Annotated in this window: 42 protein-coding genes and 2 tRNA genes; 23 read left to right on the top strand and 21 right to left on the bottom strand. The window is 39.7% G+C overall.

All coding sequences use genetic code 11. The features are described 5' to 3' along the window. Positions 1 to 621: 621 nt before the first annotated feature. Positions 622 to 1,746: an endonuclease/exonuclease/phosphatase family protein gene (locus AC1M9I_RS08325; protein WP_481610909.1), complete on the bottom strand. Its 1,125-nt coding sequence runs from the start codon at positions 1,744 to 1,746 to the stop codon at positions 622 to 624. 186 nt (positions 1,747 to 1,932) lie between these two features. Here AC1M9I_RS08325 and asd point away from each other — a divergent pair, with 186 nt between their 5' ends. From asd to truA, 4 genes are all read left to right on the top strand, one after another. Next, on the top strand, positions 1,933 to 3,051 hold the full coding sequence (gene asd / locus AC1M9I_RS08320; RefSeq protein ID WP_035264122.1) for an aspartate-semialdehyde dehydrogenase: 1,119 nt from the start codon (positions 1,933 to 1,935) through the stop codon (positions 3,049 to 3,051). 284 nt (positions 3,052 to 3,335) lie between these two features. Next, complete coding sequence (locus AC1M9I_RS08315; protein ID WP_481610908.1) at positions 3,336 to 5,258, top strand: hypothetical protein; 1,923 nt, start codon at positions 3,336 to 3,338, stop codon at positions 5,256 to 5,258. A 37-nt stretch (positions 5,259 to 5,295) separates the two neighbouring features. After that, on the top strand, positions 5,296 to 6,273 hold the full coding sequence (locus tag AC1M9I_RS08310; RefSeq protein WP_035264356.1) for an asparaginase domain-containing protein: 978 nt from the start codon (positions 5,296 to 5,298) through the stop codon (positions 6,271 to 6,273). Between the two features lie 8 nt (positions 6,274 to 6,281). After that, the gene (truA, locus tag AC1M9I_RS08305; RefSeq protein ID WP_092766713.1) at positions 6,282 to 7,079 is read left to right on the top strand and encodes a tRNA pseudouridine(38-40) synthase TruA; all 798 of its coding nucleotides are present in this window, start codon (positions 6,282 to 6,284) and stop codon (positions 7,077 to 7,079) included. Between the two features lie 48 nt (positions 7,080 to 7,127). Here truA and AC1M9I_RS08300 read toward each other — a convergent pair whose 3' ends face one another. Further along, entirely contained in the window at positions 7,128 to 8,135 is a 1,008-nt protein-coding gene (locus AC1M9I_RS08300; protein ID WP_035264130.1) for an AraC family transcriptional regulator, read from the bottom strand. Between the two features lie 228 nt (positions 8,136 to 8,363). Here AC1M9I_RS08300 and infA point away from each other — a divergent pair, with 228 nt between their 5' ends. Beyond that, positions 8,364 to 8,585 (top strand): translation initiation factor IF-1, encoded by a 222-nt coding sequence (gene infA, locus AC1M9I_RS08295; RefSeq protein ID WP_004692529.1) that lies wholly within the window; start codon positions 8,364 to 8,366, stop codon positions 8,583 to 8,585. Positions 8,586 to 8,917: 332 nt separating this feature from the next. Further along, entirely contained in the window at positions 8,918 to 9,271 is a 354-nt protein-coding gene (locus AC1M9I_RS08290) for a hypothetical protein (protein WP_481610907.1), read from the top strand. Here the strand turns inward: AC1M9I_RS08290 and leuB are convergent. The 4 genes from leuB to leuC form a co-directional block, all read right to left on the bottom strand. Continuing rightward, positions 9,264 to 10,343, bottom strand: a complete 1,080-nt coding sequence (gene leuB, locus AC1M9I_RS08285) for a 3-isopropylmalate dehydrogenase (protein ID WP_481596213.1) — start codon at positions 10,341 to 10,343, stop codon at positions 9,264 to 9,266. The genes AC1M9I_RS08290 and leuB overlap by 8 nt on opposite strands. A 30-nt stretch (positions 10,344 to 10,373) precedes the next feature. Further along, positions 10,374 to 10,952: a hypothetical protein gene (locus AC1M9I_RS08280; protein ID WP_179998722.1), complete on the bottom strand. Its 579-nt coding sequence runs from the start codon at positions 10,950 to 10,952 to the stop codon at positions 10,374 to 10,376. A 97-nt stretch (positions 10,953 to 11,049) separates the two neighbouring features. Next, on the bottom strand, positions 11,050 to 11,700 hold the full coding sequence (gene leuD, locus AC1M9I_RS08275) for a 3-isopropylmalate dehydratase small subunit (protein ID WP_481588649.1): 651 nt from the start codon (positions 11,698 to 11,700) through the stop codon (positions 11,050 to 11,052). A gap of 14 nt (positions 11,701 to 11,714) precedes the next feature. After that, positions 11,715 to 13,163 (bottom strand): 3-isopropylmalate dehydratase large subunit, encoded by a 1,449-nt coding sequence (gene leuC, locus AC1M9I_RS08270; RefSeq protein WP_180028647.1) that lies wholly within the window; start codon positions 13,161 to 13,163, stop codon positions 11,715 to 11,717. A 234-nt stretch (positions 13,164 to 13,397) separates the two neighbouring features. On the opposite strand from leuC, the gene AC1M9I_RS08265 reads away from it, so the two are divergent. Further along, the gene (locus AC1M9I_RS08265) at positions 13,398 to 13,634 is read left to right on the top strand and encodes a DUF2061 domain-containing protein (protein WP_035264169.1); all 237 of its coding nucleotides are present in this window, start codon (positions 13,398 to 13,400) and stop codon (positions 13,632 to 13,634) included. A 130-nt stretch (positions 13,635 to 13,764) separates the two neighbouring features. After that, complete coding sequence (locus AC1M9I_RS08260) at positions 13,765 to 14,622, top strand: LysR family transcriptional regulator (RefSeq protein WP_035264171.1); 858 nt, start codon at positions 13,765 to 13,767, stop codon at positions 14,620 to 14,622. 70 nt (positions 14,623 to 14,692) lie between these two features. On the opposite strand, the gene AC1M9I_RS08255 is transcribed toward AC1M9I_RS08260, so the two are convergent. Both AC1M9I_RS08255 and AC1M9I_RS08250 read right to left on the bottom strand, forming a co-directional pair. Further along, complete coding sequence (locus AC1M9I_RS08255) at positions 14,693 to 14,944, bottom strand: DUF2789 family protein (RefSeq protein ID WP_035264173.1); 252 nt, start codon at positions 14,942 to 14,944, stop codon at positions 14,693 to 14,695. Between the two features lie 184 nt (positions 14,945 to 15,128). Next, a complete protein-coding gene (locus tag AC1M9I_RS08250; RefSeq protein ID WP_481593406.1) occupies positions 15,129 to 15,779 on the bottom strand; it encodes an HAD family hydrolase in 651 nt (216 codons plus the stop codon). Between the two features lie 183 nt (positions 15,780 to 15,962). Between AC1M9I_RS08250 and AC1M9I_RS08245 the strand changes: the two genes are divergently transcribed. Together AC1M9I_RS08245 and ptsP are read left to right on the top strand one after the other, a co-directional pair. Further along, positions 15,963 to 16,433, top strand: coding sequence for an RNA pyrophosphohydrolase (locus tag AC1M9I_RS08245; RefSeq protein ID WP_035264177.1), 471 nt, complete (start codon positions 15,963 to 15,965; stop codon positions 16,431 to 16,433). 98 nt (positions 16,434 to 16,531) lie between these two features. Continuing rightward, positions 16,532 to 18,826: a phosphoenolpyruvate--protein phosphotransferase gene (gene ptsP, locus AC1M9I_RS08240; protein ID WP_035264179.1), complete on the top strand. Its 2,295-nt coding sequence runs from the start codon at positions 16,532 to 16,534 to the stop codon at positions 18,824 to 18,826. Positions 18,827 to 19,096: 270 nt separating this feature from the next. Here the strand turns inward: ptsP and AC1M9I_RS08235 are convergent, their stop codons facing one another. The 6 genes from AC1M9I_RS08235 to AC1M9I_RS08210 all read right to left on the bottom strand — a co-directional run bounded on the left by AC1M9I_RS08235 (position 19,097) and on the right by AC1M9I_RS08210 (position 27,464). Beyond that, entirely contained in the window at positions 19,097 to 19,273 is a 177-nt protein-coding gene (locus tag AC1M9I_RS08235; protein WP_180028638.1) for a DUF7230 family protein, read from the bottom strand. Between the two features lie 217 nt (positions 19,274 to 19,490). Then, positions 19,491 to 21,035 (bottom strand): MBL fold metallo-hydrolase, encoded by a 1,545-nt coding sequence (locus AC1M9I_RS08230; RefSeq protein WP_481610906.1) that lies wholly within the window; start codon positions 21,033 to 21,035, stop codon positions 19,491 to 19,493. 321 nt (positions 21,036 to 21,356) lie between these two features. Then, complete coding sequence (locus AC1M9I_RS08225) at positions 21,357 to 23,270, bottom strand: ABC transporter permease (protein ID WP_481610905.1); 1,914 nt, start codon at positions 23,268 to 23,270, stop codon at positions 21,357 to 21,359. Beyond that, positions 23,267 to 24,439, bottom strand: a complete 1,173-nt coding sequence (locus AC1M9I_RS08220; RefSeq protein ID WP_481610904.1) for an efflux RND transporter periplasmic adaptor subunit — start codon at positions 24,437 to 24,439, stop codon at positions 23,267 to 23,269. Before AC1M9I_RS08220 ends, AC1M9I_RS08225 begins: the two co-directional genes overlap by 4 nt. A gap of 207 nt (positions 24,440 to 24,646) precedes the next feature. Beyond that, positions 24,647 to 26,296 carry an acyl-CoA dehydrogenase family protein gene (locus AC1M9I_RS08215; protein WP_481594845.1) on the bottom strand — a complete coding sequence of 550 codons (1,650 nt, stop codon included), beginning with the start codon at positions 26,294 to 26,296 and terminating at the stop codon, positions 24,647 to 24,649. A 151-nt stretch (positions 26,297 to 26,447) separates the two neighbouring features. Beyond that, the gene (locus AC1M9I_RS08210; protein WP_481594844.1) at positions 26,448 to 27,464 is read right to left on the bottom strand and encodes an AraC family transcriptional regulator; all 1,017 of its coding nucleotides are present in this window, start codon (positions 27,462 to 27,464) and stop codon (positions 26,448 to 26,450) included. A gap of 111 nt (positions 27,465 to 27,575) precedes the next feature. Between AC1M9I_RS08210 and AC1M9I_RS08205 the strand changes: the two genes are divergently transcribed. After that, positions 27,576 to 29,813: a fatty acid desaturase gene (locus AC1M9I_RS08205; protein ID WP_481610903.1), complete on the top strand. Its 2,238-nt coding sequence runs from the start codon at positions 27,576 to 27,578 to the stop codon at positions 29,811 to 29,813. Between the two features lie 426 nt (positions 29,814 to 30,239). Continuing rightward, positions 30,240 to 31,760, top strand: coding sequence for a catalase (locus tag AC1M9I_RS08200; protein ID WP_035264193.1), 1,521 nt, complete (start codon positions 30,240 to 30,242; stop codon positions 31,758 to 31,760). 45 nt (positions 31,761 to 31,805) lie between these two features. On the opposite strand, the gene AC1M9I_RS08195 is transcribed toward AC1M9I_RS08200, so the two are convergent. Continuing rightward, positions 31,806 to 32,927: an MBL fold metallo-hydrolase gene (locus AC1M9I_RS08195; RefSeq protein WP_092766704.1), complete on the bottom strand. Its 1,122-nt coding sequence runs from the start codon at positions 32,925 to 32,927 to the stop codon at positions 31,806 to 31,808. A 681-nt stretch (positions 32,928 to 33,608) separates the two neighbouring features. Here AC1M9I_RS08195 and hcaR point away from each other — a divergent pair. Then, entirely contained in the window at positions 33,609 to 34,514 is a 906-nt protein-coding gene (gene hcaR, locus AC1M9I_RS08190) for a DNA-binding transcriptional regulator HcaR (RefSeq protein ID WP_481610902.1), read from the top strand. 44 nt (positions 34,515 to 34,558) lie between these two features. On the opposite strand, the gene AC1M9I_RS08185 is transcribed toward hcaR, so the two are convergent. Together AC1M9I_RS08185 and AC1M9I_RS08180 are read right to left on the bottom strand one after the other, a co-directional pair. Further along, positions 34,559 to 35,227, bottom strand: coding sequence for an HAD family hydrolase (locus AC1M9I_RS08185; RefSeq protein ID WP_481596200.1), 669 nt, complete (start codon positions 35,225 to 35,227; stop codon positions 34,559 to 34,561). 126 nt (positions 35,228 to 35,353) lie between these two features. Beyond that, positions 35,354 to 36,319, bottom strand: a complete 966-nt coding sequence (locus AC1M9I_RS08180) for an RluA family pseudouridine synthase (protein ID WP_481610913.1) — start codon at positions 36,317 to 36,319, stop codon at positions 35,354 to 35,356. Between the two features lie 757 nt (positions 36,320 to 37,076). Here AC1M9I_RS08180 and AC1M9I_RS08175 point away from each other — a divergent pair. The 4 genes from AC1M9I_RS08175 to AC1M9I_RS08160 all read left to right on the top strand — a co-directional run bounded on the left by AC1M9I_RS08175 (position 37,077) and on the right by AC1M9I_RS08160 (position 42,802). Continuing rightward, positions 37,077 to 40,454 carry an Rne/Rng family ribonuclease gene (locus tag AC1M9I_RS08175; protein ID WP_481610901.1) on the top strand — a complete coding sequence of 1,126 codons (3,378 nt, stop codon included), beginning with the start codon at positions 37,077 to 37,079 and terminating at the stop codon, positions 40,452 to 40,454. 205 nt (positions 40,455 to 40,659) lie between these two features. Beyond that, positions 40,660 to 42,501 (top strand): long-chain-acyl-CoA synthetase, encoded by a 1,842-nt coding sequence (locus AC1M9I_RS08170; protein WP_481610900.1) that lies wholly within the window; start codon positions 40,660 to 40,662, stop codon positions 42,499 to 42,501. Positions 42,502 to 42,631: 130 nt separating this feature from the next. Further along, a tRNA-Lys gene (locus AC1M9I_RS08165) sits at positions 42,632 to 42,707 on the top strand. Positions 42,708 to 42,726: 19 nt separating this feature from the next. Next, positions 42,727 to 42,802: transfer RNA gene (locus tag AC1M9I_RS08160), tRNA-Lys, on the top strand. 91 nt (positions 42,803 to 42,893) lie between these two features. On the opposite strand, the gene AC1M9I_RS08155 is transcribed toward AC1M9I_RS08160, so the two are convergent. Continuing rightward, positions 42,894 to 43,505: a hypothetical protein gene (locus AC1M9I_RS08155; protein ID WP_092766699.1), complete on the bottom strand. Its 612-nt coding sequence runs from the start codon at positions 43,503 to 43,505 to the stop codon at positions 42,894 to 42,896. A gap of 270 nt (positions 43,506 to 43,775) precedes the next feature. On the opposite strand from AC1M9I_RS08155, the gene AC1M9I_RS08150 reads away from it, so the two are divergent. The 3 genes from AC1M9I_RS08150 (at position 43,776) to AC1M9I_RS08140 (ending at position 46,476) form a co-directional block, all read left to right on the top strand. Further along, on the top strand, positions 43,776 to 44,039 hold the full coding sequence (locus AC1M9I_RS08150) for a PspC domain-containing protein (RefSeq protein ID WP_035264203.1): 264 nt from the start codon (positions 43,776 to 43,778) through the stop codon (positions 44,037 to 44,039). A 147-nt stretch (positions 44,040 to 44,186) separates the two neighbouring features. Further along, positions 44,187 to 44,969 carry a sulfite exporter TauE/SafE family protein gene (locus AC1M9I_RS08145; RefSeq protein WP_481610899.1) on the top strand — a complete coding sequence of 261 codons (783 nt, stop codon included), beginning with the start codon at positions 44,187 to 44,189 and terminating at the stop codon, positions 44,967 to 44,969. 97 nt (positions 44,970 to 45,066) lie between these two features. Then, entirely contained in the window at positions 45,067 to 46,476 is a 1,410-nt protein-coding gene (locus AC1M9I_RS08140) for an SLC13 family permease (protein WP_035264209.1), read from the top strand. Positions 46,477 to 46,544: 68 nt separating this feature from the next. Here AC1M9I_RS08140 and AC1M9I_RS08135 read toward each other — a convergent pair whose 3' ends face one another. Together AC1M9I_RS08135 and AC1M9I_RS08130 are read right to left on the bottom strand one after the other, a co-directional pair. Further along, a complete protein-coding gene (locus AC1M9I_RS08135; protein WP_035264211.1) occupies positions 46,545 to 47,654 on the bottom strand; it encodes an HPP family protein in 1,110 nt (369 codons plus the stop codon). Between the two features lie 198 nt (positions 47,655 to 47,852). Further along, positions 47,853 to 48,680 (bottom strand): transglutaminase-like domain-containing protein, encoded by an 828-nt coding sequence (locus AC1M9I_RS08130; protein WP_035264213.1) that lies wholly within the window; start codon positions 48,678 to 48,680, stop codon positions 47,853 to 47,855. Between the two features lie 314 nt (positions 48,681 to 48,994). Here AC1M9I_RS08130 and glyQ point away from each other — a divergent pair, with 314 nt between their 5' ends. Both glyQ and glyS read left to right on the top strand, forming a co-directional pair. Continuing rightward, a complete protein-coding gene (glyQ, locus tag AC1M9I_RS08125; RefSeq protein ID WP_035264216.1) occupies positions 48,995 to 49,972 on the top strand; it encodes a glycine--tRNA ligase subunit alpha in 978 nt (325 codons plus the stop codon). Continuing rightward, the gene (glyS, locus tag AC1M9I_RS08120; RefSeq protein ID WP_481610898.1) at positions 49,972 to 52,041 is read left to right on the top strand and encodes a glycine--tRNA ligase subunit beta; all 2,070 of its coding nucleotides are present in this window, start codon (positions 49,972 to 49,974) and stop codon (positions 52,039 to 52,041) included. The genes glyQ and glyS overlap by 1 nt, the downstream gene beginning before the upstream one ends. A gap of 41 nt (positions 52,042 to 52,082) precedes the next feature. Here glyS and AC1M9I_RS08115 read toward each other — a convergent pair whose 3' ends face one another. Then, on the bottom strand, positions 52,083 to 53,090 hold the full coding sequence (locus AC1M9I_RS08115; RefSeq protein WP_481608879.1) for an ATP-binding protein: 1,008 nt from the start codon (positions 53,088 to 53,090) through the stop codon (positions 52,083 to 52,085). A gap of 130 nt (positions 53,091 to 53,220) precedes the next feature. Here AC1M9I_RS08115 and AC1M9I_RS08110 point away from each other — a divergent pair, with 130 nt between their 5' ends. Continuing rightward, positions 53,221 to 53,613 (top strand): hypothetical protein, encoded by a 393-nt coding sequence (locus AC1M9I_RS08110; protein WP_481608880.1) that lies wholly within the window; start codon positions 53,221 to 53,223, stop codon positions 53,611 to 53,613. Positions 53,614 to 53,809 lie beyond the last annotated feature (196 nt).

Raw genomic sequence — 53,809 nt, 5'->3', positions numbered from 1 at the left:
CTTTAGCTTCTTTAGCTTCTTTAGCTTCTTTAGCTTCTTTAGCTTCTTTAGCTTCTTTAGCTTCTTTAGCTTCTTTAGCTTCTTTAGCTTCAGTGTTCGCGACCTGTTCTTGAGATGCAACCGCATCCATCATTTTTTCATCAGCTTCTTGTGCAAAAACGTTGGTACTCATTAGTACATTTAACACAACGATCGAAGCGAAGGATTTGCTTGTAGTTATGTCTTTCATATTTTTAAGAAACAAAGTCATACTCCATCTGCTCAATATTTTCATTTTGGCAAATCATAGCATTAATAAAAGATTAGAGCTGAATAACGAGATTTAATTCATTCGACCTGTATGCATTTAAACAGTTAAACCCACCATAAACTAAACCCGAGTTCTACATCCTGTAGAACTCGGGTCGATGAGGTTGTGCTTTTCAAAAATCATATTATTGTTTTATTGGCTTTCCTTTCCTACATCATCTCCATGATGATTTTCCATCGGCGTCGTCTTCCATATTGGGATCATTCCATTCCCACTCCCTGTGCCGATAAGCTTAGATTACGCTTAAGCTTGCTTCGTGACTATGGGTCAACAGACACATTCATTGTAAGCAATTTCTTACACGCATCCATTCACACTTGTTTGCCATCTTTATAATCTTGCGCAATTTCATCTGTCACTTGTTTCTCTTCTTTCTCAGCTTTCGCAATACCTTCTTGAATCGCCTCCTGAGCCTCTTGCTCATCAGCATCCGTTTGTTCTAATTCTTGCTGTACTTGCTCAAATTTTCGTCCAGTTTGTAAAACAACGTACACAGGAAAGTGATCCGAACCAATATGCGGTAATCGCTCCATTTTCACCAAAGCAAAATCAGTGCTGTGGAATACATGATCGAGTGACCATCGTAATAGCGGATAGTCCGCATGGAAGGTATTGACATAATGACGTCCAACACGCGGATCTAATAAACCACTAATACGTTGAAATAGTCGTGTGGTACGAGACCATGCCACATCGTTTAGATCTCCCATGACAATGCAACTTTCATCCAAGTCTTTAATTTGATCACCCACAATCAACAATTCAGCATCACGTAATGTAGAGTCTTTGGCTTCAGTTGGACTCGGCGGTTTGGGATGTAAACAATATAATTGAACTGGCTGTCCAGAACGTAATTTCACTGTGGTATGAATAGAAGGAATCTCATTACTCAGTATGAATTTGACTTCGGTATCACTCAATTCCAACTTACTGTAGAGATGCATTCCATAGAGATTATCTAAAGGTACTGGAACACGATAAGGATAATCCGCTTCGATGACTGAAAGTTCATTCTGCCAGGTTTGGTCTGTTTCAAGCATCAATACGATATCGGGTTGATGCTGATGAATCTGTTCAATCAAACGATGATATTCTGTATTTGGTGTTAAAACATTCGACACAATTAAAGAGATTTGCTTTGATGGATCAAGTTGATCTGGTTGGACCTGTTTCACCTGTTTTTTCCAAATTAAGGTATAAGGCAAAACCATCTTCAATTGATATGCTAATGCAGCAATTAATCCAACAAATATGACTTGGCGTCTTAAATCCCATTCCCCATCCCAAATCAACAGGAGGATAAATGCGATAAAGCCTAGGGCTAAAATTTGTAGTCTTGGAAAATCGGCACCTCGAAACCACCACTCATCACGCGGAATCAAAGACCAAAAACTTAACCAAATCACAACAACAGCCAGTATCTCAATCCATAGCATAGCGCTTCTCTTTATATATTCTTAATTTTTCGATGATTCATAAATTTATATTAGTTTTGCATGTAACATAAACAAGATATATTGCACAATATATTTGCTGTTTTGATTGTGTACCACTTGCAGTTATACACTCTTTTGATACACTCGAACCCCCTTTTTTATTTTAACGCACCGAGGCAAAGTGACATGAAAGTAGGTCTGGTCGGTTGGCGCGGGATGGTTGGTTCCGTCCTTATGCAACGTATGGTTGAAGAGAATGATTTCGCTCATTTTGAGCCATTCTACTTCTCTACCAGTAATGCAGGTGGTGAAGCCCCTGCGTTTGGTGGTAAAACTGCCCCAGCACTTATGGATGCGACAGACATTAATAGTCTGAAGCAAATGGATGTCATTATTACCTGCCAAGGTGGTGATTATACCACTGAAGTTTTCCCTAAGTTGAAAGCTGATGGTTGGAATGGTTACTGGATTGACGCTGCATCTACATTGCGTATGGACGATGAAGCAATCATCGTATTAGATCCAGTCAACATGAATGTGATCAAAGACGGTTTGGTAAAAGGTACGAAAACATTTGTAGGCGGTAACTGTACTGTTTCATTGATGTTAATGGGTCTTGGTGGTCTGTTCCAAAACAATCTTGTTGAATGGGCGACTTCAATGACTTACCAAGCTGCTTCTGGTGCGGGTGCGCAAAACATGCGTGAACTCATCACAGGTATGGGCTATTTGTATAACAATACAAAAGATCTATTAGACGATCCACGTTCTCCAATTTTAGATATCGACTCTAAAATTGCTGAATTACAACGTGGTGAAGGATTCCCTTCAGCAAACTTCGGTGTACCTTTAGCAGGTTCTTTAATTCCTTATATCGACAAACAGCTTGAAAGCGGTCAATCGAAAGAGGAATGGAAAGGTCAAGTTGAAACCAATAAGATTCTTGGTAATTCACAAATTGTACCTATTGATGGTCACTGTGTACGTATTGGTGCAATGCGCTGTCACTCACAAGCATTGACTTTAAAACTTCGTAAAGATGTTCCTTTAAATGAAATTGAAGACATCATTGCAAGTGCAAATGACTGGTCTAAAGTTGTGCCGAACACACGTGAAGCATCAATGACTGATCTTACACCTGTTGCAGTAACAGGCACGCTTACTGTTCCAGTAGGTCGTTTACGTAAACTTAATATGGGTAAAGAGTATTTAGGCGCGTTCACTGTTGGTGACCAATTACTTTGGGGTGCTGCTGAACCTTTACGCCGTATGCTACGCATCTTGATTGACTATAAAAATGCTTAATTTTTAATAGTCACTTCAATAAAAAGCCGGTCTGATTAGATCGGCTTTTTTTATGCAATTTGAATTGATTAGAGCTTGGAGTGCTATTTGAAAGGAAATATTATGACATCTATACAAAAAACAGTTAAATTACAATCTCATCACTTCTTATTTCGAACATCTTGATCGATGCATAATGATGAACTGAGAATATAAAAAATCGAGATTAAAAACAGTCCAATATTTCGAGCACTCAGGTATTAGATTTGCAATAAATTCATTGAATTCAATGAAGGGGAAAAATTATGTTGTATGTCATTCCATTTGTCGTCTTGCTGTTAATCGCACTGGTGCTCAAAAAACGTGAGGATAAACAAAAAAATGGTGACACAGGATCAACAAAATCTAAAAAAAATGTGAGTGTAAAACGCGCTAAGAAAAGACCTAAAACTCGCTCCACCCCACAACAAGCCTATTCACAGCACGGTCATGGCGCACCACAAGACTTAAGTGCCGAACCAGTGGCTGATGAACTTAAAGCCAGCATTGAATACTTAATTCAATCAGAAAGCTATATGTCAGCCGAAGCAAAAATCAATCAAGCATTGAATCGTGATCCTAGACAACATGAGCTTTACTCGTATTTGATTGATATTCACATCCTACAGAATGATGAATTTGCTTTAAAACAATTAAGTAATTATTTACGCTCCACTGGATTACATTACATTGCGGATGAAGCTGAAGACAAACTTAAAGCTGCAAAAGAAGCGGAACAGAATAAAGAAATTGCGAAAGAATCACGGGATATATCGAACACCGAGAATCAGCCTCGTCATGCTGCACAGTTTCATAGCACCAGTTTTATAACTGAAATCCCTGCAGTGCAATCAGAACAAGCCTTTGATCATCTCATCAAATCACAGGATGAACAACATAGCACTCAGGAAAGCACACCCACTGAAACAAATGAGACCACAGAGCAATCTTCTCTTCCTTCTCAAACCTCAACATTTGTGTTTGAAACAGAACAAAACCCACATCCCTTACAAGCCAAAGAGAAGAAAAGCACTCCTGAGGAAGAAACTGAGCATGTCTCTGCTGAACCTACTGCTCATTTTGTATTTAGCTCAGAACAGCTGGATTTAGCAGAAGAGTTTACGCTCAATAAAACCAATGAAGAAATCATTGACCAGCTCCCTTCTGATCAGGCTGAAAATCAGCAGGCAACTGAACAACAGACTCCATCGCAAAACGAGCATTTTGAACTCGATTTTTTTATGGAAGATACACCGCAACCAACCTCACAACACCCATTCGAGCAAGATGATGAGAAGACTCCTGCATCAAAAGAGCAAACACCTTTAGAATTTATAACGACAGATTTAACTTTCGAGCCAAATGCTCAAACACAGACTGAATCTGAAACAACCAATCAATCGACTGAAGATCGCGCACCCTTAGAGTTTGATTTAGATTTCTCCAGTTTTCAGTCTGAAAATAAATCACAAACAGCATCAGTGCACTCAACTGATGCTGAGAACCTTGCTTCAGAAAATGAGTCCATCCAAAATCTCGACTTCACACTTGATTTAAGTCAAGAATGGGTTGAAAAAACAGATCTCTCTCATTCAGCACTGAGCTCTTCTCCATTAGAAAAAAATCCACAAGAACTGAATATTGAAATAGATCCATTGGAATTTAGCTTTTCAGATCAGTCGGAACAGCCTCATTCTCAAACAACATCTAAGGATGAACTCACTTTTGATCTTTCAGATGATTTTAACTTTGATGCTGAAATATCTAGCTCAGCAAAAGTTCCAGAACAAAGCGTGAATGATCAAAATTTAGATTTTGTAACTTTCGACTTTGAGGAAAATCTTGATTCAAAATCTACAATAGAAAGCTCAATTGAACCGATAAACGAGTTTAATTTTGACCTCAATTCATCAGATGAAAACGTGGATGTGCAAAAGAGTCATTCGCATGAAACATCTGCGATAAAAATGAATCCGAATCGTCCTGATGATCCTCTTGTACAACGTTTTCCTGAATTACTCAACGTTGATGAAATTCAACTTAACTTAGATTTAGCGGATCAATACATTAAATTTGGCGCGTTTGATGAAGCAGAAAAATTAATTACGGAATATGAATCGCATTACAATGACGAACAAAAAATGCGTGCAGCAAAACTCCGAGAGAGCATGGAATCTGATTCCAATTAATCTTAATATGAAGCAGTCTAATCAGGCTGCTTTTTTTATGAGTTCAAAAATAGCTTTAATCTATATGGGTGGGACATTTGGTTGCGTTGGTGAACCTTTAGCGCCTATGCCTGCTGCCGATTTTTTCCCGCAATTAAAAGAAATTTTGCCCGTTCAAAATCCAATAGAGCTTGTTCAGGCTCATGAGATTAAAGACAGTAGTGCATGTACGGCGCGTGATTGGTTGCTGTTAATCCAAAAAATTCAACAATTGCAAGCTAAACAATTTCAAAATTTTATTGTCATTCATGGTACCGATACCATGAGTTATGCTGCGGCTATTCTTTCTCGATTTCTCCATGATACGTGTCGAGTCATTATCACAGGTAGCCAATTTCCTCTGCTCAATCATGCAGCGACATCTTTGCATCCATCGAGCGATGCTTTAGATAATCTGAATCATGCCATCCAATATATGGAAAATGTGTCTGATGGTGTTTACTTATGCTTTAACCATCAAATTTTTCATGCCAGAACTGCAGTCAAGACTCATCGCACGGCACTAAATGCATTTTGTGGTGAAGCATTTACAAATGTCATCAAGCCCATATCAAGTTCTTTTGTCGACATTACTGAGCAACATATTGAACGCTCGACACAACTCAATATTGCGAATCTGAGTCTTCGCCCCATTGAAATCAAATTATTCAATCAGCATTTAACGCGTTTTATCGACAACTCGCCTCATGTACTCATACTTCAAGCATATGGAACCGGTAATTTAGCAATTAATGCGGATACCACAGATATTTTGAAGCAGCTTCGTGCCTTAGGCTGCCATATTGTATTAAGTAGTCAGGTCATGTTTGGAGAATTAGATCAACGCTATGCAATTAGCAGTTGGATTAAAGCATCTGATATTTTGATCGACGATACACTCAGTGATGCCGATCTTTATGCCAAAATTCTAAAAATGTATTTACAATACCCCTCCACAGATCAATGGTTACAGCATTGGTATGATTCATCAAATTAGAGGTTCAAATGCCACGTTTTGCAATCGGAATTGAGTTTAGTGGCGTTCGTTATCGAGGTTGGCAAACACAGCAACCAGGCGTGCCGAGCGTACAAGAAACCATGGAAAAAGTGTTGAGCAAAATTGCTGATGAACCCATCATTTTGCATGGTGCGGGTCGAACAGATGCAGGTGTTCATGCCACAAATATGGTGGCTCACTTTGACACAAATGCAATACGTCCAATTCGTGGCTGGCTTATGGGAGCTAACAGTACACTCCCGAAAGATATTGCCATCCAGTGGATTCAAGAAATGGGCAGTGATTTTCATGCACGCTTTAAAGCGCAGGCTCGCCGTTATCGTTATGTCGTTTATAACAGACCCATGCGTCCTGCCTTACTCCACAAACAAGTAACGCATGCTTATTACCCACTTGATGTGGATAAAATGATTGCTGCAGCCTCAAAATTTGAGGGTACTCATAACTTTGAAAGCTTTAGAGCTGCTGCGTGTCAATCCAACCAGCCTGTACGCCATGTGAGCCATTGCAAACTCATCAAACACGGTGCTTACCTCGTTCTAGACATCCAAGCAGATGGTTTTTTACACCACATGGTTCGCAATATTATGGGCTGTTTACTGGAAATTGGTCAGGGGATGTACGACATTGACCATATTGATGAAATATTCGCAGCAGAAGACCGTAAAGCAGCAGGGATCACAGCACCACCTGACGGCCTTTACTTTATCCAAGCACACTATCCTGAAGAGTTTAACTTGCCTAAAGTTCCGCTAGGCCCTCATTGGTTAAACATGCCTGAATAGATTTTTTATTTTGAATTGAAAAAAATCCCTTCATAAGAAGGGACTTTTTTAGCGCTGTTTACGCTTACGATATTCAACAGGTGTCTCATTGGTCCATCGTTTAAAGGCACGATAGAACGTACTTGGTTCTGAGAAACCCGTCAGATAGACAATTCTCTCTACGCTTTCATTGGTGTTTGCCAAAAGTTTTTTAGCTAAACGACAACGATAGTCAGATAAAATTTGCTGGAAGCTTGTATTGGCTTCACTGAGCTGTGTTCTCAAACGACGTGGGGTGATATTCAACTGAGCTGCCACAGTTTCTAGCGTTGTTTCTCCACTCTCAAGTGTAGAACCAATGGCACGGCGCACCTCACCCACTAAATCGTATCGAGCCAACTCCTGTAATTTTTCAATCGCCAACTGCTCATGTAGTTGAAGTAATTCTGGCTCGGCTTGCCAAAGTACATAATCTAAAATTGCAGGATCAAAATAAAGTCGCGTTTCTTTTTGGCCTAAACTTACCGGGCACTCATATACACGGAAATACTCATCGTCTGAAGCACCCTCGCTAAAGTTAAAATCGATATATATAGGTTGAAAACGACCTTCAGTAATAAATTTGAAGAATCTTAAAATGCCTGAAATCGCGCACTCAGAAAAATGACGATTGACTAGATTTTCAGAGAAAGGTTGTTCACCATTGGTTAGGTAGCAACGATCATCTTCAATAACCAATTTGGCATGAAATGCATCACTGATTAGACGTTGATACGCTAAAGCCCTTTTCAGGCCTTCGCCAAAATTTTCAGATGAAATAAAAAGATGTTCAATCACTTGACCACGATAAAGTGGTAAATGCTCACCTAAATGTAGACCAATGTCTGGATCTTTACTGACTTCTTCGGCAGCAACCCAGAAAGCGTACTGCGCGCTTAAAGGCGTACGCGCATTTTGATCTACTTGATTTAAGGCCACACCCGCTTTTGTTAAAATTTCTTCTGTGGGCAATCCAGCACGACGAATTGCTTGATAACCTAATCGTAGAACAACCGAAGCATCAGTTAGCTGACTCACGCAGTGCCCTTCCTTGTATGTTATTAATATTTACTTAAAACTTATGAATTAGATTACAGTCGATTGACCAAACTGACAACATAGTTAAGCATTTTTTTGTTTAAAAATTTTATTTGTTTGTTCGACAAGTTTGACCATAGAAACGCCGACTGAACTTGGTTTAACCTTGTTTTTTTCTAAAATTTTGCCTATAATTTGCGCCTTTCCAATTTGATCATCAGGTAGGCTATGGCCAATAAAGAGGAACTTATCGAGTTCGAAGGCGTTGTCACCGAAACGCTTCCTAATACTATGTTCCGTGTACGTTTAGAAAACGGTCACGAAGTAATTGCACACATTTCTGGTAAAATGCGTAAACACTATATTCGTATTTTGACTGGCGACAGTGTTAAAGTTGAAATGACACCTTATGACTTATCTAAGGGTCGCATTACTTACCGTGCACGCTAAGTGTTAGTAAGCGAAAAGCCACATTGAGTGGCTTTTTTTGTTTTTGTACTTTTATTTTATGAATCGCATAGAAAGTTCATTCAGCTAAATCAATCGCCTGTCTTTGTGATAAGAGATAAATTCAGATATATAGAATAATTAAACTCACTATTTATTCTTAACTTTCAATCAAATATAAAAACAATCCTCATATACACACTCAACCACAAAAAAAATCGTCGTACTGCCCCACTATTTCGTGCACTAAATAAATTGTGTTTTTTGCCCATCTGCATATTTACACTTTTCCTGTTTATGGCGTGCCAAACAGTAAATTTTCAGAACAAAAAAATATGAATACTTATGTTTCACAATTTGTAGGGCAAGATATCCAACATATCCGTGAAACTACCGATTTGAATTCTTTTAACATTCATCTGAAGTCTAATCTTGTGATTCGAGATGAGCGGGAAATTTTCACTTTTGAACGTATAGTCAACACCGCGATTCCAATGGGAAATTCGATGAGAGATGAAAATGGTTTTATGATTCCTGTACAGACAACTTCAGTAAATCAGTACTACGATAACCTAATGACTTGCTCAAGTGTTTTTAGCTTAAAAAAACAATATCGCTTTCAAAAGCTCGGCAATAAAAAAACGCAGCTCATAAGCTGCGTTTTGAATGAATCAACTGAAATTAGTTAAGCGCTGCAACAACTGCTTCACCCATTTCAACTGTCCCGACCTTCTTCATGCCTTCAGACATAATGTCAGCTGTACGTAAACCTTGGTCTAAAACATTCCCTACTGCATCTTCAATCGCTTTTGCTGCAGCTTCTTGACGGAACGTATATCGAAGCATCATTGCAACAGATAAAATTGTTGCCAATGGGTTTGCAATATTTTGACCTGCGATATCTGGTGCTGAACCATGACAAGGCTCATACATCCCTTTACCATTTTCATCTAAAGAAGCTGATGGCAACATACCGATTGAACCAGTCAACATCGCAGCTTCATCAGACAAGATATCACCAAACAAGTTACCTGTTACGATCACGTCAAATTGTTTAGGTGCACGAACCAATTGCATTGCTGCATTGTCGACATACATATGTGACAAGTTAATGTCAGCATACTGTTCAGCATGCAACTGAGTTACTGTTTGTTTCCAAAGCTCAGTGACTTCAAGAACATTCGCCTTATCCACTGAACACACTTTACCACCGCGTAGTTTCGCCATTTCAAACGCCACTTTAGCAATACGTTTGATTTCTGACTCTGCATATACGTCGGTATTAAAACCTTGCTTCTCACCATTCTCTAATTCACGAATACCGCGTGGTTGACCAAAGTAAATACCACCAGTTAATTCACGGACAATTAAAATATCTAAGCCTGAAACAATTTCAGGTTTCAAACTTGAAGCATCTGCCAACTGAGGATACAAGATCGCTGGACGCAAGTTAGCGAAAAGGTTAAGTTCACTACGTAATTTTAATAAACCACGCTCAGGACGAATTGAGCGCTCAATTGTATCCCACTTCGGACCACCCACAGCACCTAACAAAATCGCATCTGCTTTTTTTGCTTGTTCAGAGGTAACTTCTGGATAAGGTGAACCATGCGCATCAATTGCAGCGCCACCCAATAAACCTTGTTCCCATGTTAAATCTAGATTAAATTTTTCATTGACACGGGTGAGGACCTGTTCAGCTGCTTTTACAATTTCAGGACCAATGCCGTCACCAGCTAAAATCAAGATTTGTTTAGACATGAGATTTTCCATTTGTAAAGTTAGTATAAACTAACGTGTTTTTAAATTTTTTTGTTCCACAAACTCGCCTAGTCCATTGAGAACATTATAAGGTTTGCAGAAACGACGAATGGTTTGTTGCTCTTGCAACAAGTCAACACATAATGGCTCTGGTGCAGAAGCATCAAGTAAACTTTTTTTCCCACTGCTTCGATCTCTAAACATTACAAATCGGTAATCTTTTTTTGCTTCGAAGCGATGGATAACATTAATAGTTTCTGCTTTTTCCTCTGAAATCGGATAAAAGCGAACCACCACTTCATGCAGTCCAGCAGGAACTGAAAGATATAAGGCTTGCGGATCTTTCAAAGAGCCAGCATTTAATCGCACGATACCTTGCTTGATCGCACGCTGATCTAATCTTCGAGATTGAGCATCAACAATGGGATGCTCATCGAATCTTTCAAACTCACAATTCAGCGTTCCTGAGCAATAAATCAAAGCATGATTTCTGGTTTCAGGCGTTTCTTTAATCTTTTTCAGTTGTAATCGGTCTACGGTCTGACAAGCGGATAAAACGGCGACAGACAATCCGAAAAACGCGTAGCGTAATAAAACTTTTGCCTTCATTTGTGCCCAACCTCACCAAACGGCGCAAAACTAAAAGAATAATTTTGCACCGATATTAGCAAGACTTGAATCAGAGCACTATAGCTTTAAGTATCAGTTACGCTTTGATTTCTTGGAATACCCATGGGCGAACAGCTTTAGTTCTTTCCTCATAAGCACGAATGTCTTCTGCCGCTTGTAACGTTAAACCAATATCATCTAAACCATTCAACAAACAGTGCTTTCTGAATGGATCAACTTCAAATTTAAATGCTTCGCCTGTAGGCGTACGCACTTCTTGTGCTTCAAGATCAATCGTTAACTGATAACCTTCTTGTGCTGCACACTCTTTAAATAATTGATCAACAATCTCTTCAGACAAGATCACTGGTAACATGCCATTTTTAAAGCTGTTGTTGTAGAAAATGTCTGCATAGCTTGGTGCGATTACGGTACGGAAACCATATTCTTCTAAAGCCCATGGCGCGTGTTCTCGGCTTGAGCCACAACCAAAGTTGGCACGTGAAATCAAGATTGAAGCACCTTGATAACGTGGTTTATTCAACTCAAAGTCTGGATTCAAAGGGCGTTTTGAGTTGTCTTGCCCCAAATAGCCTTCATCTAAATAACGTAACTCATCAAACAAATTCGCGCCGAAACCTGTACGCTTAATTGATTTCAAGAACTGTTTTGGAATAATTAAATCTGTATCGACATTGGCACGGTCTAAAGGTGCAACGATACCTTGTTCAACGGTATATTTTTTCATGTTGTTTGCTCCTCTTAGAATGAACGTACATCAACAAAGTGACCTGCAATTGCCGCTGCTGCTGCCATCGCTGGGCTCACTAAATGCGTACGACCACCATTACCTTGACGACCTTCGAAGTTACGGTTTGATGTTGATGCACAGTGCTCACCCGGTTGTAATTTGTCTGCGTTCATTGCTAAACACATTGAGCAACCCGGCTCACGCCATTCAAAACCAGCTTCAATTAAGATTTTATCCAAACCTTCAGCTTCTGCTTGTGCTTTGACTAAGCCAGAACCCGGAACAACCATCGCTTGCTTAATCGTGCTTGCAACTTTTTTGCCTTTTGCAACTTCCGCTGCCGCACGGATATCTTCAATACGAGAGTTGGTGCAAGAACCGATAAATACGCGATCCAATTTAATATCAGACAATGCTTGACCCGCGGTTAAGCCCATATATTGATAAGCACGTGTCCAATCGTTACGTTGTACATCATCTTTTGCTTGTTCTAATGTCGGTACTGCTTGAGAAACAGGAATCACCATCTCAGGAGATGTACCCCAAGACACTTGTGGCTCAATCTCTTCACCTTGTAATACAACGACTGTATCAAAGTGTGCACCCTCATCAGAATGTAAAGTATTCCAATAAGCTACAGCTTGATCCCACTGCTCACCTTTCGGTGCATAAGGACGGTTTTTCACATATTCAATGGTTTTCTCATCTACAGCAACCATACCTACACGGGCACCGCCTTCAATCGCCATGTTACATACCGTCATACGACCTTCAATCGACATATCACGGAACACTTGACCACCAAATTCGATGGCATGGCCTGTACCACCAGCTGTACCGATTTTACCAATAATCGCTAAAACCACATCTTTTGGTGTTACGCCTTGACCTAATTTACCGTCAACACGTACCAACATGTTTTTCATTTTCTTTTGAACTAAGCATTGCGTTGCCAATACATGTTCAACTTCAGATGTCCCAATACCGTGTGCCAAGCAACCAAACGCACCATGCGTCGCTGTATGAGAGTCACCACAAACAACCGTCATACCCGGTAAAGTTAAACCTTGCTCAGGTCCAACAACGTGTGCGATCCCTTGACGGACATCGTTGATATCAAACTGTGCAACATTAAATGTTTTACAGTTATCATCTAAAGTTTGCACTTGGATACGTGAAGTATCATCTTCGATCCCCGCAATCCCTTCAGAACGCTCTTTCGTAGACGTTGGTACGTTATGGTCAGGCGTTGCCACGTTTGCACTTAAACGCCAAGGTTTACGCCCTGCAAGTTGTAAGCCTTCAAAAGCTTGTGGAGAAGTCACTTCATGCAACAAGTGACGATCGATATAAAGTAAAGAAGAGCCATCATCGCGTTGTTTAACTAAATGATCGTCCCACAATTTATCGTACAACGTTTTTTTTGTTTGAGTTTCTGCTTTTTGGGTTTCGCCTGCCATGTCGATTTGCTCCACTGGACTGGGTAATTCTGTCATTAATTACGATTATAACGGCCTATTCACATAAATCTAATTTATCATTTTTATTAGTTTAAAAACTTTTTAGAATCAATGTAAACACAAAAACCATCTATAAAAACGATTAATTTAAAAATAATATTCGCTTTTACAGATTAAATAAGAATGCTTATCATTTAACCATCTCCAAGATCACCACCACCTGAGGATGTTCACATGGCACATATTCAAAAATTTGTTGAAGATAATCAACGCATGTTCAAAAAAACACTAAGCTACTACATTATGCACATTACAGTAGCCATGATTGTAGGCTACCTTGTCACAGGCAGCATTTGGATGGCAATTACTTTGAGTTTACTTGAGCCTACTGTACAAGCCGTGGCTTATTTCATTCACGAACGCGTGTGGGAGAAAAAAACGATACAACAGGAAGAAAATATCGTCGCATAGTTTCACCTGTGATCCTCCTCATCTAAGCCGCACTATGCGGCTTTTTTGCAACAGTTTATGAAGAATTACTTCGCAATAGATATAAATTTATTTTATAATTAAATAATATTTTCATAACCGAGTTTAAATTATGAATCTTGCTGCCTTTGAAGCTTTTATAAAAGTCATGGAAACGGGTTCGATTTCTATGGCAGCTGATCAACTATTTATCACTCAGCCCGCTGTCACCAAACGTATTCATAGTTTAGAAGATTATTTTGGTGTCAAATTATTTGAATCTGCTGGCCGAGGTGTACAAGCCACCCATGCGGCTCATTCCCTGCTTCCTAAAGTTAAAAATTGGTTAAATGAACTAGGTGATATTCATCACACCTTAAGCCACGACCAAAATCAGATTAAAGGAAAGCTTAAAGTTGGTACCAGCCATCACATTGGATTACATCATTTACCGCAACATTTAAAAAGCTATGTTCAGCAATATCCTGATGTGACATTAGATGTGCATTTTGTAGATTCAGAACAAGCTCATGAAAAAGTGTTAGCGGGTGATCTTGAACTGGCATTCTTAACCTTACCCCCAGTCCTAGATGAACGTTTAAAATATGTTCCTTTATGGAGTGATCCATTGGTCTTCGTTGCTGCAGTTTTTCATCCATTGGCAAATATGAAAAATTTAAGCCTTGAAGATCTCATGCAGTACCCAAGTTTATTACCTGCAGCTCAAACATATACAGCGCAGATCACCCTTGCAGAATTTGAAAAAAATGGATTAAAACCTAAAGTGTCTATGAGTAATAACCCGCTTGAATCCATTCGCATGTTGGCTTCTATTGGGTTAGGCTGGTCTGTCCTACCAAGTACTTTAGTGAATCAAGACTTAGTCAGGCTGGACATTAATTTAGAAATGCAGCGTCAATTGGGTATGGTTTGGCATCCGGGACGCACCCAATCTAAGGCAGCCAAGGCCCTGGTTGATTTAATGAAATAATTTCAGCATTCGTTCTTTAAAAAGTCATCTAAATAAGATGACTTTTTACTTTTTAAGACAAGTGAGCTACTTAAGCTTTTTTCTTCAATGAATCTTCATGTAAAGACTCATTGAGCTGATCGATAATTAATGCCCATGAACCATCTGAACATAATTTTTCTTTCAAAAATTGACGTTGACCTTCAGACCAAAAACTTGCTTCAGTCAAAAAGGTTTCAGCTTCTAACTGATGTGTTTCAATAAATTCTGCAATAGCTTGCTCGCTAGAATCTAATCCTAATTGCTCAAATAAGTTGGTCATTCTTGGCTCTGCATTTAGCATCGTGTATTCCTTATGATTTTGATTAATTTTAAGTTAGTTGTTTGCGCATAAGGTATCACTAAGGGATGAAAGCGTCTGTAAATTTATGCTGAATTTCATCTCAAGTTATTTCAATGCTGATCAATGAAAAAAAGCCATTGATACAATGGCTTTAGCAATTTTTAATTTTGAGAATAAAATTGTCTTAAATGGACCAGTCTTGGATATCCCAACCCTGCTCTTTAGCCAATACTTCAAGACGCTCATCTGGATTGACTGCAATCGCATGATCCGCATATTCCAATAAGAATCGATCATTAATGGAGTCTGAATATGCCCATGATTCAGTAACTTCTCGTCCCTGGAGCCATTGATCTAATCGTGCCAATTTACCTTTTTGATAACACGGAATATTAATGACTTTACCCGTATATTTACCATCAACCACTTCTGCATTGGTTGCAATAATTTCTGTAATACCAAATTCACGAAAAATAGGTGCAGTAATAAAATCTGATGTTGCTGTAATCCCTACTAATTGATGCCCAGCATCTTGATGACGTTGAATCGCTTTATAACCTTCAGGACGCATTTGAGGTCGAATCACTTTTTGCATAAAAAGCTGATGTAAGTCGGTCAAATACTCATTGTCATGTTGCGTTAAAAATTCAAATACAAATTCGTTGTAGGCAATTGGATCAAGTTGTCCTGCTTTGTAGTCTTCATAAAATTTGTCATTCATGGCGCGATGTCGAACTGGATCAACCAAGCCTTCATTGACTAAAAACTCGCCCCAAGAATGGTCAGAGTCGGTATTTAACAAGGTGTGATCTAAATCAAACAACGCCAATTTCATGAAATTACTCGTTCAAACTGAAATTTAAGAAAAAAAATGTAAATCTATCTCCGCTAGTCGATAGAAATTCGTTAAGATCATAGCAATTTTAAAACATTATTACTTTGAACTTTTCGAGTTGGGCATAGAGAGTGGATGCCCCCGAACCCAAAGTCAACGAATTTAATAAATTTTAGGTGCCAAATGATCGACTCAGAAGGTTTCCGACCGAATGTCGGGATCATTTTGGCAAATGATATTGGACAAGTTTTATGGGCAAAACGCATTGGTCACAATGCTTGGCAATTTCCTCAAGGAGGCATCCAATTTGGTGAAACTCCAGAACAGGCACTTTTCAGGGAACTCCGTGAAGAAGTCGGGTTATTGCCGGAGCACGTCCAAATAATTGCTCAGACCGAAGGTTGGTTACATTATCGTTTGCCACTTCGCTACATCAGATCAGATTCTGATCCTGTGTGTATCGGACAAAAGCAAAAATGGTTTTTATTGAAATTAGTCGCGTCAACGAATCATATTCAGTTGAACTTAAATGATCCGCCAGAGTTTGATCAATGGCAATGGGTCAGCTATTGGTATCCACTAGGCCAAGTGGTGAACTTCAAAAAAGATGTTTACCGTCGTGCCATGTTGGAATTGTGTATGCATCTGCCATAGCATGATTTATATTAAACATTGAATTTAAATGTTTGATTTTTATTTCGACTATTTGAATAATCACCATAATTACATCCCTTTAAGAGGAGCACCGCTACATGTCGAACATGCAATTAGACTCTTTACGGCGCATTGTCCAAGAAATCAATGCGTCTGTCAGTTTGCATGATTCGTTAGAAATTATGGTCAACCAAATTTCTGAAGCAATGCATGTAGATGTGTGCTCTATTTATTTACTTGATGAACGTAACCAACGTTACGTTCTGATGGCTTCCAAAGGCTTAAACGCTGAATCCATTGGCAATGTATCATTGCAGTTGGGTGAGGGTTTGGTCGGACTCGTTGGGCAACGCGAGGAAATCGTCAATATCGAGAATGCGTTTAAGCATGAGCGTTTCGCGTATTTCCCAGAAACGGGTGAAGAGATTTATAACTCTTTCCTTGGCGTTCCTGTCATGTATCGTCGAAAAGTCATGGGTGTTCTCGTGGTTCAAAATACTGAACCACAAGACTTTAGCGAAGCTGCTGAATCGTTTTTAGTCACACTTTGTGCGCAACTTTCTGGCGTTATCGCCCATGCGCATGCAGTTGGAAATATTGATGTTTTCCGTAAGCCAAATAATTCTCCAACCTATAAAACATTTCAAGGATCATCAGGTGCAGGTGGTATTGCATTAGGTCGTGCACTTATTCTTTATCCACCCGCAGATTTAGGTTCAGTACCTGACCGCGAAGCTGAAGATATCAGTGAAGAGCTTGAATTACTCGATCATGCGGTTGATTCAGTTCGCCAAGAAATTCAATCACTTGATGATAAAATGCAAGATTCTTTGATGTCTGAGGAACGTGCATTATTTAGCGTATTCTTGAGAATGTTGGATGAGAATGCCCTGCCTGCTGAAATCAAAGAGTTAATCCGTGATGGTCACTGGGCTCAAGGTGCAGTTAAACACGTTATTGATCGTCATGTGGCAATCTTTGCACAAATGGAAGACGATTATTTACGAGAACGTGTTGCAGATCTAAAAGACCTTGGGCGTCGTATTTTAGCAGCGCTTCAAGAAGATGATTTAAGTCACCGAGAACTGAGTAATGACAGTATCATCGTGGGTGAAGAAATCAGTACGGCAGCACTGGTTGAACTACCTGTCGATAAGATTGCAGCGATTGTGACGTCTGAAGGGGCTGCCAATTCACATATGGTGATTGTAGCACGTGCTTTGGGTATCCCCACAGTTGTTGGTGTCACCGAACTTCCGGTGACTACCCTTGATGATGTGGAAATGATTGTTGATGCCTATCAAGGACGTGTATTTATCAATCCACCACGCCGTTTACGTCAACGTTATCGTGACATCCAAAAAGAAGAAGAACAAATCGCCAAAGATCTTAAACAGTATGAAACCAAAGATGCCATCACTCCTGATGGTGTTGCAGTACGCTTATTTGTGAATACAGGTTTAATGATTGATGTCGTGCGTGGTGTACAACGCGGTGCCAAAGGTGTCGGACTCTATCGTTCAGAAATTCCATTTATGTTGCGTGATCGTTTCCCGGGTGAAGAAGAGCAACGGGCGATTTACCGTCAACAACTTAGTCACTTTGCCAATAAACCAGTCGTGATGCGTACTTTGGATATTGGTGCAGATAAAGATTTACCTTATTTCGAAATAGAAGAAGAAAACTCAGCATTAGGATGGAGAGGGATTCGTTTTACCTTGGATCATCCTGAGATTTTCTCTTCACAAATTCGTGCGATGTTAAAAGCCAGTGTCGGCTTGAATAATTTGCATATTTTGCTGCCAATGATCACCAGCGTCAGTGAAGTAGAAGAAGCGCTTTATATTATTGAACGTGACTTAGCTGCGGTTCAGGAAGAAGAACAAGTTAAAATTAATCGTCCTAAAATTGGCATCATGGTTGAAGTACCTAGTGTTTTGCTTCAAATTGGTGAGTTTGCAGAATTAGTTGATTTCTTCTCAGTGGGTTCGAATGATTTAATCCAATATTTGTTGGCAGTCGACCGTAATAACCCACGTGTATCGAGTGTTTATTCTCACTTCCATCCCTCAGTGCTTCGAGCATTGCAACGCTTAGTTCAAGAGTGTCATAAATATGACAAACCTGTCAGTATTTGTGGTGAAATGGCTGGCGATCCACTCTCAGCAATTTTACTGATGGCAATGGGCTTTAATACGCTTTCAATGAGTTCGAGCAATATTCTCAGAGTCCGTAAAGCAATTTGTCATGTTCCAATGGTAGATGCGCAAACGCTTTTAGATGAAGTGGTGAAAATGAGTAATCCACTCATTGTGAAAAGTTGGATGGAATATTATTTCCGTCACCATGGTTTAGCGGATATGGTGAAATCGAATCGTATTGTAAATGCCTAATATGAATCTCGGTTTAAGCAGAGAAAGAGCTGAGTAACAACATAATCAATTGGCTTTTTTTATCTTCATGTCGATCGTAGCGATCTCGGTAATTCTATTTCATTTATATGTTAGTAAATCAAAAAGTAGTTCAAGACCCAATAAACCTATTTCAAATTATACGCTAGATCATGGTTTAACGATGAATTCTGAACACCAAATGAGCGAATCATCATATGTAGATATAGATTATGGTGGAAGTAGTGGTGGAGCAGACTAACCTTCACGTGTTTAGGCATATAAAAAAGGGAGATAATCATTCGAATATCTCCCTTTTTTGTGCTTGCTATAGCCACGTTTTGCATTTTTCTTACGATCTACAAAAACTTGGCTTTTGTTGACTTCATGCATATGTTTTGCCACAAAGTTGTGAATCACAACTTCTGGCAACGCTTTTTTCTTTGCCATTTTATATTACCTTCAGTTTAACCACCCTAGATGATGGGAAAGCGATATTACGCTTTTTTGTACATTATACAAGCAAATTCATAATGGTTTTTTCAATGACATTCATCGTATGCATACAATGTTTAAGATTAGCTCTGCCATTTTTCTATGTTAAATTGATCAATAACTCGAGCACCCGAAGATGCTCTTACACAGCATAGAAAGGACTAAATCATCATTATTTCGGTAGAAGACTAAATGTACCTCGATGATGATTAAATTTTCCATCTGGCATTGCGATATTTTGGTAAACGATCTTTTGCTTTTGATCGATGACTAATACAACATTTTCTTTAGTCGCATCATCTGCCCAATACACCATAAACTGCTCAGGTCCAACCTGTGTGGCTAAATATTTAATATTGGCAGATGTATTTTGTCCTGATGTGATATTTAAAAGACCTTGGTCTTTGAATTCAAGATGCTGCGTTTGACCATTGATGTTTAACACCAAAGTCTGTCCAATAGCGAAGAATGGTTTGTTCAAGGCTTGTTGTAAACCGATGTCCTTGATTACACCTTTGACACCCTGTATTTTGCCTTTAAGATGAATTGTTCCATCATTCCCAGCAATGTTGGTGTAAACGATATTTCGATTATAATCTTGAATATGAACGACATTATCTCCTGATTTATCCTCATGCCAATAAACCATAAAAATATTTTTAGCAATCTCAACAGGTGTGTATTTTACCGCTTCAGAAAGATCTGCGGCACCTGTAAAAGTTAGGTTTTTATGGTCTTTGACATCAAGATCAAATTTCAAACTCGTAAAATCGACTTGAATTTTTTGTCCTATTGGCGGATAAGGAGATGCAACTTTCCAATCGGTTTCTTTGGCAAATACTTGTGCAGACATTTTTAGCACTTCTTCACTCGACTCAAGATCTGGATACTTTGCTTTCATATATCCAAAAATCCCCTCCGAGCTTTGATTTTCAGTAACTGCTGTTTTAAAGTTCGTTAAATACCCTTTAATCCAATCCAATGGCTTAGGTGAAAAGTCACTTTTTACATAATGACCTGGGATCACTTTTTCAGGATTTAAACTCAGTATTTTATCAATTTGCTTCTTCCAAAGATCGATCCCTTGCACACGACTGGTATCGGTCATCCACAAATGCTCACCATAAGCGACCGAAATACCACCCAATGCCGTTTTTAAACTTGGAATCCATAGGAAACTATGTGCGGAATCTTCTGGATCAAGTTGGACTTGAATCTTTTGCCCATCTAATTCCATATATCCTGAATTTAAGGCTTCAGGAATAATAATCTTTTCAGGAGCATCGCCTTTTGCTAATTGTGGCTGCCAAACTGATAACTTATCTTCTTTAGAGGCTTGTATCAAATAAGCTGTCTGCGCGGTTGAAACAACCTTAGCATTTGGAAATGCTTTTAAAATTTCATTGGTTCCAAAATAATAGTCAGGATCACTATGGGAAATATAAATATATTTTAAATTTTTACCTGATTTCTTAATCAGATTGACTACGTCTTTAGCGTATTGATTCTGAAATTGAGCATCGACCAAAATAGCATCTTTTTTTCCTGAAATTAAAGTTGATGCAACGGCAAAAACAGCATCCTCTCCAGGAGTATAAGTCTGCAAAGTGAGTGGAGATGGATTTGATGAATCTTTTGGACTTTTATCATCAGAATCATTACAGCCACTTAAAGCAATGGTGGTCACAAATAAACTAGTGGTTAGGAGTTTTGTCATATCAGCCTCATGAGATAAATTTATCTATGGTTCTTATTGATCTTTATTTTTTAAATAAGCTTTAAAGCAAAAGTGCCATATTTCCCCTCGTCATACTGCGGATGTGGCAGTGTAACAAGGCGAATTAACAGCTTATTGAGGCAGAAGAAGGATGAGAAGTACTTACGGTTTAGTAAGTAAAAAAATCGAATTTTCAGTTAAAATATTAGACTGATTTGCAACAATAAATTCCACGATAAAAAATGTTAACTTTAGTATCTCTAACTTGGAATTCCTGTTAATACAGACAATACTCTCTGAACAGCCATCTCTAATTTTTTCTTATTCATGGGCTAAGGCTTCAATTGGTTTTAAGTTTGCAGCACGTTTAGCGGGCATATAACCAAAGATCAAACCAACCAACGTTGAAAATAGCAGTGCGATAATAGCAACTGACCATGAAAATACCATCTTATAATCTGAGCTAATCGCATTAAAAATAAAACTGGCGATCAAGGCGATCGCAACACCAATTACGCCACCAAATAAACATAAAACTGCAGATTCAATCAAAAACTGAGCCTGCACATCACTTTGGCGCGCACCAACTGCTATTCGTAAGCCAATTTCCTTAATTCGCTCGGTCACAGAAACGAGCATGATATTCATCACACCAACGCCACCTACGACCAATGAAATGAAGGCTACTGCAGAAATAAAGAAAGTCATCGTTCCTAAATATTTTTCAAAGGACTTCATAGACTCATCGCTGTTATATATATCAAAATCCTCCACACCATGACGAGCAATCAATAGTTGCCTCACTTTCTTTTCGGCTTTTACTGAGTCAGTATTTTGATGTAGTACCGCAGTCAGCAGATTGACATGATCACTACTTGAAATTTGTGACATCAATACATTATAAGGCATCCAAATTTGTGAAGAACCTGAGCTATATTGAGGTTCAGCGATTCCAACAACTTCATAAGAACGCTTATTAAATAAGACTGTTTTACCTAAAGCTAATTTTTGCTGTCCAAATAACTTTTCAGCAGCTTGCTTATCAATCACTACAATTTGGGAACGCTGTTCAACATCGCTCTGTGTAAAAAAGCGACCATGTTGAACTTTCATGTTTCTAATTTTTAAATAAAAACCATCTGCACCTGTTGCACTCACATCAATATTACGATTTTGATAAATCATGTTCCCACTTAAACTGACATGTGGAGAAACATGGATAATTTCTTTCATCTCATTGAGAGCATTTAAATCATCCATATTTAAACGGCTGGCAGATGCAGCTAAAGCTGTTCCACCAGGATAAATCTCAAGTGTTGCTGTTTTCAGTCCTCCCCAATCATTCAAAAACTTTTCTTTTGCACCATTACCAATGGCAATGACAATGGTGACTGAGCAAATGCCAATAATAATCCCTAGCATGGTCAAAAATGACCTTAAACGATTGGCGAAAATTGAGTGCAAAGACATTTTCATCGCTTCATACACTTGGGAAACAAAGCTGAATTTCATGTCCGCATGAAAAACTTTTGATGGAGAAACTTGCCCTAAAGATTGACGCTGCGTATCCGAAAGAATGCGTCCATCTTTAATTTCAATGACACGATCTGCACGTTCTGCAATACTTTTATCATGAGTAACTAAAATAATCGTATGCCCTTGACGGTGTAGATCTTCCAAAATTTGCAAGACCATTTCACCACTTTCAGAATCCAAAGCGCCTGTGGGTTCATCGGCTAAAATAACCTCACCACCATTCATAAGTGCGCGGGCAATACTGACTCGTTGCTGCTGTCCACCCGACATTTCATTGGGTTTATTGTCACTCTTATCAGCTAAACCGAGCTGAGCTAAAAGTTGCAGTGCTCGATCTGCACGGTTTTCTGCATTCAAATTTGAATAAATCGCGGGCAAGGCGACATTCTCTAAAGCAGATAAAGCATTCAATAAATTATAGCGTTGGAACACAAACCCAAAACTTTTTAAACGTAACGATGAAAGCTCATCATTACTCAATAAGAAAATATCTTGTCCACGAAACAGAAACTGTCCTGAAGAGGCTTGATCCAAACATCCAAGTAAATTCATTAAAGTAGACTTACCTGAACCTGATTGCCCAATAATCGAAATAAACTCACCCTGTTCAATACTGAGACTGACATCTTTTAGGATGTGTTGTTGATTATTTTCTGGACCTACAAATTTATTTATTTTTTTTAGTTCAATCAAACTCATTGAGTATCGCCTGATGTATTCGCACTATCGTCAGGTGCCTCTGCCAAAATTTTTTCACCCAACTTTAAACCAGACTTGATTTCAATATCATTTGAGTCAGAAATTCCAGTCACGACTTTTCTTGGTTGAGGTTTTGTATCAGGTTGATAGAGGTAAACCATGGCATCTGATCCATATCCAATCACCGTTGTTTTCGGAATTTTCAGCACATTCTTTTTTTGATTTACAATAATGTCATTTTGGGTTGTCATACCGATACTGAGTTTACGCTCAGGGTTGTCCACCAACATTCTTGCATAGTAGAACACTGCTGCATTCGCATTTTCATTTTTATCGTCGTAAGTTCCTTTGGTCAGGATCGTTAAAGCAGGATCAATACTTTGAATCACACCATCTAATTTCACATTGGGGTCTGCCAAGGTGCTAAATTTAACTGGCATGTTTTCTTTTAATTTAGTGTAGTCACCTTCTGCGACCTGCATTCGGATTTCCATCTTATTCAAGTTGGCGATCGTCGCGATCAAAGGTGTCGTTTGTGCAAAGTTAATGGTTTGACCAGCTTCAACAGGCATGGAAACCACGGTACCCGTCAATGGAGAGCGAATCTGTGTGTAGCCCAATTCAGTTTGTGCTGTATTCACATTAATCTGTAATTGTTTCAGCCGATATTCATTTGACTCAACATCTGCAATCGCTTGTTTAAGCTGATTATTCGCCTGTTCGAGCTCTTCACGAGAGCCTGCTTCAGCTTTGTATAAGGTTAATTTACGCTGATAGTTTTGTTTTAAAGTTTGTAAAGCGACACGTTTCGCTGCCAAGTCTGCCTTCGCAGCTTCAAGTTCGGCTTTACTGGTATTGAGCTTGTCCAACTGTGTTGTCGAGTCAATTTCAGCGATTAATTCGCCTTTTTTTACATCCTGTCCTAACTTGATATACAGCTTTTGAATTTGACCTGAGACTTGTGCACCCACGGAGACAATATCAGATGCATAAATTTCACCTGTGGCTTTAACAATCTGCGTTAGATCACCTTGAGTGACTTCAACGGTCTGCGGTTCTGGCTGCTTTTTTTGTGACTGAATATAGAAATAAACAGAAAGAGCTAAAGCAACCAATACCACTAAGACCAAAAAATACTTTAATTTTTTTGATTTTTTTTGCATGTGCATAATGACGAATAATCTTTATTGAGGAGATAACTTTTGATCAACATGTTTTATTCACTTTAATATGATCAAAATTTAAAAATTTTTAATGACACGATTCTAGTGAATTCTATTTTTTCACACTGTCGTACTTATTTATTTTTATGTATCGATAACAGCCAACCGCATCTATGTGTTGGCTGTCTATCAGAAAAGGGTTTTGGAAAATAATTAAGCGGCAAATGCTCGATTTAAAATTGAGGTCACATCTACTTGTTTAGGATCAAGCATTCCCACCACTTGACCATGAAATTTTTGATAACGCGTCGCAATAAAAGCATTGGCAATAAAATCTGGCGCATAACGTTTCAGCAATACTGCTTGAGAGAGCACAACCAAACGACTGACTAAGCTTCTCCCCATAAATTGTAAATCATCAGGTTCCTGATGAAATAATCTAAACAGTCCCTGCAACTCTTCATTAAGTATTTTGTCGTGACTTGCAGTAGATGCTAAATCTTTAAATAAATGCTCGATTGATTCAGGATCACGTGAAATAGCACGAAGCACATCGAGACACATGACATTACCTGACCCTTCCCAAATGGTGTTCACAGGTGCTTCTTTAAAGAGACGAGCCATGATGCCATGTTCAACGTAGCCATTGCCACCAAAGACTTCCATCATTTCACCAGTCATTTCTACTGCTCTTTTACAAACCCAAAATTTTGCTGCTGGTGTCATGATACGTTTCCATGCCAAACAAAGTTCACTGTCATGTTCATAACAATGAGCCAAATGGAAACTCAACTGCATTGCCGCTTCAGTCTCTAAAGCAAGATCTGTGAGCACCGACCGCATTAATGGTTGCTCAATGAGTCTCTTACCAAATGCTTGACGTTGACGTGTATAGGCAATGCTTTGTACTAGGGCCTGACGCATAATGCCACTTGAACCTACCGCACACGTTAATCGGGTATAGTTTGCCATTTCAATAATCGTTGGAATGCCGCGTCCAGCCTCCCCCATCATAATGCCCCAAGCCTCTTTAAATTCGACCTCAGAGCTGGAGTTGCTGCGATTTCCAACCTTCTCTTTGAGTCGTTGAATATGAATCGCATTTTTTGTGCCATCTTCCAACCATCGCGGAACAAAGAAACATGCCAAGCCATCATGCTCAGTTTTAGCAACAACCAAATGTGCATCGCACATAGGTGCTGAAAAAAACCATTTATGCCCAGTTAGTAAATAAGCTTGTCCTCTTCCAGACTGCCCAACTGGAACAGCTGTCGTTTCATTAGCACGCACATCAGAACCACCCTGCTTTTCAGTCATGCCCATTCCAATCCAAATCGATTTTTTCTGAGCAATTGGTAAATCACGTTCATCATATTCAGTGGATAAAAGTTTATCTCCTAGCTTTTTCCACAGCTCAGGTTCTTTTTGAATCAATGGAATGCTGCCCAAGGTCATTGAGTTTGGACATAAGTTTCCACACTCCACTTGACCACTGAGGAAGAATTTTGCTGCCCAATCCACCCAACCAGATTCTTGAGTGAAATTTAGAAAAGGATGTGCATGAACCGCATATTTACGATTTAACGCCATCCATTTGTGCCATGAAGGATGAAATTCAACAAAATCTGCCCGCCTACCTCGAGCATCAAAACTATGTAAAATAGGAGGATGTTTATTGGCAAGATCAGCATGGTGATAAAAGCTTTCACAACCTACGACTGCACCAAACTCACTTAAATGGACTGAGTTTCTACTGCCATAACGCTGTAAGATTTCTTGTAAGATTGGATCTGTTATATATAGATTGTAATCTTGAAGCTCATCAAATTGATTATGTATTTGATGTGTCATCCATGCCGACATAAACGAACCCTCTTTGGAATTTTTATCTATAACTTGATTATTTATATTATCGAGTATAGCTTTTGAAAGTAGATTATCTAGTGCAAATGATGACTTGAATTATCATTAAATTTTTATCAACGTCTTAATATGATCTCAGTATTATGTCTTACTATTGTTGCATCATCTTTCGATATTTTGCTGGTGGCATACCCTTACAGCGCTTGAATGCTCTAGAAAATACAGATACTTCAGCATAACCCAACCGTTCAGAAATTTGATCTATTGTAAGATCAGTACCCAGCAACAAATCATCTGCCAAATCCTCACGTAAATTTTTAACCAATTGGTGAAACGTAATCCCTTCATTGGCTAAATTGCGCTGAATGGTACGAACATTGACAGCTAAAGCTTTGGATATATCTTCAATCGTCGGCATTTGGGATGCATTTTTTAATAAAAACTCACGTATTTTTTTACTATAGTCCCCTAAGCTTTTTCGGCGTCGAAATACATGCTCACACTCTTTTTGATAACGCATAAAAGTGAAGTCATCAGCTTGACGCAATGGGGTAAGCAACAATTCAGATTGAATCGTGATTCGACTTTGTGGTTTATCATAAAAAATAGGATAGCCTGTTAAGCCTTCTATCTGGTTTGCATAGCAAGGCTTGGTCATCGCTAAATCTATCTGAAAGGGTAATTGAGCACCAAGAATATCATTTTGAAGTGTGATGATCGTGGCAATATCTCTTTCTAAAATAAATAATTGCATATCAGCACTTAGATCATGATGGAATAAATTTAAATGTGTAAATTCACCATCTTCTTGCAAGGCCACATCAGAAAAAATTGCGCCTAATTTTAGATACCGTATCGCGATCAGCAACGCTTCTCTGACATTGGCACTACTTAAAATTGCAAATCCCCAAGCCCCTAATGTGGTGGTGTGATGTCGAAGCCCAGCTTCGAGCGCAATGGGATGTTCATCAGAGATTAGATTCAGAATATTTCTGATGATCTGTAATTCATTTCGCTCTTGGATTTCAAAATTTTCTTGATAAAGATCTTGTTTCGTCAGTTGTGTATTTTCTAGGCATTGCTCAAAAGTAATACCGTAGCTTTCTGCAACATGACATAGTACCCGAGCTGTATTCGCTTCCCTTAAAAACTTCCATGAATTAAGCATCATTATTCGCGTTTTTATTTGTCATCTAATGTCAAATTTAACTGTTTAATTATCATTCTACAAGTGAATTCAATCTCTTATATTCATAAATAAAAGAAAATGGAATTTTTTATGAACATGTATGCCAATCTTGTTGAGGAACAGCAAAGCCTGGTCAATGAACTCACGGCGTTATATCAAAAAACCAAAGCCGAGATGAACGACCAAGATATTGATCATATTCGAAATGTTGCTGCATATTCAAAGGCTATAAAATTACGCAGTGAGCAACTTATTCGTGAATGTATAAGTTTAGAATCTTGGGGACGGGGCATTATTCTGGGTTGTTTACACACCCTACTCGAATTTTCAGAGCTCGGTCATAACATCATGCACGGAAGTTATGATCACCTCCCCCAAGCAACCGAGTTTCATTCAGAACGCTGGGTATGGGACTTTGTGACTGATCCTCGTGAATGGCGCGTCATGCATCATCAAAATCATCATCCATTTACCAACATCGTTGGCAAAGATCATGATTTAGGGTATTCCTTTTTAAGAAGCTTGGCAGGTCAAAGCTGGTACGGGCATCACAGTGTTCAATTGCTGATTTACAGTGCGCTGATGATCACTCCATCCTACTATTTCACACTCTATACAGCCACATCAGCAGCACGTACAGAAGGTCGAAAGATCCTTTCCAAAGAAACCTTTACTCAATCACTTCGTCTCATAAAAGCTCATGCTCAAAAACAGTTTATTGAAGCACCTGTCGCTGCAAAATGGTCAAAAAAATTACCTGTTTTTATCGGAAATTATCTTACAACAACGATAGGCTATGGTTTTTTACTTCATATCCTCTTCTTAGAACATCACGCTGAAAATTTGGAGCTTTATTCAGATCCTGGACCTGATGAGACGCAAGAAGAATATTTCATACGACAGATTAAAAGTACCACCAATTTTATCCCATATGCACCGCTGGATCAGTTTCTCAAAAAAATCCTTGATGAAGAGGTCCCGTATCCAAATCCACCTCCATTTGAAATCTTTTATGGCGGATTAGATACACATCTTGAACATCATTTATTTCCAGATTTAGCATGTAATCGTCAAAGACAAATCAAAGCTGTAGTACGTAGTATTTGTGAAAAATATCATTTGCCTTATCACAATTCACCCATGGAAAAGCTGATTCCAGCGATACCGCTCAGCCTCATTAAAAGAACTCTACCTTTTGGTAATCAAGAAAAAAATAACCCTTTCAAATTACTCATTCGACCAAAAGAATTATTAAAACGTATCAAACGAGGAATTCAATATCAGCCACCCTCAACCATGACATATTTACACAAGCCACAGTTCTATAATGCGTCGGCAAAAGTTGTACAAGTCGAAATACAGCTTAATGGGCAAGTCAAAACACTTAAAATGAGCAAGCCTCAAGGCTGGGAACATTTAAAATGGCAGGCAGGTGCATTTATTTCATTAAGCTTTGAAATAAATGGGCAAACTTATATTCGTCAATACAGCTTATTGCATGAAAGCCAAACCGCAGATGGCTATTTTGAAATTGCAGTGAAACGTACACCTGCTGGCATTGTTTCTCACTATATTCATGATCATGTTCCTGTAAATACAGAGGTGACGATTGTAAGTCCACCACAATCTACACCTGATTTTGTTTTAGACACCCTTCCGCCGAAGTTAATCTTTATCGCAGCAGGAGTCGGTATTACACCAATTTTAAGTATGTTAAGAAAATATCAGCGTATCGAAAGTAAAGCTGAAGCTCATTTGTTTTACTTTAACCATGATGAAAATTCTATTTTGTTTGAAAATGAGATTCGTCAAATCGCGAAGTATTCAAATTTGAATGTTCACTTCATCTGCTCCAAAGTTCAGAACGAGTCGGCATCTGATTTACGACAAGGACGTTTTAGTCTTGAAATTTTCCAACCTTATATTCGAGATTTTAAATGCCAACACGTATATGCCTGCGCCCCTCAAGCATTAATCGATTCTGCTCGCCAACAACTTATTCAAGCAGGCATTAAAGCAGCAGCATTTCACACAGAAAATTTTAAACCTGCTCCTCTCAGTTTTGAGTCTGATGGGGTTACACGTCGAGTGATTTTCAAAAAGAGTAATACAAGTATCGACATTGAAGGGAATGTCACTTTACTTGAAGCCGCGCGTCAAGCTGGACTGAAACTGCCAAGCGGTTGTCAACAAGGTTTATGCAAAGCCTGTGTATGCACTAAATTGGAAGGTCAAACTCAGTTAGAAGTTGACTCATCCACTATTCAACATCGCATTACCCTATGCAACACTGTAGCTCGCTCACCAATCATTGTGCTTGATGTTTAACAAAGATTCTTAAGTTAATCGCCGTCATGAAGTAATCATGCAATGCTTCATGACAGTAAGATTCAAACACTTAAACAACCAAACCTATGATTCATATCCAAAAATTGCACAACCAAAACCTTACTGTAAATCATCGTTAAATCCTTTTAACCTGAACCAAATATTCTATTGGTGAATATTCAAATAAACCCTTAATTTATAAGAGGGTAATTGGAATTTTATTTACAAATTAAACACTCCAATTGAACGCACCATGATTTATGATGAATTTGTAAACTCAATAAAACACACATTCTTGTCACAATGTTGCTTTAGAATGATCGAACAAAACGGTTCATGTCTCTGGTATTGGAAGCGCTAGATCTTATAAAAGTGAATGCTCAGCCAACCATCAAGAAAGACATATATTATAAATGGAGAATGAATATGAGCGATGACTCAAAAAAATGTCCTGTCACCCACTTAACAACTGATGCTGGTGCTCCTGTAGTAGACAACCAAAACAGTATGACAGCAGGTGCACGTGGTCCTTTACTTGCACAAGATTTATGGCTGAATGAAAAATTAGGTAACTTCGTTCGTGAAGTGATTCCTGAGCGTCGTATGCACGCGAAAGGTTCTGGGGCATTTGGTACCTTCACTGTTACCCATGATATTACGCAATATACTCGCGCTAAATTATTCTCTGAAATCGGTAAAAAAACCGATATTTTTGTGCGCTTCTCTACAGTTGCTGGCGAACGTGGTGCAGCAGATGCTGAACGTGATATCCGCGGTTTCGCAATGAAATTCTACACTGAAGAAGGTAACTGGGATTTAGTAGGTAATAATACTCCAGTTTTCTTCTTACGTGATGCGCGTAAGTTCCCTGACTTAAACAAAGCAGTTAAACGCGATCCTAAAACCAACAAACGTAGTGCAACCAACAACTGGGATTTCTGGACTTTACTTCCAGAAGCATTACATCAAGTGACGATTGTCATGTCAGACCGCGGTATCCCAGATGGTTACCGTCACATGCATGGTTTTGGTAGCCATACCTTCAGTTTTATCAATGCCAACAACGAACGCTTCTGGGTTAAATTCCATATGCGCACGCAACAAGGCATTAAGAATTTAACTGATGCAGAAGCTGAAGCGATTATTGCGAAAGATCGCGAAAGCTCTCAAACTGACTTATTTGATGCGATTGAACGTGGTGATTTCCCGAAATGGAAAATGTACGTCCAAATCATGCCTGAGCTAGATGCAGAGAAAGTTCCATATCACCCATTTGACTTAACCAAAGTATGGCCTAAAGGGGACTATCCTTTGATCGAAGTCGGTGAATTCGAACTTAATCGTAACCCTGAAAACTACTTCCAAGACGTAGAACAAGCTGCCTTTGCCCCAAGTAACTTAGTGCCAGGCATCAGCTTCTCACCTGACCGTATGCTTCAAGCACGTCTGTTCAACTATGCAGATGCTGCACGCTACCGTGTTGGTGTTAACCATTATCAAATTCCAGTGAATGCACCACGTTGCCCTGTTCACTCAAACCGTCGCGATGGTCAAGGTCGTACTGATGGTAACTATGGTGCTTTGCCACACTATGAACCAAATAGTTTCAGCCAATGGCAGGAACAGCCACAATATAAAGAGCCACCATTAAAAATTTCTGGTGCGGCAGATTTCTGGGATTACCGCGAAGATGACAATGACTATTTCAGTCAACCACGCGCATTATTCAATCTCATGAATGATCAGCAAAAACAGGCTTTATTTGACAATACAGCCGCAGCAATGGGCGATGCATTAGATTTCATTAAGTATCGTCATATTCGTAACTGCTATGCTTGTGACCCAGCATATGGCGAGGGTGTTGCAAAAGCATTAGGCATGACCGTAGCTGATGCACAGGCTGCACGTGCAACTGACCCAGCACAAGGAAATCCCGGCTTACTTTAATTAATATCTCCATAAAAAAACCGCTGTTATCAGCGGTTTTTTTATTCAAACAATTAGTTTTTTACCTTCCCGAATACAATAAAACGGACTGATAAATTTAGATGCATTTTTCATCGCTTGGTGCAGATCCAACTCAGGTTGATTCCGATCTTCATCTGTTAACTGAAAAGTACGATAGTGAATCGCTAGTGAACGTTTTGCGTGTAAATCTTTATGTGCTTGGAATGCATCAGCAGGATTCATATGTAGATATTGCATCAATACTCTTGGTTCATATGCACCGATTGGCAGTAAAGCAATCCTTGGTGCACCTAAGCGCTGGTGAATCTCTTTAAAATGTTGTGCATAGCCTGTATCACCAGCAAAGTAACAATGACCATGCTCAGATAAAATTGAAAAACCACCCCATAATGCAAGGTTTTGATCACGAAGCCCTCTACCAGAACCATGTTGGGCAGGCGTGTAGACAATTTTAAAATCTTTGAATAAGGCAGACTGCCACCAATCCATCTCAATCACATGAAATGCTTTCGGCAAATAGGCTGCATTTCCTAGACCTGTATAGATCGGCATAGCAAATTTTTGATGTAGCCAATTCAAACTCGCTAAATCCATATGATCATAGTGATTATGACTGAGTAATACTGCGTGAATCTGTGGTAAATCTTCAAGTGCAATCCCTGCAGGGATAACACGTTTCGGTCCACTCCCGTGCTTTGGGCTTACATAATCCGCCCATACAGGGTCGGTTAAGAAGTTATATGGACCAATTTGAATTAAAACCGTAGCATGACCAACAAACCATACTTGCCAATCTTCTAAATCTGCATGCGGACGAGCCTCAGGCTTAGCACGTTTGGTTTGAATAAAGTCCTGTTGCTCTTTCGCGAAATCACCTTGCCAGGTAAAGCTTTTACGAGCCATCAACCATTTATATAAATTCCATTGGTTGAGCTGTGCAGGACGTGGTTCCTGATTAACGAATCTTTGCCCATTATGGTGATCCAGTGAAACCAATTTAAGTTTTGGTTTAAACCACACATGCCGAATACAATCTTCAGTCTTTAGTTGATAGTGCAGATTAGAATCTTGCGGCTTCCGTCCAACAACAAGTGTAGACTCTGGATTACTCGAAGTCGTCGTTGGAATATCAGTCAAATTAGACATAATAAATGTAAGCACCTTAAACCGAAGCGATTTTGAAATAGTTGATTATTCAGTTATATAAATAGATTATGTTCATCATCTATTCGCATTTTTAAATTATGTTTTTAAAAGATACACTGTTCGTGTTTCATTTAAGACAACATCAATCTCAATTCCCATGAAGTGGTTATAATTTCATCAATAAATTGTGAAATAGAACACCAATCATCCCTCTATTATTCATCATATACAACTCAGACTTTCTTTTTGTTTATGATTTTGTTGTTTTTTTCTGATTTTTGATGTTTTTTTAATCACCCACAAAAATCTTAAATAGAGGAAGTTAAATTTTGTTTAGGATGTGACTTAACGCTGAACAACTGATCTCCCAAAGCTTCAACGTACTTTTCTCTACATTATTATTTTTCATAGACTTAAAGCCGAAACAATTGGTTTCAACTTTAATAGATACAATCTTTTCTAAACCTATACAAATCAGTCACTCATTCACGATGAGAGTTCGATCTTGAAATGTAGAATTTCTATCTAAGTAAGAAATTAAATGCATGTGAATTTTAAAATACAAAAAAATGCTTCATTCACTAACTAAATACCAAAATACATCTACTTATTGATCAATTTCACTTATACTCATCTTTAGCAACATTAAGACATTTTTTAGATTATTCTCTGGAAGGCTATATGGAATTACGGCATTTGCGCTATTTTATTACAGTTGCAGAAGAGCTTAATTTTAGCAAAGCTGCACTTAAGCTCTACACAGCACAGCCTTCACTCAGCCAACAAATCAAAGATTTAGAAGAAGATGTTGGTGTGCGTTTACTAAATCGTACCAAACGAAAAGTTGAATTGACCGAAGAAGGCGCTGTGTTTCTGGAACAGGCGAGACTCACCATTGCTCAAGCAGAAAAAGCAATTAATATGGCGCGCCAAGTGTCTAAAGCAAAACAAAAAATGCTACGCATTGGTTTTGTGCCAGTTGCAGAAATGAAAATCTTTCCTTATGTATTACCTAACTTACGTGTTCAAAATCCCGAATTAAAAATTGAATTACAAAGCTTAAATAATATTGAGCAATTCAAAGGCATAAAGAAAGGTGAATTGGACATTACTTTTACTCGTCAACGTTTAGATTCTGAAGAGATCGACAGTCGCTTTGTACTGCGTGAACCTTTAGTTTTTATTCTGCCTAAAGACCACCCTTTGGCAAAGTACGAACGTATTCCTGTAAAAGCGCTTGATGGCATTGATTTTGTGATCCCTTCAGATGAACAATCTAAAACCCTACATGACACCATTCTAGGCTTTGCTGAACAAAATGGCGTTTCTTTTAAAATTGTTCAAAAAGCTGACAATATCTTGTTTAACATTAACTCTATTGGTATTGGCTTAGGGTGTACGATTCTTCCTGGCTATATTATGCCACTTCTCTTGGAAAATAGTGTGACTCGTCCACTCGATGTAGAGCTACCTTCTCTGGATCTCTTTGTAAGTTATCGCAAGAATGCCACTGGTATTGCTGTGCAAAAATTTATGGAGTTACTTTCAAAAGTCTTTTATTTAGACTTTAATCAAAGTTCAACTTGAATAAAAAAACCCGCTGAATTGAGCGGGTTTTTTATCGATGTGATTTAGCAAGCAACTGACTGATTAATCAAATTTTTTAAAAGTTGATGTAATTCATCAATGGAATCCACGACCGCAAGTGGATGATATTGCTGTAGTACCTCAGGTACATGAACGCCATACGTCACCCCTACACTTGGCATACGAATATTCAATGCCATTTCAAGATCGTATGAAGTATCTCCTACCATTATCGCTTGATCTGCATTAAAACCAGTTTCGGCTAAAATTTCAGCCAACATCAACGGATCTGGTTTTGATTTTGTTTCACTGGCTGCACGTGTCGCTGAAAACAAACTCACACTCTGAGTTTGCCCCAGTACTCGATCTAGCCCCTTACGACTTTTTCCTGTCGCAACAGCCAAATGAATACCTGACTCTTTGAGATCATGCAACATTTCAGCCACACCATCAAACCAACGATCATGTTTCGAGTACTCAACATAATGCGCTGAATAAGACTGTAAAATTGCCTCGTGTAAATCAGGAACCTGAGGAAATAAAACCTGCGCTACTTCAGGTAATCCTAAGCCAATAATGCTTTTAGCATCCTCATCAGTCAAAGGTTGATTAAATTGTTTGGCGGCAAATTTTAAACTTTCAACAATTTGACCCACTGAATCAAATAAGGTGCCATCCCAATCAAAAATAATGAGTTTTACCGCTGATGTCATATTTTGTATCCTAATTTTGATCGGGCAGATGCCACTTAAATATCATCGTGACATATTAAGATCCCATCGTTGCATGACCTCGTCATGACACAACGATTCAATCTTTACACAACCACTGAGACGCACTCAGTCTTGTTGAGACTGCACTACAGGTTTATCCGCTTTTTGTGCGCGAAGTTGTGCAACCAAGCTTTGCATATCCTCAGGCAATGGAGCTTCAATTACTGGATATCCAGGGATCTCTAAGCGCATTGCATGTAAACATAACCGGCGTGGTTTAGGTCCACGATATTCCGTCTCATGCCCGTACTTTTCATCACCCACCAAGGGATGACCGATACTGAGTCCATGTACACGAATTTGATGTGTACGACCAGAAAGCGGTGACGCATACACAAGTGATGCATGCATGAAGCGTTCTGCTACATTCCATTGGGTTTTTGAAGGTTTTCCTTCTTTAGATACACGTACTCGACGTTCACCATTGGCTAACTCATAGCGATGTAATGGTGCATCGATTAATTGTGAGTCTAATGTGACTTGGCCTTTCACCACAGCAGCATAAGTTTTTTGAATCTTGTGTTCACGAAGCATATCTTGAAGTGTTTTTAACACGCTACGCTTTTTAGAAATCATCACCAAGCCTGAAGTATCTCGGTCAATACGATGGATCAGTTCTAAATATTTTTTCCCTGTCGCTGCGCGTAAGCCTTCAATTAAACCATACGCCACACCACTTCCACCGTGCACCGCAATCCCAGAAGGTTTGTTCACCACTAAAAGACCTTCATCTTCATAAACCACACGGCTTAACAAGCCCTGCGCGACTTTGTCTGATACTGGAGCTTGAGATTCATCTTTTTGTTCATAACGAATCGGTGCAACACGGATTTGATCACCAATATTTAATTTGGTTTCCGCTTTCACACGCTTTTTGTTGACCCGCACCTGACCTTCACGAATTAAACGATAGATTCGACTTTTCGGTACTCCTTTAAGACGAGCGAATAGAAAATTGTCGATGCGTTGCCCCAATTGGTGCTCATCCACTTCAAACCAAGTGACGCTTTGCCATTCTTGCGTAGAATTCATACAGTTACGTTGACCTAAAAAAATACTAAATTCGATTAAAAACTGATCATTTAGACTACCCAATTCACTAGAAATGTCTGTGTAGCCCATAGGCAGATGATCTAAGGTTTGCTATAGTCAGCGCACGGATACCGCCGTAAGTGAACATTTGTTTAGAGATTTCAAAATTTTGAAATTCAAACTAAATTTTTGTTTAGCATAAACTCGGAATGGTCCCAAAAGAATATGCCAACGCCGAAGGCTTATTATATCGGCAAAAAGACAAACTGTTGCGTTTAATTGTGCTTTTGCACATAAATCAGTTTGTTTAAAAAAATATGTCGCCAACAATTATGTTGGTTTTTAAACGTTAACTGATACACATCAGAATGGTCGCAACCTGATTTCTCATTCAGGCTATAACGTTAGATGCATTGGATCTGCACAATTTGTAAAGATACGACGATAATTCCGTATCAAGACACTCTATCAAAAAATTGAAGAGATGATCTTCGAGCAATGTGACAGTGAAAGTAACGAACATCCAATGCACCGTTAGTCCGCCAGTGAATGTTCAGGCTTCTTTAATCAGTGACAGGATTAAAGCCGTATTGCCATCATCAATACATGAATCAAGATACCGAAGCCCATCAATAAAGGCCGGTAATACACTTAGATCAAACTGATTATGGTGATCTAGGAATTGATCCATGCGGGTTGATGTTCGCTACGTAAATCGCGATGTTTTGCTTGTGTATCACTATTAGGTGTTACACCCATGAAACGTATGTTGATCAATGCAACACATGCCGAAGAAGTTCGCGTTGCACTCATCACTGGTCACCGTCTTTACGATTTCGATTTAGAAAATCGTACTCGTGAACAAAAGAAAGCCAATATCTACAAAGGTCATGTGACTCGCGTTGAGCCATCTCTTGAAGCTGTTTTTGTAGAATATGGTGCAGGCCGTCAAGGCTTTCTTTCAATGCGTGAAATCGCAAACTCATATTACAAAGCTGACCCTCGTCAAACTTCAAACATTCGTGAGTTAATCACTGAAGGTACTGAGCTTTTAGTTCAAGTTGAAAAAGAGGAACGTGGCAACAAAGGCGCTGCTCTCTCAACTTTCATTTCCCTTGCGGGTCGTTACTTAGTCTTAATGCCAAATAACCCGAAAGGTGGTGGTATTAGTCGTCAAATTTCTGGTTCAGTTCGTGAAGAATTGAAAGAAATGTTGGCCTCTTTAAATGTACCTCGTGGTATGAGCGTGATTGTACGTACTGCAGGGATTGGTCGCTCACAAGAAGAGCTTCAACTTGATCTTCAGCACCTTCTCGATCTTTGGGCACGCATCCAAAGTACAGCAAATTCTGGCCCTTCTCCAATGTTGGTTCATCAGGAAGCTGGTGTAGTTACTCGTGCAATTCGCGACTATTTACGTGATGATGTTGCAGAAATTTTAATTGATTCTGAACAAGCTTATAACGAAGCCTATAACTTTGTTAAAGCCGTGATGCCGAACCAATTAGACAAGTTAAAAACATATACTTTGAATGAGCCTTTATTTGCTCATTTTGGTATCGAAAGTCAAATTCAAACAGCTTACGAGCGTGAAGTTAAGCTTCCTTCTGGTGGTTCAATTGTCATTGACCAAACAGAAGCATTGGTTTCGATCGATATTAACTCTGCAAAATCTACTCGTGGTCACGATGTAGAGGAAACTGCGCTTAGTACTAACTTAGAAGCAGCAGAAGAGATCGCTCGCCAACTTCGCTTACGTGATATCGGTGGTCTGGTCGTGATTGACTTCATTGATATGACCAAAGAACGCAATCAACGTATGGTTGAAGCGAAACTGCGTGAATCAACTCAAAGTGATCGTGCACGTATCCAGTTCGGTCAATTGTCTCGTTTCGGCTTAATGGAAATGAGTCGCCAACGTTTACGCCCTTCTTTAGAAGAAGCGACTGGCTATGTATGTCCACGTTGTCATGGCACAGGTATGGTTCGTGACTTGCGTTCTCTTTCACTTTCGATCATGCGTAAAGTTGAAGAAATTGCACTTCGTGAGCGTCAAGGTGAAGTTCAAGTAGAAGTTCCTGTTGAAATTGCAGCATTCCTTCTCAATGAAAAACGTCATAGCCTCGTATATTTGGAGCAAACTTCAAATGTACGTGTGACTGTACTCCCTCACCCGCATTTAGAAACGCCACATTACGAAATCTCGTATAATCCTGAAGGCTTTGCACCAACCAGCTATGAACGTACTGAAGCGACTCGTTCTAGTGAAAAAGAGTTGGGTTATGAGTCTTCAGAATGGCACTTAGAAGAAGAGCATACAGCTCCACCTACGCATGCCCCTGTAACGCAGGAAAAAGGCAATAAGCGTCATAAAAACAATCAAAATGCTACACAACCTGCGGTAGCACAAAAAACTGCCCCAGCAGTAGCTGCTCCAGCAACTAGCCCATGCGCATGGTTAGAAAATCTTTTTGTTCAAAAACAAGCGAGTACGATTGACCAATCGCGTACGGCTAACTCTGCAGCGGCTGCAATTGAACAAATGGTGAACGGTGGTGCAGTAAGTCGCGGTCAATTCGGTCAAATTGCACCTGTGACACCTGTGGCAATTGAAGCATCTGCACCAGTTGAAACAAATGCGTATATTTCACATACGCCCGTTGCGAAAAATGATACACGCGACCAAGAACGTCAAGCTGAAAAAGACGAGCGTCCACAACGTCATAACAAGAAAAATCGCAATAAGCAACGTGACACACGCGAAATTAACGCAGATCAACATGTGATTGAAGAAGTTGTACAGGCACCTCGCCATGAACAACGTCAAGACAATCGTCATGAGTCACGCAATGAAAACCGTCATGAGCAACGCCAAGAACAGCGTGATCAGAAACGTCATCAAAAGCGCCCTCAACAAAACGAGACAGCTTTCGAAGCACAAACTGAACAAGCTGTGCCACGTCGTGACCGTAATGCACAACGTCCACAACGTCCAAATCGTCACCGCGATCAAAGTGTATTAAATCAAGAGCAATCTTCAGCACCTGTTGCTCCAGAAGCTCAAGTTAAAGTTGATTTAATTGATGTACCTCGTAATGATGAGCTTAAAACAGCGTTAGTGGTTAATGTTGATCAAGCACAAAGTGAGATTGTTGCATTAACGCCTGAAGTAGCAGCACCTGTAGCAACTGCTCCAGCACCTGTTGTGACAGACGCTGAAGTGTCAGCACCTCAAGTGGAAATTACGGTTGATGAACCTGTCATTGAAGCTGAGGTTAAACCTCAACAAGCACCACAACGTGCAAGTAACGACCCACGTCAACGTCGTCGTAACAAGCATCAACATGACCAGAAAGCAAAATCAGATGCGCCGAAGCTTCGCCCTTCACAAGTGCCAGCTTTAGCACAACATACGGTTTTAAGCTTAATTCAACATGTTTATGGTGCGGATTGCTCTGTATTGATTGAGCAGTTTGGATTAATTCCAACCTTCAATCGCGCATTGCAAAAGTTCACTGAACAGTATGCAGCGAGTTTAAATACTCAATCTGCTGAACCTGCTACTGAGAAAAAACCAGTAACACGTGATGTCGCTGTTCAACAAGCTCCAGCTGAAAAAGAGCCTGCACCTGTGTTGGACTTAACACCTCCAAAACCAGTGTCTGATAAGCGTGTTGCAAACGATCCACGTGAGCGTCGTCGTCTTGCAAAACTTGCAGCAGAGCAAGCAAAACAAGCGCGCCTTGAAGAAGTTGCAGCACAAGAAGCCGTGAAAGTTGAAGCACCTGTTACGGATGCTCCACAAGCAGCTGATGCAACATCTGAAGTTGCACATCAAGAAACAGCAACACAGACAGCTGAAGTGACTCAATCTGAAGTGAAGACTGAAGAAAAAGTTCAAACTTCTTCACAACAGCAACCTGAAGAAAAATCTTCAGAATCAACTGAAGTTGCGTCTACAGAAGCAGAAACTGCGAAAGTTGAAGTGGCGGAAGTTGCCGTAAGTGCTGAGGATAAATCTGCACATGCTGAAGCAGATAAGGATGATGCAGAACAGCAGGAAGAAGATAAACCTGTTCGTCCGCGTCGCCCTCGTGGTCGCCCACCAAAAAAAGCAACACCATCAGCTGAGTAATTTGCTTAAACTACATTAGCTTTTGACAAACCTAGTCATTACGGTGGCTAGGTTTTTTTGTTATGGTCTTTAAAGTTTTGACTGAAAAATCCTGTTCAGAATTGATCAATTTTTCAAAATGGATAAGATATTCAGTGACAGAACCAAGTAAAAAACTTGCGAAAAATTAAAGACTAAACGGAATATCACAAAAAATAGGACCAGTATGAGCCAGACTTATCAAAACGATCTCATTGGAATCAAAGACGTAGCAGCACGACTCCCACATTTGGTCACGAAGTTGCCAAATATTCTTGTCGGGCTCAAACAGGCTTATTTACGTACTCCTAAAACGCCAGCAGGTCTTGCCCTCGCTTTTGAGCGTGCAGCGCAAAAAAATCCTCAAGGTATTGCGCTGTTATGTGAAGATCAGAAATATACCTACCAACAACTAAATGATTGGGCAAACCAAATTGCACACTACTACATCGCTAAGGGTGCAAAAAAAGGTGATGTGATTGCGGTCATTGTTGAAAACCGCAGTGAACTTATTGCCACCGTCATTGGTCTTGCAAAAATTGGGGTTGTTTCAGCGCTCGTCAATACGTCTCAAACAGGTAAGGTACTTACCCATAGTATTAATTTGGTTAAACCAATCGGCGTAATTGTCGGTGAAGAATGCCGTGAAGCTGTCGATGAAGTACGCGAACAACTGACTGTCGCAAAAGATAAGCTCTATTGGTTTGCTGATCAAAATACACGCCAAAATGCTGGTCAAGCACCTGAAGGCTATCATAATCTTGCACAAGAAATTTTATCTGAATCTAAAGATAATCTATCTGAAACACATAAGGTGACTGGTGCTGACGGCTTATTCTATATCTATACGTCTGGCACAACAGGTTTACCAAAAGCCGTAGTCTTTACCAATAGTCGTTGGATGTTAGCGTATGGCACATATGGTCATGTCCTCAATCTAAATAAAGATGACGTTATGTATGTCACTTTACCGCTTTATCATGCTACAGGCATGGTAGTGTGCTGGTGTGGTGTAATTGCTGGTAGTTCGACACTAGCGATTCGTCGTAAGTTCTCAACCTCTTCTTTTTGGAAAGATGTTCAAAAATTTAATGCATCAGCAATTGGTTATGTTGGTGAGCTATGTCGCTATCTTCTAGATGCACCCGAATCACACCAAGATCGCAATCATCGCGTCACTAAGATGATTGGTAACGGCATGCGTCCAAATATTTGGGATAAATTTAAAAATCGCTTTGGCATTGAAGAAGTACTCGAACTTTATGCTTCAAGTGAAGGCAATGTCGGCTTTTCCAATATTTTAAACTTCGACAATACCGTAGGTTTCTCTCCTATTCCTTATGCCATTATCCAATATGACAAGGAAAAAGAAGCTCCTATTCGTGATGCAAAAGGTCATTGTATTAAAGTCAAAAAAGGTGAAACAGGCTTATTGATTGGTAAAATTACCAATCGCTCGCCCTTTGATGGTTATACCGATCCAGAAAAGAATAAATCCTCGATCATGCATGATGTTTTTACCAAAGGAGATTCTTATTTCATCACAGGTGACCTCGTGCGAGATATCGGGTGCCGCCATGCTCAATTTGTTGACCGTCTCGGTGATACCTTCCGCTGGAAAGGTGAGAATGTCTCTACAACTGAGGTTGAAAATATTTGTAGTGATTATGAAAAGATCACAGAAGCAGTGGTATACGGCGTTGAGATTCCAAATACTAACGGTCGTGCAGGTATGGCAGCCATCACTTTAGCAGAAGGTGCTGAACTAAATGAGCAAGATTTATCCGATATGGCTCAGTTCTTTAAGAAGTCTTTGCCTAGCTATGCAGTTCCAGTGTTCTTACGTGTACAGAAAACACTCGAAACTACAGGAACATTTAAATATCAAAAGAGTAAGTTAAAGGAAGAAGCTTATTTTCCAGACAAAACTTCAGATCGTATTTTGGTTTTATTACCAAATGAAGATGCATATTGCGATTTAAATGAAGAGATTCTGAAAAATATTGAACAGTATAAATATCGTTTTTAAGCTAAAATCGATTGTTTTTTGGCTAGAAAACACGAAATTGTGTCATTTCTAGCCAAACGTAACAAAGTTTTATATTTTTTACTTGCGCTACTCAAATAACTTGCTAAAATACGCAACATCAAAACGAGATGGGTCGTTAGCTCAGTTGGTAGAGCAGCGGACTTTTAATCCGTTGGTCCCGCGTTCGAGTCGCGGACGACCCACCACTTATTTTGAAACCCCTATGGGTCGTTAGCTCAGTTGGTAGAGCAGCGGACTTTTAATCCGTTGGTCCCGCGTTCGAGTCGCGGACGACCCACCAGATTCTTAAAAAAGCCTTTCATCTTGAAAGGCTTTTTTATTGCCTGAAATATAATACAAGCTACCCTCATAGAGTATCAATTCTTATATCTTCAAAGCTTTTGACGTTGCAAAGTATATGCACGTGACGGAAGCGGATTGTCTTTAAAAAAAGTTTGGTTCACTTGCGTTGCATTGGCAATTTTATCAAGATCCATGACCATATTACCCTGCTCATCCAAATCGTAAAAAAATTGAACCCCACTCTCTCTCAAAATAATGATTTGATGGTGATGCGGATCGTACAACCAACGGTCTTGGCGATATTGACGTTGCGTTGTAAATTCAACCTTACCACGATGCATAAAAATACGATGAGCTGTGCCATCAGCCAATAAATTGATAATAAACTCAGCTTCTCCCTTATCACAACGAGCAAAGCCATCATCACATTGCATCGTGGTTTGGTAACGACCTACAAATTTTTGCCATTCTTTAGCAACAGACTGCGGTGTTGTATCCGCTTTCTCTTGAATTGGAGGCCGTGCCTTACCTGCGACATTCGTTAATGAGTTAGAAGACTCAGGCGTATGCGACTCCTGAATTTGGTTGATGTGTTCAATGTGTGGCGATTCATTCTGGCTACATGCTGCAAGTGCAATATTCATGATGGCGATAATGCTGAACATTGAGATTGAATGAACTTTAAAATTTAAATTCATCATTTTATATCTTGAGCCATTTCATAAATTGCGATGTATAAAAATATTATCCTTATAAAATAGGGATATACAAGTATTAGCATGTTCTGTCTAATTATCCAGAACCTATACCACATCAAGGTTTTATCTTTTTCATTACATAAAATTACGATATTTTGTGAATAATCTCCTTTAAAACTAAAAATTATTCTCCATATAAAATGTATAGACAAACGTTAAAGAGAAATTGCGAAGTCTATTTCATGACTATTTTAGGTTCTAAAGGAGAACTCAATGGCCAATGTTGGTTTATATCGCTCAAACCGCTCTAACATGATTGCTGGTGTGATGGGCGGTATTGCTGAACGTTTTGGTTGGAATGCGAATTTATTACGAATTATTTTTGTTCTAGTGTCAGTGATGAGCGCTGCATTTCCAGGAATTTTAGTGTACTTAGTGCTTTGGTTAGTGATGCCAAAAAATAAAGTTCAGCACGAACATTCAGATACTTATGATCGTCCAATGCGCACTGTACATCAGGACAGATCACCGCTTTAACTTGAGTTTACCCTCAATCACCCACACAACCTCGGGTGAGTTTTTCAACACGATAATTTCCCCCAATTATCGTGTTTTTTTTATTCTCATTTTGCATCTTTCTCAAAATAGCGCTAACTTGAACAAAACAACAAATATGGACAATCAATGGCACAGTCGGAATGGATGGTATTGTGGCTATGCGCACTGGCCGCATTATTACATGGCCTGAGCGGTTTCGGCTTTCCCATGATGAGTACCGCCGTACTCTCTACTCAACTCCCGCTCAGCCTCGCTGTCACTTTGGTCATTCTTCCCTGCCTCATTTTAAATTTAATTCTGCTAACTGCTCACCCTCAGTATTCAATATGGCAGAGCATTCAACACTACAGCATAAGATTTTTCCCCCTTATTCTAAGTAGCTTAGTTGGCAGTCTGCTTGGGGTAAAACTTTTATTGTGGCTCAATGAAGGTTATTTAAAGCTTTTACTTGGCATAGTGATGGTGCTGTATGTGATTGATCAATTACGACAACATTCATTCACCGTCAGCCCGTCAGTGCTCAATATGCTGATATTCGGTCTGTTAGCAGGCATTATCGGTGGTGCTACCAATGCAATGGCACCATTTCTAATGATGTATTTACTCAGCTGTCAGCTGAGTAAAACCGATATTGTGATCGTGAGTAATTTAAGCTTTATCGCCAGCAAATTGATACAACTCCTTCTACTTTACCCAATTTTGGTCAATATTGATGAGCATCAACAACTTTTAGTCATGTTGATCTGTGTTTTTGCAATATTTGGGGTATGGATCGGCGGACTGATCAGGCAACACATCTCTCAACAGTTTTTTAAAAATACAGTATTGATCCTATTACTTTTGCTCGGTATTCAAGCCCTGTGGCAAAGCTATAATTTATTAGAACAATCGATTTCATTGTTTAAATAGTATATTTTGAAAAGTGATAAGGATATTCATTCTTCAGAATTAAGAAGTTTAATACATGCAACTATAAAACCTATAGCGACATTCAAAAGGAGCGAATATGACGGAACAACTCGCGACCCCAACCAACATGATGCCTAAAGGGCTCATCAAAGGTTGGGTGTTGATATTGATCGCCGCTTTTATTTCTTATGGACTCTATCAAGTCTTACCCTATGATGAAAATGCCAATAAAGGTTTGGCATTACTCTGCTTTATCGGCATTTTATGGCTGACTGAGGCCATCCACATCACGATTACCGCCCTATTGGTACCCGTACTCGCAGTTCTTCTCGCGATGCCTATGGCTAAAGGCGATGAGCTTATACCAATCACAACACAAGCGGCATTAGCTACATTTGCAGATCCTGTGATTTTTTTATTTTTTGGTGGCTTCGCATTAGCGACCGCGCTGCATATTCAAAAGCTCGATAAAAAAATTGCGATGTGGATCATCTCTATGTCTGGTGGTCATCTCGGCATCTCTGTAATAGCGATTTTTGCTGTAACAGCACTTTTATCTATGTGGATTTCAAATACGGCGACTGCAGCAATGATGCTTCCACTTGCCCTTGGTTTACTTTCACATTTAGATGTCAGTCGAGATCGAAAAACATTTGTTTTTATCCTGTTAGGTATTGCCTATTCTGCAAGTATTGGTGGCTTAGGGACCATGGTTGGCTCTCCACCAAATGCAATTGCAGCAAAAGCTTTAGACTATGATTTTGCAGATTGGATGAAAATCGGTTTACCGATGATGCTTCTTATTTTACCTGCCATGCTCTTGAGTCTTTATCTGGTACTTAGACCTAAGCTCAATCATAAAGTGCAATTTGTGACTGAGGATATCCCTTGGACAGGCACCCGAATTGCAACAATGATATTGTTTGTCTGCACAGCTATCGCTTGGATCTTCAGTAAAAAGCTCACCGATACTTTTGGTATCACTCAACCTGATACCTGGATTGCTGTGTTAGCAGCATGCTTGGTCGTGATTATCGGTACTGCAACATGGAAACAAGTCGCTGAAAATACAGATTGGGGCGTCTTATTTCTATTTGGAGGTGGTTTAACCCTCAGTGCAATTTTAAAAGATTCAGGCAGTTCATTGGTGCTTGGTCAAACGCTTGCCAATGCCTTTGGTGATGCCTCCCCACTCCTCATTATTTTCGTCGTCGCTACGTTCATTATCTTCTTGACTGAATTCACCAGTAACACTGCATCAGCTGCACTGTTAGTACCAGTATTTGCAGCGATTGCAGATCAAATGGGCATGCCTAAGGAAATTTTAGTTATTGTGATCGGCATTGGTGCTTCTTGTGCATTTATGCTTCCTGTTGCGACACCACCGAATGCGATTGTGTTTGGTACTGGCCATATTCAACAAAGTGAAATGATGAAAGTCGGGTTCGTCCTGAATATCATGTGTATTTTCTTGGTTTCCCTGTTTATTTACTGGTTCTTTATCTAAGTTTAAATAAATCCAGATTCCAAATAAAAAGCACCCTTGGGTGCTTTTTAGGACAATCTAAAACAGTTTTAAGCTCTCATTTTAAAATGGTTTAGTTCCTGATTCAGGGCAGCGATAATATCTGCACGGCTAATAATTCCGACCAGACGCTGCTCGCTCACTACCGGGATATAGTTAAAAGAACGTTCCACAAAATAGGGCACCAGATCCTGAATCGGCTGCAATGGCTGCACTGTGACTACCTTGCGGGTCATAATATGTTTGACCTGATGTTCCCAGCTGCTGCGCACATCTGCAGCACGTTTAAACCATTCTACCACCTGATACATGGCCAGCGTTCCCACCAGCTTGCCTTCCGCATTAACCACCGGCAGGCTCATCAGGTTCATCTGCTTAAACTTGTCCAGTGCATGCTGAATATCATCATTGGCATGCAAGGTCACCACGTCTTTGGTCATAATGTCCTGACAAGTAAACTGGTTGACCGCACGGGCATTGGCTCGGTCCTGCGCTTCCAGAATAATCTTTTGCAGGTCATATTCACTAATGTCCAGCAGCTCGGTTTGCTGATCTAGTACTTCCTGAATATCTTGCGGCTGAATAGTGACTTTCTGGGTCGGGGTCGGATCTTTGGAACGGGTATTCAATTGCGCCTGCTGCGGATAACGCTTGCCAATCATTCGATTAAAGACGATCGCAATTACCATCAATAAGATCGAATTCAGCAGCACCGGATAGAAAACGAAAGCATAGCCGAGTTCATGGACCGCATTGCCGCCGAGTACCGCCGTAATGGCGACAGCACCACTGGGTGGATGTAGGGAATCTGTGGTCATCATCAGGATAATGGCCAAGGCCACCGCCAGACTAAAAGCTTCAGTCGGACTGGCAATAAACAAGGCACAGGTCACACCCACTACCGCAGCAATAGTATTACCTACCAGAATATTCCAGGGCTGTGCCAAGGGACTGGCCGGAACTGCAAACAGCAGCACAGATGAGGCCCCCATCGGCGCAATATACCAGGCTTCAAAATCACCCAGAATCCATAAACTCAGTAATGACGATACCGTGAGACCCAGTAGTGCCCCAATACCGCAGAGTAAACGGTCTTTGAGTGGAAGAACTTTAAAATTCGGTTTTAAGGTATTGAGCCAGTCAAGATTGGAATGGAACACGGCGCGCCTGATTTTAATGTTTACAGATTTTGCGCATTATAAAACTAGTCGCTTTAAAGATGTATTCATTTTATATCTTTTAATTACACTTAAATGGATGCTGTTTAAAAAGCCAAGTCTCTCTCCAGGCAACAGTCATCCATCTAGTTCTCTTTTACGGTTCAACTCCTCATAGGATTTTCAATAAGATCATTCATGTCAGGTAATTTTAGCCTCAGCGCCGCTATCGCATTCAGGTTTAATCAGAGGCTCGATTTTAAGCAGCTCGACCTGACCATAATAGGTTGAGAATGCCACATCTCCGGCATCTACCCCGGTGCCAATGCGAATCAGCTCGTCGACTGGAGCTAAACGGGTCGGATCAAACTGCACCCATCCTCCTTCCAGATAGGCTTCAAAAATGGCATGAAAATCAGGTAAAAACTTTTCAATTTCCACATAACCGACTACCATGCGTGCCGGAATTCCTAAAGCACGGCACAGCGCAATGCCTAAATGGGCAAAGTCACGGCATACCCCCGCCCGGTGGATCAGTACATCCGTCGCAGTCGTAAACTGGTCAGAGCAGCCAGAGACATAAAAAATATTGTTATAAATCCACTGTTCGATGGCTTTTACACGCGTATAGCCGGGTGTCATCCAGCCAAATGAGCGTTTCGCCATTTCTAGTAATAAATCTGAATTGCAATAGCGGCTGGCCAGCAAATAAGGTAGTACTTCATCCGGCAGGTCTGGAATTTTGACTTCATTCAGGTTTTGTCTCAGATCAACAGGAATGCACGGCTGACGGGTAACTGTCGCGCTATAATTCAGTTCAAATGCCTCACAAGGCTCGAGTTGCAACCGGATATGACGGTTTTGATGCTGAGCATCCCGAAATTCATGCCATTTGACCGGCATATTCATGGTGAGCTGTTCTTCGAGAATATTCTGATCGGGATGATGGGCGACCTGAACCATAAAAATAAATTCGGTAGGTTGCACAATCTTGTATTTCAAATGACACTGAATTTGGTAAGTGGTCATGAAGTTCCTTATTATTAGGCATTATTATATTGTGTGAAGATTTAACTAATTCTAAGACCGCAATCGTATGAGATCAGTTTAACTTTATCGCGCTTCAGTGAACAGGATGCTATACATCTGATTTATTCCTGATTTTTAGATCTCACCCCATTGCTGATCTAGCATAAAATTGCAGCAAAGCCGCGCAAAATCTGGCATGAATCAAGACCATTTTAATTTTTTCCAAAATATTTTCAGCGTATTAACCCTTTGCCACTCCCCTGTAAAATCCTTATAATCAAGCACAATTTTTCTCTAATTTTAAGTGGATGACCATGAGTCGCGCCATATCGCATATTGATACCTTCCAAGGCTTAATTCTTGCCTTACAAAACTACTGGGCGGAGCAAGGCTGCGTCGTGTTACAGCCTTACGACATGGAAATGGGTGCAGGTACATTCCACACTGCAACTTTCCTACGCGCATTAGGGCCTGAAACTTGGAACGCTGCATACGTTCAACCTTCACGTCGTCCGAAAGACGGTCGTTATGGTGAAAACCCAAACCGTTTGCAACATTACTACCAATTCCAAGTGGTACTTAAGCCAAACCCAGACAACATCCAACAGTTGTATCTTGACTCGCTTAAAGCGATCGGAATTGATCCCTTAGTACACGACATTCGTTTTGTAGAAGACAACTGGGAATCTCCAACGCTTGGCGCGTGGGGCTTAGGTTGGGAAGTATGGCTTAACGGTATGGAAGTGACTCAGTTCACTTACTTCCAACAAGTCGGTGGTGTTGAGTGCTACCCTGTTACTGGAGAAATCACTTACGGTTTAGAGCGTCTTGCAATGTACTTGCAAGGTGTAGACTCAGTTTACGATTTGGTTTGGACTAAAGGTCAGTTTGGTACAGTGACTTATGGTGATGTATTCCATCAAAATGAAGTTGAACAGTCGACTTATAACTTTGAATACGCACCTGTTGATAAACTGTTTGAACTCTTCGACTTCTATGAAACTGAAGCAACACGTTTAATCGAAGCAAAACTTCCACTTCCTGCGTATGAGCAAGTGGTTAAAGCGTCGCATAGCTTTAACTTACTTGATGCACGTGGCGCGATTTCTGTGACTGAACGTCAGCGTTATATTTTACGTGTACGTACATTGGCGCGTTCAATTGCAAATGCTTATGTGGCTGCACGTGCGGAACTTGGTTTCCCAATGGCAGAACCAGCATTACGTGATGAGGTATTGGCACAGTTAAAGGCACAAGTTGAAGCAGAAGCAAAATCTGAGGAGAGCAAATAATGTCTAAACATACCGTTTTGTTCGAATTAGGTTGTGAAGAACTTCCACCAAAAAGCCTTAAAAAATTACGTGATGCACTACAAGCAGAAACCGTTAAAGGCTTAAAAGATGCAGGCTTAACGTTTGATTCTATCGAAGCTTATGCTGCACCACGTCGTCTTGCCCTTAAAATCGTAAATGTAGATGGCGCGCAAGCAGATACGCAAAAACGTTTTGATGGCCCTGCTAAACAAGCAGCGTTTGATGCTGATGGTAACCCAACTAAAGCGCTTGAAGGCTTTATGCGTGGTCAAGGCATCACGGTTGATCAAATCTCGACTTTTCAAGCGGGTAAAGTCGAAAAAGTTTGCTACTTAAAAGATGTCAAAGGTCAAAGCCTTGATGCTTTACTTCCACAAATTTTACAAAATGCATTGGACAATCTTCCAATTGCGAAACGTATGCGTTCAGCGGCAAGCCGTACCGAATTTGTACGTCCAGTAAAATGGGTGGTATTGCTTAAAGACAACGACGTTGTTGATGCAATCATTCAAGATCACAAAGCAGGTAACGTAACGTTTGGTCATCGTTTCCATGCACCTGAAGCAATCACGTTGACTCACGCTGACGAATACTTAAGCAAGCTTAAAGCAGCTTACGTTGTGGCAAACTTTGAAGAGCGTCAAGCAATCATTGATAGTCTAGTTAAAGCATTGGCTGATGAAGTCAATGCCATTGCAATTGTGCCTGCGGATCTTCGTGATGAAGTAACTGCACTTGTAGAATGGCCTGTTGCACTTCGTGCAAGTTTTGAAGAACGCTTCCTTGCGGTTCCTCAAGAAGCATTGATTACGACGATGCAGGACAACCAAAAGTACTTTTGCTTAGTGAATGCTGACAATAAACTTCAACCGTACTTCATTACTGTGTCAAACATTGAGTCGAAAGACCCGACACAAATTATTGAAGGTAACGAGAAAGTGGTTCGTCCACGTTTGTCTGATGCTGAATTTTTCTTCTTACAAGACCAAAAACAACCGCTTGCTTCTCGTAAAGAGAAACTTGCCAATATGGTCTTCCAAGCAGAATTGGGTACGCTTTGGGACAAATCGACACGTATTGCAAAACTCGCTGTTGCTTTAGCGCCAATTACAGGTGCAAACCCTCAAGACGCTGAAAAAGCTGCGCTTCTTGCAAAATGTGACTTAACCTCTGAGCTTGTGGGTGAATTCCCAGAGCTTCAAGGGATTGCAGGTACTTACTACGCACGTCTTGAAGGTGAAAATGATGAAGTTGCTGAGTCTTTAGGTGAGCAGTACTTACCTAAATTCGCTGGTGACGTTTTACCAAAAACTAAAACAGGTACAACGATTGCCCTTGCTGACCGTTTAGATACGCTCACAGGTATTTTTGGTATTGGTCAAGCACCGACAGGCTCTAAAGACCCGTTTGCGCTTCGTCGTTCTGCAATTGGTATTTTACGTTTAGTGACTGAAAACGAGCTTGATGTGTCAATTGAAGACTTGATCAAACTTGCACTTGCTGCTTATGGCGATGTATTAAAAGACCACGACAAGACTTTAAACGATGCTGTTGCATTCCTTGAAGGTCGTTACCGTGCGAAATACGAAGACCAAGGCGTTGCTGTTGATGTAATTCAAGCTGTTCAAGCGTTGTCACCAAAATCTCCTCTTGATTTTGACAAACGTGTAAATGCGGTAAATCACTTCCGTGCATTACCTGAAGCGGCTGCGCTTGCTGCTGCAAACAAGCGTGTTGCAAACATTCTTGCGAAAGAAGCTGCACCTGAAGGCGCTGTGGTTGAAGCAAACTTGGTTGAAGATGCTGAGAAAGCATTGTTCGCTGAACTTGCGAAAATTACGCCTGTGGTTGAGCCGTTATTTGCTGCGAAAGACTACACTGCTGCATTGTCTGCACTTGCTGCACTTCGTGCGCCTGTAGATGCATTCTTTGATGGTGTGATGGTCATGGCAGATGATGCTGAATTAAAAGCGAACCGTTTACGCATGCTTGCTCAACTTCGTGACTTGTTTACGAAAGTTGCTGATATTTCAGTGTTACAGCACTAAGGTTCAGTTAAATAAAAAAACCCGCTTTAAAGCGGGTTTTTTTATACATTAACAGATCGACTTCGAGTAGAGGCCTTGACAATTCTTCCTGCTTCTCGTGCTTCTTCTTCACCTGAGTCAGCAATCATAGAAATAACATCTTCAATATCATTTGGATACATTGAAAACTCAATTGACACGCATGTTCCTGTGAAACCATTTACTCTTTCTTCGTTCTCAGTTTTTTTATTTTTTATAATCATTGTTTTACCTGAACTCGAGAGAGTCATACGGCCAAAGTTTTTAGCTAAATGTTGTAAAACATATAAACCAAATCCCGAATTACCATGTATATTTTTATCTTCATCTAAATTTAATGTTCTGGATAATCCTGCCTGTAAAGCAATTTTTAAAAAATTTTCCTTATCCACATCGATCTGAGCATTACTTAGTGAACTAAGAATCCCTATTCCTTCATCAACAACAGCAATTTGAGCTCTATTATTTTTCCACCTTTGTGCGCATACATAACAAACATCTCTTTCTGAATGCTCCAAAGCATTCCTTATTGTCTCTCTAATAGAATAAGCAATTGTTAAATAAACTTGTTTATTAAAATTTGCTCCTACTAACACCCGAGCGACATAAGCTGCTTCTTCCTGAATCAAATCTTGTAAACTTTTCCCAGTTTCGAAACTTTCATTTAATAGTACTTGTTTATCTATCTTTCTAATTGGAACAAAGCTCTCACCAGCTTTTACCTGACCAATCTTGTTACCAAAATTTACACCGATAAAATCAAAAAAGCCTATATGTGCCAAATACCCGATTGAATTATGTGTTTGATTAATTGAAATAAGAGTATTTCTGATTCCTCTAGCTTTCTTAAAGTCTCTGAGTATTAATGCTAAACAAAGAATAGTCTGAGGATCATAAAAATTAACACCAGTTAGATCAATAACCACTTTTTCAGCATAATAATTCTCTTTTAATTTATTATTGAAATCATTCAGAATTGATAGAGTTAAATAGTTTGCTTCTAATAAGATAGTGTTCTGATGAATTGTCATATATTACTCTTCACTTCCAAAAATAAACTCTTTTATATTTATTAAAAGACACAACCCCAATCTTCTCCCTATAGGCAATGTTATTTAAAATTCATATACTTAAATTTATATAGTTCAGAATATAAAACTTATGATGAAAACTCAATCTTTAGTTATTTCAGCTTTAACATGTTTAGCTCTTACAGCCTGCTCTTCAATACCATCAAATCCCAATACCCCTATCGTATTAGAACAACACAAAAACATTGCTGTTGAGCCTGAAACCAAAGACAACTTAGCACGACTCATCAAACAAAAAGAAAACTGTCTGATCGAGTTCACTGGCAACTTTGCAACAGGCAAAGCCACTGAATACTGGTTCTTCCAAGGGGAGCAACTGATGTCAGCGCATTCAAATTTAGATGCTGATGTCGAAAACAAACAAACCGTGTTTGATATTCAAGATTCAGTAAAACAAACCAATTTCAACGCGCTCAAAAACCACTTTAAAGCGAAAAATCTTCAACAGTGTGAACATTTCTAAGACGCTAAAAACCATTCATCTGATCATTCATAAACTAGAACAGCACAATTGGCTAAAACCAACTGTGCTTTTTTTATAAGAGGGGAGTATAAAGTGACTCGACCAATGCCAAGTCTCACAAAAGATAGGTTTGAGTGAAAGGCTATCTCAGGTAGTTTCACATAAGATTAAAAAAATCGAATGATGCAAATTTCAA

The sequence above is a fragment of the Acinetobacter sp. ANC_7553 genome, assembly GCF_056779895.1.
The sequence above is the reverse complement of the archived record's forward strand: the minus strand, read 5'-3'. Positions and strand labels throughout refer to the sequence as shown.

Bases quoted from the DNA above. Each gene is read 5' to 3' on its own strand.
- glyS (WP_481610898.1), top strand. From the start codon at position 49,972: ATGTCTAAACATACCGTTTTGTTCGAATTAGGTTGTGAAGAACTTCCA.
- AC1M9I_RS08230 (WP_481610906.1), bottom strand. From the start codon at position 21,035: ATGACAAAACTCCTAACCACTAGTTTATTTGTGACCACCATTGCTTTA.
- AC1M9I_RS08185 (WP_481596200.1), bottom strand. From the start codon at position 35,227: ATGACATCAGCGGTAAAACTCATTATTTTTGATTGGGATGGCACCTTA.
- AC1M9I_RS08155 (WP_092766699.1), bottom strand. From the start codon at position 43,505: ATGATGAATTTAAATTTTAAAGTTCATTCAATCTCAATGTTCAGCATT.
- hcaR (WP_481610902.1), top strand. From the start codon at position 33,609: ATGGAATTACGGCATTTGCGCTATTTTATTACAGTTGCAGAAGAGCTT.
- AC1M9I_RS08170 (WP_481610900.1), top strand. From the start codon at position 40,660: ATGAGCCAGACTTATCAAAACGATCTCATTGGAATCAAAGACGTAGCA.
- AC1M9I_RS08175 (WP_481610901.1), top strand. From the start codon at position 37,077: ATGAAACGTATGTTGATCAATGCAACACATGCCGAAGAAGTTCGCGTT.
- asd (WP_035264122.1), top strand. From the start codon at position 1,933: ATGAAAGTAGGTCTGGTCGGTTGGCGCGGGATGGTTGGTTCCGTCCTT.
- AC1M9I_RS08115 (WP_481608879.1), bottom strand. From the start codon at position 53,090: ATGACAATTCATCAGAACACTATCTTATTAGAAGCAAACTATTTAACT.
- AC1M9I_RS08315 (WP_481610908.1), top strand. From the start codon at position 3,336: ATGTTGTATGTCATTCCATTTGTCGTCTTGCTGTTAATCGCACTGGTG.
- ptsP (WP_035264179.1), top strand. From the start codon at position 16,532: ATGTCGAACATGCAATTAGACTCTTTACGGCGCATTGTCCAAGAAATC.
- AC1M9I_RS08210 (WP_481594844.1), bottom strand. From the start codon at position 27,464: ATGCTTAATTCATGGAAGTTTTTAAGGGAAGCGAATACAGCTCGGGTA.
- AC1M9I_RS08250 (WP_481593406.1), bottom strand. From the start codon at position 15,779: ATGAAATTGGCGTTGTTTGATTTAGATCACACCTTGTTAAATACCGAC.
- AC1M9I_RS08225 (WP_481610905.1), bottom strand. From the start codon at position 23,270: ATGAGTTTGATTGAACTAAAAAAAATAAATAAATTTGTAGGTCCAGAA.
- leuD (WP_481588649.1), bottom strand. From the start codon at position 11,700: ATGAAAAAATATACCGTTGAACAAGGTATCGTTGCACCTTTAGACCGT.
- AC1M9I_RS08140 (WP_035264209.1), top strand. From the start codon at position 45,067: ATGACGGAACAACTCGCGACCCCAACCAACATGATGCCTAAAGGGCTC.
- AC1M9I_RS08130 (WP_035264213.1), bottom strand. From the start codon at position 48,680: ATGACCACTTACCAAATTCAGTGTCATTTGAAATACAAGATTGTGCAA.
- AC1M9I_RS08310 (WP_035264356.1), top strand. From the start codon at position 5,296: ATGAGTTCAAAAATAGCTTTAATCTATATGGGTGGGACATTTGGTTGC.
- AC1M9I_RS08180 (WP_481610913.1), bottom strand. From the start codon at position 36,319: ATGAATTCTACGCAAGAATGGCAAAGCGTCACTTGGTTTGAAGTGGAT.
- glyQ (WP_035264216.1), top strand. From the start codon at position 48,995: ATGAGTCGCGCCATATCGCATATTGATACCTTCCAAGGCTTAATTCTT.
- AC1M9I_RS08220 (WP_481610904.1), bottom strand. From the start codon at position 24,439: ATGCACATGCAAAAAAAATCAAAAAAATTAAAGTATTTTTTGGTCTTA.
- AC1M9I_RS08215 (WP_481594845.1), bottom strand. From the start codon at position 26,296: ATGTCGGCATGGATGACACATCAAATACATAATCAATTTGATGAGCTT.
- leuB (WP_481596213.1), bottom strand. From the start codon at position 10,343: ATGTCTAAACAAATCTTGATTTTAGCTGGTGACGGCATTGGTCCTGAA.
- AC1M9I_RS08145 (WP_481610899.1), top strand. From the start codon at position 44,187: ATGGCACAGTCGGAATGGATGGTATTGTGGCTATGCGCACTGGCCGCA.
- leuC (WP_180028647.1), bottom strand. From the start codon at position 13,163: ATGGCAGGCGAAACCCAAAAAGCAGAAACTCAAACAAAAAAAACGTTG.
- AC1M9I_RS08110 (WP_481608880.1), top strand. From the start codon at position 53,221: ATGATGAAAACTCAATCTTTAGTTATTTCAGCTTTAACATGTTTAGCT.
- AC1M9I_RS08290 (WP_481610907.1), top strand. From the start codon at position 8,918: ATGAATACTTATGTTTCACAATTTGTAGGGCAAGATATCCAACATATC.
- AC1M9I_RS08150 (WP_035264203.1), top strand. From the start codon at position 43,776: ATGGCCAATGTTGGTTTATATCGCTCAAACCGCTCTAACATGATTGCT.
- AC1M9I_RS08195 (WP_092766704.1), bottom strand. From the start codon at position 32,927: ATGTCTAATTTGACTGATATTCCAACGACGACTTCGAGTAATCCAGAG.
- AC1M9I_RS08260 (WP_035264171.1), top strand. From the start codon at position 13,765: ATGAATCTTGCTGCCTTTGAAGCTTTTATAAAAGTCATGGAAACGGGT.
- infA (WP_004692529.1), top strand. From the start codon at position 8,364: ATGGCCAATAAAGAGGAACTTATCGAGTTCGAAGGCGTTGTCACCGAA.
- truA (WP_092766713.1), top strand. From the start codon at position 6,282: ATGCCACGTTTTGCAATCGGAATTGAGTTTAGTGGCGTTCGTTATCGA.
- AC1M9I_RS08235 (WP_180028638.1), bottom strand. From the start codon at position 19,273: ATGGCAAAGAAAAAAGCGTTGCCAGAAGTTGTGATTCACAACTTTGTG.
- AC1M9I_RS08200 (WP_035264193.1), top strand. From the start codon at position 30,240: ATGAGCGATGACTCAAAAAAATGTCCTGTCACCCACTTAACAACTGAT.
- AC1M9I_RS08325 (WP_481610909.1), bottom strand. From the start codon at position 1,746: ATGCTATGGATTGAGATACTGGCTGTTGTTGTGATTTGGTTAAGTTTT.
- AC1M9I_RS08265 (WP_035264169.1), top strand. From the start codon at position 13,398: ATGGCACATATTCAAAAATTTGTTGAAGATAATCAACGCATGTTCAAA.
- AC1M9I_RS08205 (WP_481610903.1), top strand. From the start codon at position 27,576: ATGAACATGTATGCCAATCTTGTTGAGGAACAGCAAAGCCTGGTCAAT.
- AC1M9I_RS08245 (WP_035264177.1), top strand. From the start codon at position 15,963: ATGATCGACTCAGAAGGTTTCCGACCGAATGTCGGGATCATTTTGGCA.
- AC1M9I_RS08280 (WP_179998722.1), bottom strand. From the start codon at position 10,952: ATGAAGGCAAAAGTTTTATTACGCTACGCGTTTTTCGGATTGTCTGTC.
- AC1M9I_RS08255 (WP_035264173.1), bottom strand. From the start codon at position 14,944: ATGCTAAATGCAGAGCCAAGAATGACCAACTTATTTGAGCAATTAGGA.